Here is a 57,296-nt window from a genome sequence, read left to right on the forward strand (position 1 = left end):
CAGTGCTCACGCTCGCGGTGGCGTTCGTGCCTCACTGGCACACGCTGCTCGTGCTGCGTACGCTCGAAGGCATCGCGCTCGGCGGCGTGCCCGCGGTCGCCATGGCCTGGCTCGCCGAGGAAATGCACCCCGAGGGCCTCGGCCTCTCGATGGGCCTCTACGTGGGCGGCACCGCCATCGGCGGCATGGCGGGACGCGTGATTACAGGCATCTGCACCGATCTGTTCGGCTGGCGCGCGGCTGTTGCCGTGATCGGCGTGCTCGGGCTCGCGTCGATGTTCGCGTTTCGTGCGCTGCTGCCGCCCTCGCGCCATTTCGTGCCGAGGAGCGGACTTGGCTTCGCGCATCACCGCGCGGCGCTCATGCGCCATTTCGCGCGGCCGGGCCTCCCCGTGCTGTTCGCGCTCGGCTTCGTGCTGATGGGCAGCTTCGTCACGCTTTACAACTACATCGGCTACCGGCTGATCGCGCCGCCCTACAACATGAGCCAGGCCGCCATCGGCGCGATCTTTGTCGTCTATCTGACCGGCGTGGTCGCCTCGCCGTGGTCGGGCCGCATGGCCGACAAGTTCGGACGCTCGCCCGTGCTGATCGCCGCAATCGTGCTGATGCTCGTGGGCGTAGTGCTCACGATGTTCGCGTCGCTCGGCATGATCGCGGCGGGCATCTGCTGCCTCACCATCGGCTTCTTCGCGGGACATTCGGTAGCGAGTGGCTGGGTCGGCCGCCTCGCACGCGAAGCGAAAGGCCAGGCCGCAGCGCTCTATCTGCTCGCGTACTACCTCGGCTCGAGCATCATGGGGTCGATCGGCGGGCACTTCTGGGCCAGTTGGGGCTGGGGCGGCGTGGCAGGGCTCGTCGTGGTGCTGCTCGTGATGGGGCTGGCCGGAGCGTGGCGGCTGCGCGAACGGGAGCGCGCCGGAGCGGCCTGAGGCACGCCATGCAGCCTTGGCGGGGGACGTCGTTGTCCGCCGAACGAAAGTCGTCCGTAATCTTTCCAGCCAACGAGTGGATTGCGCGGTGCATCAGCCGCGCTACCCCGAAGCCCCGCCAGACAAGGGCTGCGCTCCGTGGTGCATCGCCATGGCAGCGCACATGCGCTGCCTTGTTCGCTAGCCTCTCCTATACTCGATTGAGGTCCGAAGCGATCACCACAATCAAACAGGAGACGAGCATGGAAGGCTACTTCACGATCGGCGACTTCGTGATGATCATCCCGATGGCCCTCGCCGGCGCGCTCTTTCTCGGCGCTGTGCCCTGCGCCACCGAGTTCAAGCACAACACGCTACGGGTGATTGGCGCGCTGATCGGTGCGCTTTGCGCCGTCGCGCTAGTGGAAACGCTGCCCGTGCTGATGTAGCGCCACGACGCTTCCATCCGTCATTCGTCTTCGTTCACTGCCGGTCGTCCGCCGCGCGCGCCCGTGAGCGCCATGTGCCGACTGGCGCCGCGTCACATCCCGACGCCCGGCTGCAATCCCTTGAACTGCCGCAGCGCCGCATGCCAATAGGGCGTGCGCGAATGTACCGACGACGCCTCCTCGGCGCACGCAAGCACCGGCAACGCCACCCACGGCAGCGTCGGATGAAGATGATGCTGCCGATGCAAATGATGATTCATGAGCAGCACGCCCAGCCCACGCGGCAGGTAAAAATCGCGCGCGCGGCCGGGTTCGTCCAGCGCCACGCCGTAATGCGGCAGGTTATCGGCGAGCGAGAGCCACAGCCCGCGCAGATACATCGCCACGGCCAGCACCGGCCACGCCTTCCCATAGAGCCAGAAAGCGAGTCCATAGAGCGCAAGCGAGCAGAGCCCGTCGCGACGCGCGCGGCGGCGCCTCACGGGATCGGCGGCGTGGTTCGCGAATAGCCGCTGCACGTGCTGGCCATCGCCGTCATGCGTGCCCACGCCGCGCACGACCAGCGCCTGCGCCATGCGCGCCGGCACGAACGCAAGCAGCGGCGCGAGCAGCTCGGCCGCGTAGAGCCCACCCAGCAGCCGCACATACCACGCGATCCGGCGCAGCCAGCGCGGCCCTCGCGCATCGTCGACATCGGGACGATCGAACGCCTCGCGCGTGAAGCGGTGATGCATCAGGTGTCCGAACCGCACCGCGTCGAACGGTATCGCAAGGCCGATCGCGAGCAGGCGCGCGGCGGCTTCGTTGGCGCGCCGCGAAGGCAGTAACTGCCCATGTATGCCTTCATGGATCAAGCCCCAATGGATCGGCGTGACAAGCACGACCGGCACGACCAGCACGAGCGACGCCAGAAGCGCGAACGACACGCCGCCCGCCGCGTGCAGGAGCAGCGGCAAGCCGAATAGCTGATACGCGAGCGCGAGCCCGGCAACGGCAATGAGCGCGACGTTCGCCCCCACGTGCGGAGCGCGCGGCAACGCCTGCGCAGCGGACTGCGGCGCTAACTGCGGGGCTGACTGCGGAGCGGCCCCTGCGGATACGGGACGAACGGCGCTCGTGGACTCCATCGACATTCCTCGCGGCAAAGATTGCCGCGACGTTAGCAGTGCCGCGTGACAGGCCGAAGACTTGCCAACGAAGTGCCCACAACGTCCCGAACGCGCCGACGCAAGACGTGAAGCACTGCCGCAAAACGCCTCCACGCAAGCACAAAACACATCGACAAAAAAAACCGCCTCGCATGATGCGAGGCGGTTTCTGGAGACGCTATCGGTAGCAGCGGTAAAAGCGGTAAAACAGCGCCCTTAGATATGCTGATCCGTCGACGGCTTCTCCCACAGATTCAAGTCGCCCTCGGTCGCGTAGCGGTCGATCTCCGCCAGCTCTTCCTTCGAGAATTCGAGGTTCTTCAGCGCGGCGACATTCTCGCGGACCTGCTCCGCGCGGCTCGCACCGATCAGCGCCGAGGTTACGCGGCCGCCGCGCAGCGTCCACGCGATCGCCATCTGCGCGAGGCTTTGGCCGCGACGCTGGGCCAGTTCGTTGAGCTTGCGCACGTGCTCGATGTTCTGCGCGCTCAGGTGCTCGCTCTTGAGCGAGCCGCCACCCGGACGGTTCACGCGTGCATCCTCGGGCACGCCGTTCAGATACTTGCTCGTGAGCAGCCCCTGCGCGAGCGGCGTAAACGCGATGCTGCCCGTACCGAGATCGTCGAGCGTATCGAGCAGTTCATGCTCGATCCAGCGGTTAAGCATGTTGTACGACGGCTGATGAATCAGCAGCGGCACCTTGTACTCGGCGAGCAGCTTCGCCATCTCGCGCGTCTTCACGGCCGAATACGACGAGATGCCCACATAGAGGGCCTTGCCCTGCTGAACCGCCGTGGCGAGTGCGCCGGCGGTTTCCTCCAGCGGCGTCTCCACGTCGAAGCGGTGCGAATAGAAGATGTCGACGTAATCGAGGCCCATGCGCTTCAGGCTCTGGTCGAGGCTCGCGAGCACGTACTTGCGCGAGCCGCCGCCCTGGCCGTAGGGACCCGGCCACATGTCCCAGCCGGCCTTCGACGAGATCAGCAGCTCGTCGCGGTAAGGACGGAAATCGTCCTTGAAAATGCGGCCGAAATTGGTTTCCGCGCTGCCGTAGGGCGGGCCGTAATTGTTCGCGAGATCGAAATGCGTGATGCCGAGATCGAAGGCCGTGCGCAGGATGTCGCGCTGCGTCGAAATCGGCGTGGTGTCGCCAAAGTTGTGCCACAGCCCGAGCGACAGCGCCGGCAGCTTGAGTCCCGACTTGCCGCAAAAGCGGTATTGCATCTCCGAATAGCGTTCAGCAGCGGCTTCGTAGGCCATCGTTCGAATCCTCGACGAAATGAGGGAATAACAGGGACCAGCACGGGGACCAGCAGAGGGTCCGCGAGGTGCGCGGGCTGTCATGGTAGCCAATCCGCGCATCGTGTGCAGATGCCCACCATGTGGGATGCGCGGATGGACGCCACGGCGACGCTCGCCTACACTGCGGCGTTCGTCATACCCCGGGAGGTCTTCATGGTCAAAGCGATTTCGTTCGCGCTGATCGCCTGCGGCGTCGTGCTGCTCTACTTTGGCGGCCAGTCGTTTCACTCGTTCTCGAACGATGTCTCGCGCGCATTCACCGGCGCGCCCACCGACCGCACGATGATCCTGATCGTGGGCGGCGTGGCCGCGACCATTGCCGGCATCACCGGCCTCGCGATTTCGGGGCGCCGGCGCTAAGGCACGCGGCGCCTCGGTGCGAGCATGCGGGCAGGTGTGCATGTGAGCGCACCCGCCCGCAGCGCACTCACACCAGCTTCACCTCGGGCAGCGAAGCCGAGCGCGTGCCCGGCAGCGGCACGTTGCTCGCGCCGTGGTAGGTGAACACGAGCGAGAACTTCACGTCGCCGCTCAGGTTCTGGCCTGCCGAATGCAGTGTGTTGCAGTGGAAGAACACGACGTCGCCCGCTTTGAGCGCGGGCGAGGTCGCACGATTGATCCACGCCTGGTTCTCGGGCAGGTCGGCGCGGAAGAATTTCGCGGCGTCGAAGCGCTCCGAGGTGAATGGCTCCGTATGCGAGCCCGGCACGAGCCACAGGCCGCCGTTCTCGACGGTCTCCGGTCCGAGTGCGAGCCACACCGACACCAGGTCGTCGCGCTCGAACGACCAGTAGCGCGAGTCGCGATGCCAGCCCGTGAGGCTGCCGTACATCGGGTGCTTGGTCATCATGCAGTTGTGATGGGCACGCGAGAGCACCGGCTCCTCGCCGAAATACAACTCCATCCAGCCGGCGATTTCGGGCGAGGTCGCCCACTCGCGAAAACGCGCATGACGCGAATACGCGTCGAGCAAGCGGCGCACCGTATGGCCGCCGGGCGCGTTTTTCGACTCGGGCGCGCCGGGATAACGCAGATCGGCTTCGAATTCGAGCGGCGCGGCGGCCGCGTGCAATTGCTCCAGCGCCACGCGCTTGATCTCGTCGCACCGCTCTGGCGAGACGAGCCCCGGCACGACCACGAAGCCGCGCTCGCTCAGCGCCTGCACCTGTTCCTTTTTGGATTGGACTGACATGGGACTTCCGTTGTTCGAGGCCTGCGAAGGCCGCAGCCGTGAAAGGCTGCGGCAACGGCGGCGCTTGTACCAATGCTGCTTGTTCGACTTGTGCGCGCCGCCAACCGCTCGATTGTAAAACGTGCGCGCACGCGCGGAGGGGGTCGCCACGCACAACCCTGATGCAAATGCACCTCGACGGTGCCAAAGGGCGAGGGGAAGACCGCCAATGAGCTGCCTCAAACTTGAGCAGACGCGGGTATTAACCGACTTTCGGGTGTCATGGTTCGCGTGTACTCTGCGCGGATGCTATGTTTTCACCCAGAACATCGCCCAGAACATCAATCGCGTGCAGGGGCCGCCACCGGAGCCCCGTCCATCAAGGCCGCGCGATACCCGAAGTGCGCCAGGCATGAACCCGCAGTCCGCACCGACGCGCCGTCTCTTGCTTCGCGCGCGCCGCACAATTCATCCCATGGGTTTCCGTCATCGTGACCGTCCTGTAGACGGGCACGTTTGCTGCTCGAATCGATGTGCCGCGCGAAGCATCGCGCAAGGCCACTCTCCGAACCTGACACCGCACACGCCATGCACACCCTTTTCAGTACCCGCCGCATGACCCATGCTGCCCTGAAGGCGGCGCGTCCCGCCCGCCGTCACGTCGTGCGCGCCCTGCGCCACCATGCCGCACGCACGCGCGCACTCGCCCAGCAAGTGCGCGGCGTCCGCGCCGTGGATGGCATGCGCACGTGGTTCCACTCCTTCTTCTCGGTACTGCGCCTGCGCGCAGGCGCGCGCCACTTCTCGCTGCGCACGCTGCTGTACCGTCCCAACGCGACGCTGCGCACGCTCGCGGCGCCCGCGACCGTGCACACGGCGCGCAACGCCCGCCGCCCGCGCCGCATGGGCGCCAGCAGCACGGGCTGGTTCGGCTTCGCCATGCGCTGACAAAACCCTGCGCCAGGTACGGCGCCAGAAACGAAAAACCCCGCCGGGACATGCGTCCTGGCGGGGTTTTTCTTCATACGAGCCAAGCAAGGCCGGCACCCGCGCCGGCCTTCGTGCGACGTGCTTACGCGAGCGCGGCCACCGGCTCCGTACCGGCCGCTTCAGCCAGCGCAAGGGCGCGGTCCGTGGCTTCCCACGAGAATTCCGGCTCTTCGCGGCCGAAGTGACCGTAAGCTGCGGTCTTCTCGTAGATCGGGCGCAGCAGGTCGAGCATCTGGATGATGCCCTTCGGACGCAAGTCGAAGTGCTCGCGCACGAGCTTCGTGATGGTGGCGTCCGAGACCTTGCCCGTGCCGAACGTGTTGACCATGACCGAAGTGGGCTCGGCCACGCCGATCGCGTAGGAGACCTGGATCAGGCAGCGCGACGCGAGGCCGGCGGCCACGATGTTCTTCGCCACGTAGCGGCCCGCGTAGGCAGCCGAGCGGTCGACCTTCGACGGATCCTTGCCCGAGAACGCGCCGCCGCCGTGCGGGGCTGCGCCGCCGTAGGTATCGACGATGATCTTGCGGCCCGTGAGACCGCAATCGCCCTGCGGGCCACCGATCACGAAGCGACCGGTCGGGTTCACGAGGAACTTGATGTCGCCCTTGATGAGCTCATGCGGCAGGACCGGCTTGATGACCTCTTCGATCACGGCTTCGCGCAGCGTCGCGAGGTCGATGTCCGGCGAGTGCTGCGTGGAGAGCACAACGGTATCGATCGCATGCGGCTTACCGTCCACATAGCGCACGGTGACCTGGGACTTTGCGTCCGGACGCAGCCAGGGCAGACGGCCGTCGCGGCGCAGGTTCGACTGGCGCTCGACCAGACGATGCGAGAGGTGAATCGGCAGCGGCATCAGCTCGGGCGTTTCGTCGCACGCATAGCCGAACATCAGGCCCTGGTCGCCGGCGCCCTGGTCGAGGTTGTTGTCGTGCGCGCGGTCCACGCCCTGGGCGATATCCGGCGACTGCTTGTCGTAGGCGACGAGCACCGCGCAGCCGCGGTAGTCGATGCCGTAATCGGTGTTGTCGTAGCCGATGCGCTTGATGGTGTCGCGCGCGACCTGGATGTAGTCGACGTTCGCGGTCGTGGTGATTTCGCCTGCGAGGACGACGAGACCCGTGTTGCACAGCGTTTCAGCGGCAACGCGCGAGTATTTGTCCTGCGTGAGGATGGCGTCGAGAATCGCGTCCGAGATCTGGTCGGCGACCTTGTCCGGATGGCCTTCCGAGACGGATTCCGAAGTGAAGAAGTAGTCGTTTGCCACGTGTGAGGCTCCTTGTAGCTGGTGACGGTTATATTCACGTAGCCAGCTTCGGGAGCTTTGAAGCGGCGACGCTTTAGCGGATTACCTGCCCGGTTGGCGCCTGGCTCGTGGATGAAACACACGACCCGCTGCCCTGCCGGCTTCGCCCCGCAAGTTGTCTATTAACTCGGCGAAGCCCTTATTATAGCGACTTCCCTAATTTGCCGCAGAGTCATACCGCGTGCCGACCATCGCACCTTTCTTTGTTTCCTCGCATTCCACGGGAGCCGCGCATGCTCGGTAAGCTCGGCTCCCGTTTCGCCATCGGCTTGCTCAAGCTCTTCGCGATCCTGCCCTATGGACTTGTCGCCCGTTTCGGCGACGGCCTCGGGTGGCTGCTCTACCAGATCCCTAGCCGGCGCAAGCGCGTGGTCCACACCAATCTGCGCCTGTGCTTTCCCGAATGGAGCGACGACAAGCGCGAGGAAGTCGCGGGCCTGCACTTTCGCCACGCGATCCGCAGCTACATCGAGCGCAGCGTGCAGTGGTTCGGCTCGGCGAAGAAGCTCGAAAAGCTTATCGAGCTCGACAGCGAAGTGGATCTTTCCGACCCCAATCTGCCGCCCACCCTCTTTCTCGGGCTGCACTTCGTCGGCATCGAAGCCGGCTCGATGTTCCTCAACTACTCGCTGCATCGCCCGTGCGGCTCGCTCTACCAGCCGTTCTCGAACCCCGAGTTCGAAGCCGCCGCGAAGGCGGGCCGCAGCCGCTTCGGTGCCGAGATGGAGAGCCGCGCGGACAGCGCGCGCATCGTGCTGCGCTGGCTGCGCGACAAAAAGCCTGTGATGCTCGGCGCGGACATGGACTACGGCATGCGCAACTCGACGTTCGTGCCGTTCTTCGGCGTGCCCACCTGCACGCTGACCGCCGTGGGGCGTCTCGCAAAGGTGGGCCGCGCGCAGGTCGTGCCGTTCATCGGCGAAGTGCTGCCCAATTACAAGGGTTATCGGCTCAAAGTGTTCAAGCCTTGGGACAACTACCCCACCGGCGACGACGAACAGGACGCACGCCGCATGAACGCCTTCCTCGAAGAGCAGATTCCGCGCATTCCCGAGCAGTACTACTGGGTTCACAAGCGCTTCAAGACGCGCCCGCCCGGCGAGCCGAGCGTTTATTGATAGCGGCGGATAGCGCGGGCGAGCGCCCGCGCGTCGCTCTTGCGTCCGGCTGCGCGCACTGACTCGGCGGCGATTGTTCCTCCTTTAGTTTGTTCCTCCTTTAATCACGAAGTGCGCGGCATCGACGCCCGTTGACTATTCGCCCGCGCGGGGGCCGGTAACACCGCGCACCGTAGCAGCGCAACGCACTGGCACCGCGAAAGACCGGAGCGCGAGCCACCCCACATGGGGCGGCTTCGGGTTTCCGTCAGCGAGCGGGGTTACGGCTGTGAGGGCTTGTCGATCGGCTCTTGCGTGACCGACATGAATTGCTCGATATCGGGCTGGCCGAGCGCAATCAGATTGAGCATCGCAACGCCAAGCCGGCGTGCGAATTCGTCATCCAGCTTGAAATCGTACTCGTCAAGAAGAATCGGCATTTCGATTTTGCCGGCCACAAGTGGAGCCAGCTTCGCCGGATCCACGGTTTGCACCGTGAGCTTTTGGTGGTCCTCCGCGTAGGTGAGAACCACGGAATACGGCGGATGCTTTGCCATTAATACCCTCTGCACTGTTGATAGTTCTGGAATGCCTGTTGTTTGCATAGCGAAATTCCGCGTGCCCCTCCCATCGGGCCGCCGAGTGCGTTGCACAAGTCCATGTCTCGCTCGTATTGCGCGAAGCACTCAGCTTCGTCCGCATCGCTTGCGCCCCGCGCCGCGAGTTCCATTACATCATCGCTCAAGCCGTCTGACGTGTACTCGAACGGCTGCGCATCGCCGAGCGGTGTTGAGGCGTCGCCAGTGCCATCGCTGAACGCGTCACCCTCAAGCGCTTCGCTGTCGTCATCGCCGCCACCGCCAAGCAAAGCGCCGGCCGCCCCTTCGACCGCTCCAAGCCAGTCAAAGCCGCTGCTCGAACGGGCGTTTCCCGTGGCCCGCGCAGCAACCGGCACGTAGGCGTGCGGTCAATAAAGAACCCGTTGTCATCAAGCGGTACAAGCTGATTGTCACGCACCCCGTAGACAATCAGCTTCGGGTCGGGCACTCGCTTCGGCCAGTTTTGCGGCGCGTAGAACCGGGTCACCCGCCGGCTCCCTCGCCACGCCCGGTCAATTGCGGGAATGAGCCAGCCGTCGCGCACCGCGTCGCGAAGGATGCGCGTCACCCCGTTGCCATCGACCGGTGCAGACAGGCCCGATATGCGCAGGTGCTCCCTGATAAACAAGACATAGGCGCTGAAGTCACTACAGGCGCGCGCAGCGCGCCGGCCGGCGGAAACCCGGAACAACCGGTCGAAGTCCTGCCGGTCCTGCTCGATCTGTTCATCGCGGTCCTTGCGCGCTTTCTGAGGCTCCTCATAAGAGAGCCTCCAGCCGTGATCGACATCCTGCAAGTCACGAGCCGGCACAAGCGAACATTGCCAGTCGCTAGTCAATGGCACACACAGCGCGTTGTACGAATAACCCCATTCGGGCACGAGCATGCCTCCTCCGCATCACAGATGCCGGTAAACCTGACACACCAGCCCGCCGGATACCTTGCGCCAGGTTGACCCGCGCACGTGAAGCGAAGCGTATTTGGGGACATGCCCGCAGCCGCGACAGCGCCTGTAACAACTAAACTGCCCATTTCAAAGCGCGCGGAATGTTCAAGCGAGAGCGGGCCGCCAGCCCATCCGCGTGGGCGTGCGCGCCGCCCGCCTTACCGCCTGCGGCGTATCAGCGTGTATCATCCGCTATCAGCCTGGCGCGCCCTCAAATGGGAGCGAAAGGCCACCTTCTGGCCGCGACGATCCAGAAAAGTCTTATGCAGCAAGGAATTGAAGCAAATCGTGAAACTCAAGTTCACCAAGATGCATGGCGCCGGCAACGACTTCGTCGTGCTCGACGGCTACAGCCAGCCCATCGCGCTCACGCCCGAGCGCGTGCGCGCGCTTGCCAATCGCCACTTCGGCGTGGGCGCGGATCAGTTGCTGCTGGTCGAGAAGCCCACGATTGAAGGCGTCGACTTCCGCTATCGCATCTTCAATTGCGATGGCGGCGAGGTCGAGCACTGCGGCAACGGCGCGCGCTGCTTCGTGAAATTCGTGCGCGATCGCAGGCTCACCGACGCGAACCGCGTGCGCGTGCAGGTCCAGAAAGGCGTCATCACGCTCGTCATGCAGGAAAACGGCGAAGTCGTGGTCGACATGGGCAGCCCGGTATTCGAGCCGTCGGACGTGCCGTTCGATGCGGGCGGCCTCGAAGGCCGCCGCGAGGGCAACGACACGCTCTGGCCGCTCGAGGTGAACGGTCAGACGCGCTGGATTTCGGCGGTCTCGATGGGCAATCCGCACGCGGTGCAGGTGGTCGACGATGCCGAAGCGTTCGCCGTGCTCGCCGACGGCCCCGTGATCGAGGCGCACCCGCGCTTTCCGAACAAGGTGAACGCCGGCTTCATGCAGATCGTCTCGCGCCACGAAGTGCGGCTGCGCGTCTACGAGCGCGGCGCGGGCGAGACGCTCGCGTGCGGCACGGGGGCGTGCGCGGCGGTGGCGGCCGGCATTCGCCGCGGCCTGCTCGATTCGCCCGTGAAAGTGCAGACGCACGGCGGCATGCTCACGATCGCCTGGGACGGCGCGCGCGACGAAGCCGCCGCGCTGACGATGGCCGGCCCCGCCGCAACCGTCTTCGAAGGCGAGATCGAACTCGCCGACGATCTGTCGAACTGAAGCTTGCCTTTGGTGTGCCGCGCCGCAATACCGGCAACATCGGCATCACCCGTATCACGCACGGCGCGCCCACACGCGCCGCTTCTTCATCGAACGCGCCACCAACATGAACGATCGCGAAGTCGCCGACTACCTGCTCGCCAATCCCGATTTCTTCGTTGAGCACGCCGAACTGCTGGCAACGATCAAGCTCGGCAATCCGCACGGCAAGGCGGCCGTGTCCTTGCAGGAACGCCAGATGGAGATGCTGCGCGAGAAGAACAAGCATCTGGAGCTGCGCCTTTCCGAGTTGCTGCGCTACGGCCACGAAAACGACAGCATCTCCGCGAAGACGGTGCACTGGGTGGCGCACGTGCTCGCCGAGCGCGACCCGCACGCCCTGCCGCGCTTGATCGCCGAGCAACTGCGCCAGGAATTCGACGTGCCGCAGGCGGCGCTGCGCCTGTGGGACGTGGCCGATGCCTATGTGCAGGCAAGCTTCGCCAGGCATACGGGCGAAGAAGTGCGCCTCTTCGCCAACAGCCTCGAAATGCCGTATTGCGGCGCGAATACCGGCTTCGAAGCGGCGCAATGGCTCGATGGCGGCGACGCAGGCGCAGCGCAGTCGGTGGCGATCATCGCGCTGCGCAAACGCGTGAGCGCCGAGGAACGCGACCCGAGTGGCGAAGCGTTCGGCCTGCTCGTGTTGGGCTCGCCCGATCCGCGCCGCTTTCACGACGGCATGGCCACCGATTTTCTGCGCAAGATCGGCACACTCGCGAGCGCCGGACTCACGCGGCTGCTGCCGCATTGAAGCGACGCACGCCGCACTCACAGCGCGCCCGCACTGAAGCCACGCCCAGGCCTCCACCGTGAATCCGACCGACCCGATCGCCGATTATCTCGATGAGCTCGAGCACGTGCGCCGGCTTTCGGCGCACACGCTGCGCGGCTATGCGCACGAACTCGACGAACTGAAGAAGCTCGCGAATGGCCGGCCGCTCGCGCAAATTGCCCCCGCCGACGTGCGCGGCGCCGTTGCGCGCGCCCACGCGGGCGGCCTCTCGGCGCGCTCGATCGCGCATCGGCTCTCGGCCTGGCGCGCGTTCTACCGCTGGCTCGCGGGCCGCATCGACCTCGATGCGAATCCGGTGGCCGCGGTGCGCGCGCCCAAGCGCGAGAAGACGCTGCCCAAGGCGCTCTCCGTCGACGACACCATGAAGCTCATGGATGCGCCCAGCGCCGCTGCGCAGGCCAGCGAAGCAGGCGAAAGCGCCGCCGGCAGCCTCGAGGCGCTGCGCGATCACGCCATACTGGAGCTGTTCTATTCGTCGGGGCTGCGCCTCGCCGAACTCGTGGGCCTCGACGCGCGCTACGTGAAGCGCGACGGCTACGAATCGGCGGGCTGGCTCAAGCGCGACGCCGCCGAAGTGGAAGTGCACGGCAAGGGCGACCGGCATCGCGTCGTGCCGGTCGGCAAGAAAGCGCTGGAGGCGCTCGACGCCTGGCTCGCCGTGCGCAACGCCTGGATCAAGCATGACGACGCCCCGCTCTTCCTGTCCGTGCGCGGCAACCGCATGGCGCCGGGCGTCGTGCGCGAGCGCGTGAAACGCGCCGCGGTCGCTGCCGGCATCCCGGCCAACGTTCATCCGCACGTGCTGCGGCACTCGTTCGCGACGCACCTGCTGCAGTCGAGCGGCGACCTGCGCGCCGTGCAGGAACTGCTCGGCCACGCAAGCATCTCGGCCACGCAGATCTACACGTCGCTCGATTTCCAGCATCTCGCGAAGGTTTACGACAACGCGCATCCACGCGCGAAGAAGCGCGACTGACTGCAACCGACTTAACGCACCGCCGGCACGATTCACACGATTCGCCCGATTCACCCGTCATTCACGCGAGCGCCACTGTGCACCACCGCGCACCATCGCGCACCACAACGCCTCGCCTCGCATCGCCTCGCCTCGCCTCGAACCCATCATGAATATCGTCACCCTCAAGCCGTCCAAAGAAAAATCCCTGCTGCGCCGCCATCCATGGGTCTACGCCAACGCGATCGATCGCGTCGAGGGCAAGCCCGCGTCCGGCGCCACCGTGATCGTGCGCGCGCACGACGGCCGCTTTCTCGCTCGCGCTGCCTACAGCCCGCACTCGCAGATCCGCGCGCGCGTCTGGAGCTTCGACGAGAACGAACCCATCGACCACGCGTTCTTCAAGCGCCGCGTGCAGCGCGCGCTCGCGCATCGTCAGGCGATGGTGAGCGGCACGGGCGCGGTGCGCCTGATCTTCGGCGAGGCGGACGGCCTGCCGGGCGTGATCGTCGACTACTACAAAGAGGACGTCGCAGGGGAAAACGCGCGCGGCCAGCTCGTCTGCCAGTTCATGGCGGCGGGCGTGGAGGCATGGAAGGAAGCGATCGTCGCGGCGCTCACGGCGGCCACGGGCTGCCCGAACGTGTACGAGCGCTCGGATGTTTCGATCCGCGAAAAGGAAGGGCTCGAGCAGATCACGGGCTTGCTGGCCGGCGACGAACCGCCCGCGACGATCATCACCAGCGAGAACGGCGTGCGCTATCACGTGGACGTGCGCAACGGCCACAAGACCGGCTTCTACGTCGATCAACGCGACAACCGCGCGCTCGTGCAGACCTTCGCGCAAGGCCGTGAGGTGCTCAACTGCTTCTGCTACACGGGCGGCTTCTCGCTCGCGGCGATGAAGGGCGGCGCCATGCGCGTGGTGTCGATCGACTCGTCGGGCGAGGCGCTCGCCACCGCGCAGAAGAACGTGGAGGCGAACGGCTTCGACGCGGCCCGCGCGACCTGGCTCGACGCCGACGCCTTCAAGACGCTGCGCCGCTTGCACGAAGAGGGCCAGCGCTTTGATCTCGTGGTGCTCGATCCGCCCAAGTTCGCGGCCTCGCGTGAGCATGTGGACCGCGCCGCGCGCGCCTACAAGGACATCAACCTGACCGGCCTGAAGCTGCTGCGCCCGGGTGGCCTGCTCTTCACGTACTCGTGCTCGGGCGCGATCGATGCGGAGCTGTTCCAGAAGATCGTTGCAGGCGCGGCCGCCGACGCGAAGGTCGACGCGCGCATCCTCAAGCGCCTTGGCGCGGGCGTCGATCATCCGCTGCTCGCGGCCTTCCCGGAAGGCGAGTATCTGAAGGGGCTGCTGCTGCAGGTGCTGTAAAACCCGCGCGGAAAATAAAACAGGGTCCCGGCCGAAAGGCCGTGGACCCTGTGTTGCGTTTACCGGCCTTGCGGCCGGCTCGCACTAGCGAGGCGTTACCACTGATAGCCCGCGCCGATCACCACACCGGTGTTGCCGGTCGTGCTGGTGTTCGCCGCCAACTTGCCGACCCACTTGTTGTTGTTGGTCACGTACGAAATGCCCAGCGCGCCGCCCGTCTGGCCGCCGTAACGGCCGCCGGCCATGGCAACCATGATCTTGCCCGGCTGCGTCGGCTGCGGCAGACCCGCGACAGCCATCGCCGCCGCCGTGCCGGCGTAGGACTTGCGAAGCACGTCATGCACCGAATCCTGCACCGACGAGAGGCTCTGCGACATGCGCGAATCGGCGTAGCTCTTCGCTTCCTGCTTCGCTGCGTCAAGCTGGTTCAGGTTCACGGCGTCCGTGCCTTCGGTACCGGCGGCCACGTTCGTCACCTGACGCTCGCTGCCCACAGCGCCGACCGAAACCGTATTGGCACGGTCAGCCACCGCACCCGCGCCGAGCGCAACCGAGTTGTCAGCCGTTGCCGACGAATTCACGCCAACCGCCACCGCATTCATGCCGCTGGCGCTCGCCTTCGCGCCCATCGCCGTTGCGTACACACCGCTCGCGCTCGCAGCTTCCGTGTTCTTGTCGCCGTAGGCGGCGAACAGCGGATTGCGCGCAGCCTCGGCGAGGTTCGTGGCGTTGGCCACAGCCGCGTTCAGGTCGTTGACGGCCGAGTCCATATTGCCGACCGCCGCGTTGAGCTGGCCGACATTGACCGCGTCCATATCGGCGACGCCCGCTGCAACGTTGTGGATCGTCGTGCCGCCGGCCACGTTGTTGCCGAGCGTGAGGTTGCTGTAGTCGGACGTGCCGTCCGGGTTCTGGTCATACGTCACCGCGACCTTCGCCGAACCGTCCGCTGCGATCAGGCCAGCCTTCTTCATCTGCGAAACGTTCACCGCGTCGGTGTCGGCGGTGCCGGCCGCGACGTTGGTGATCTGGCGTTCAGCGCCTGCCGCGCCCACCGAGACCGAGTTCTCCCGATCGGCGACCGAGCCTGCGCCCAGCGCCACGGCGTTGTCCGCGCTTGCCGCAGCGTTCGCGCCGAGTGCCATCGAGTTGGCCGTGCTCGCCGCTGCGTTCAGGCCGAATGCCAGCGCATTCTCGCCGCTCGCGACCGAGGTTGCGCCAATCGCGATCGCACCGTTCGCCGTTGCCGAGGCGAGCGTGCCCAACGCGATCGAGTCGTCGCCTGCAGCGTTGGCGGCGATGCCCGATGCGAACGCGCCCTGGCCCACCGCCGTCGAGTTGATGCCGAACGCCACCGCGCCCGCGCCGTCAGCGACCGCGCCCCAGCCTTGGGCCACCGCGCCGAAGCCGTTGGCGTGCGAGCCGCAGCCCATGGCGATCGAGTTCAGGCCGAATGCCTCGGTGGACGCCACGCCGTTGCCGGTTTCCGTCACGTAGCCGGCGGTCATCGTGTCGAAGGCCTTCATGCCGTCGGGCTGTCCCGCGCCGACGTTCGTCGGATCGTTATAGCTGGTGGCCGAATTCTGCACGCCGAAGCCGTAAATGCCGCCCTTGTAGCTGTTGGCCAGACCGTCGCCGTACACCGACTGTGCGTTGGTGTTGGTGAGCAGGTTGCAGTCGGCGTCGCCAACCATGGCGATCGAGTTGGCCGACGCCGTGGAACCGAGGCCACCCGAACTACCATTAATCGAAGCCGTGCCAGCCGTGTTCGTCGACATGCCTTTGTCCGAAACCGCCACTGCAGCGTTTGCCACGTCGGACATCGCGCCCGCCGATGCCAGAAGCACACCCGCCACGAACATGGCGCCCGACTTCGCACGCGCCGGCTTGCCGCGTGCGGCGGTTTGTTCCGATGCGGCAACCCACGTACCCAGCACCTTGTTATAGACGCTACGATAGATCTTGTTCATAAAACCTTCAAAATTATTAAATACGAAACGATTCATCCAGCGTCTCATTAAATTGAGCCTGGATATTCGGCCGATTCAAAATCAGCCTGCCGATTAACAAGAAAACCGCCGGGAAATTCCGGCCTGGCTCGCAGTCAGTAAGGGCCTGAGAAGGAATTCGATGGTGACTCCCGCTGCTACGATTACAACGCGATTGATGCTCACGCCAATTAATTCCGAAGCGCATCCCCCTTTTTGGAAATTGCTGTCGATGGATGAATTAAACGCGTTTTGACGCACCGAATCTTTAGGACGATTTCTAAACTCAACAATTTGTCACAAAGACGTAAATCCGTAAGACAATCGATTAAATTGAGATGATCGGCGATTAATAAGATGGCTCGCTTCGGTCGTCATCGCGCCGCCGCCAGGTTCGGACGGTCGACGCCCGGAGCACAAGGCCGCCCCGAGCGCGCGGCGGCCAGATATGTTTCAATACCTCGTTATGTTGTAACGTTTAACGCTCGGCTCCCGCGCCGCATCCCACCCCGATTCCAGGCACTCAAGGCAAATAGCATGATTCCTGTCACCATCCTGACCGGCTTTCTCGGCAGCGGCAAAACCACGTTGCTCAAGCGCATCCTGAACGAACAGCACGGCATGAAGATCGCCGTGATCGAGAACGAGTTCGGCGAAGAGAACATCGACAATGAAATCCTGGTGCAGGACAGCCAGGAGCAAATCATCCAGATGAGCAACGGCTGCATCTGCTGCACGATCCGCGGCGACCTCGCACGCGTGCTCGGCGACCTCGCCCAGCAAAAGCGCGACGGCAAGCTCGATTTCGACCGCGTGGTGATCGAGACCACCGGCCTCGCGAATCCGGGTCCGGTCGCCCAGACGTTTTTCATGGATAACGAGATCGCTGGCGAATTCCTGCTCGACGCGATCATCACGCTCGTGGATGCCAAGCACGGCAACCAGCAACTCGACGAGCACGAAGTCGTGCAGCGCCAGATCGGTTTCGCCGACCGCCTGTTCGTCACGAAGGCCGATCTCGTCGACGAAGAGGTACTCGCTGATCTGCGCCATCGCCTGCTGCACATGAACCCGCGGGCGCAAGTTCGCCAGGTGAATTTCGGCGAGGCGGACATCAAGGAAGTGTTCGACCTGCGCGGCTTCAATCTGAACGCCAAGCTCGAGATCGACCCCGATTTCCTCGCCGAGGACGATCACAATCACGCGCATCACGATCATGACCATGACCACGCGCACGAGCATGCCGACTGCGACCACGATCACGGCAAGTGCAGCCACGAAGGCCACGATCACGGCCACCATCATCATCACGCGCACCACGACGACAAAATCAAGTCGTTCGTCTACCGCAGCGACCGCCCGTTCGATCCGAACCGCCTGGAGGACTTCCTCGGCGGCATCCTGCAGATCTACGGCGAGCGTCTGCTGCGCTACAAGGGCGTGCTCTACATGAAGGGCGTGGACCGCAAGGTGGTGTTCCAGGGCGTGCATCAATTGATGGGCAGCGACCTCGCGGCGAAGTGGCTGCCGGTCGAGAAAAAGGGCAGCAAGATGGTGTTCATCGGCATCGAGCTGCCGCAGGACCTCATCACCGACGGCCTCGACGCCTGCCTCGCCTGACGCGCGGCGCCGCAGCGCGGCTATTTCGTCAGCTTGCCTCACAACGCCCGGCCCTTAGCCGGGCGTTGTCGTCTGGCTTGCACGGCGGCGCAAAATCGCCTTTCTCCGTCGTGCCACTCAAATAACGTACCCGACCATCGCTTTTTCACGATGGGCGCGTTATATTTTCTGGATATCGACCGTTGACGGAAGCCGCCAACGCAGGGATTTCCCGCTTGCGGCACGAGTTTGCGGTTCGGTTACAATACGGCCCCACTGGAAAGAGAGGCGCCCCGGAATTTCCCGTTGAGCGGATTCCGGCAAGATGTCGCCTTCCCGGTCGCGCATCGCGTCGCAGCGCGCAGCCGGTACGAAATATGCCTCAGGAGCATCTAATAACGGTTTCCAGAGGAGTTCGGCCCCGCAGCGGCGCTTAGGCGTCACGACAGTTCATCGTCCCGTGCCCGCCGACGCACACTCATTGGCGCGATAAAGCGCGCGGTAAAGTGGGAGAAGCCACTGCGGGCAACACAAAAGTGCAGGCAAGATGTGCCAGTTTTGCCTCACTCATTGAAGAAGCAAGCCAGATGACGACGAAACGACTCTTGACCGAAGCCGAAATCCTGAAGATGAGCGACAAGGATTACATGAACGAGGATCAGCTCGCCTTCTTCAAGAACCGGCTCGAACAGCTGCAGGCGGAAATTCTCCGCAATGCGGGCCAGACCACCGAGAATCTGCGCGAAACGGTCATCGTGCCAGATCCGGCCGACCGCGCGACGATCGAGGAAGAGCATGCGCTCGAACTGCGCACGCGCGACCGCGAGCGCAAGCTGCTGAAGAAGGTGCAGCAATCGCTCGCGCGCATCGATGCGGGCGACTATGGCTGGTGTGAGGAAACCGGTGAGCCGATCGGCATTCCGCGTCTGCTCGCACGCCCCACCGCCACGCTCTCGCTCGAGGCGCAGGAGCGCCGCGAGCTGCGCCAGAAGCTGTTCGGCGACTGACTGGCTGCCGGCGCCGCCGCAGGGCGGGTGCCGGATTTTCTGCCTTCCTTGTCGAAGCGCACGGAGTCCCGTGCGCTTTTTTGTTTGTGCTTCCGCGTGCGCTCGCTCCCGGCTTGCCCGCTCGGTCCACGCCTGTCTCACGCGTATTCCACGCTTATCTCGATTTCTGCGCCGCGAGCCCTTGAACTGCCCGCTGCCGCCCTAAACTTGTTTCGACACGCCTGCTCGCGCGCCCCGTCATGGTCGGCGCGCGCGGCGCGTACCGAATCCGACAATGCGGCGCGGCGGCAGTGCCCCGCGCCGTTCCAGCCCTTGCTGGCATCAACGGTAAAAAAGGAACGCACATGGAGCAATTTCACGGCACGACGATCGTTTCCGTGCGGCGCGGCGACAAGGTCGCGCTCGGCGGCGACGGCCAGGTCACTCTCGGCAACATCGTCATGAAGGGTGGCGCGAAGAAGGTCCGGCGCATCTACGGCGGCAAAGTCATGGTGGGCTTCGCAGGTGGCACGGCCGATGCGTTCTCGCTACTCGACCGCTTCGAAGCCAAGCTCGAAAAGCATCAGGGCAATCTCACGCGCGCGGCCGTCGAGCTCGCGAAAGACTGGCGCACCGACCGCATGCTGCGCCGCCTCGAAGCCATGCTGATCGCAGCGGACGCCACCACCACGCTCGTCATCACCGGCAACGGCGATGTGCTCGACCCCGAGGAAGGCATCTGCGCAATCGGCTCGGGTGGCGCGTATGCGCAGGCCGCGGCCCGCGCGCTCGTGGAAAACACCGAGCTCTCGCCGCGCGAGATCGTCGAAAAGTCGCTCGAGATTGCGGGCGACATGTGCATCTACACGAATCACAACCGCGTGATCGAAACCATCGAGTAACCCGCTGCGCGACGGACAAAAACGCGCGCACAGACGAGAAGGAATCAGGATGAGCACCATGACCCCCGCCGAGATCGTCTCGGAACTCGACAAGCACATCATCGGCCAGGCAAAGGCGAAAAAGGCCGTGGCCGTCGCGCTGCGCAACCGCTGGCGCCGCCAGCAGGTGGCCGAGCCGCTGCGTCAGGAAATCACGCCGAAGAACATCCTCATGATCGGGCCGACGGGCGTCGGCAAGACCGAAATCGCACGACGCCTCGCGAAACTCGCGGACGCGCCTTTCATCAAGATCGAAGCGACCAAGTTCACCGAAGTAGGCTACGTAGGCCGCGACGTGGACAGCATCGTGCGCGACCTCATCGAAATCTCGGTGAAACAGACGCGTGAATCGGAAATGCGCAAGGTGCGCAGCAAGGCCACCGATCAGGCCGAAGACCGCATCCTCGACATCCTGCTGCCGAGCGCGCGCCCGGTGGGCTTCGGTTCTTCCTCGGCCGAGGCGAGCCATGGCGAAGGTGACAATGCCACGCGCCAGACCTTCCGCAAGCGCCTGCGCGAAGGCCAGCTCGACGACCGGGAAATCGAGCTCGACGTCGAGCAGCCGCAAGTGGGCATGGACATCATGGGGCCGCCGGGCATGGAAGACATGACCGAGCAGATCCGCTCGATGTTCGCCAATCTCGGCGGCGGCAAGAAAATGCGCCGCAAGCTCAAGGTGAAGGAAGCGCTCAAGGTTCTCACCGACGAAGAAGCAGCCAAGATGCTCAACGACGAAGAGGTCAAGACCAAGGCGGTGCAGAACGTCGAGCAGAACGGCATCGTGTTCCTCGACGAAATCGACAAGATCGCCTCGCGCAACAACGAAGGCAGCGGCGGCGAAGTTTCGCGCCAGGGCGTGCAGCGCGATCTGCTGCCGCTCGTGGAAGGCACGACCATCAATACGAAGTACGGGATGGTGAAGACCGATCACGTTCTGTTCATCGCGAGCGGGGCGTTCCATCTCTCGAAGCCGAGCGACCTGATTCCCGAACTGCAAGGGCGTTTTCCGATCCGCGTGGAACTCGATTCGCTGTCTGTCAAGGACTTCGAAGCAATTCTGGTCGCCACCGACGCCAGCCTTGTCAAGCAGTATCAGGCGCTGCTCGAAACCGAGGACGTGAAACTCGATTTCGCCGATGACGGCATTCGCCGCCTCGCGGAAATCGCCTACTCCGTGAACGAGAAGACCGAGAACATCGGCGCGCGCCGTCTCTACACGGTCATCGAAAAGCTGCTCGAAGACGTGTCGTTCTCGGCCGGCAATCATGCGGGCCAGAGCGTGACCATCGACGCGGCCTATGTCGACAAGGCGCTTGGCGAAGTCGCGCAGGACGAGGATCTCTCGCGGTATGTGCTGTAACGGTAAGGGTTCGCTGCGGTAAGACGCGCGAACTTCACGCCTGCCGCGCGCAGACACGAACGAAAAAAGGGGCTCCGCACCAGGCGGAGCCCCTTTTCTTTTGCGCTGCCCAGGTGAGCCCAGGTGTTGGTTATGCGCTTACTGGCGCACCGGCCGCTTCGCGAGCTTGCGCTGGAGCGTACGCCGATGCATGTTGAGCGCGCGCGCCGTGGCAGAAATATTGCCGCCGTGCTCGGCCAACACGCGCTGGATGTGCTCCCATTCGAGGCGCGCAACCGAAAGCGGCGCGGGATGCTCGATGGCCGCGTCGGCCTGCAGCGCGCTCGCATCGCCTTGCAACGCGGTGAGGATCATTTCCACGTTCGCCGGCTTGGCGAGATAGTTGTCCGCGCCATCCTTCACGGCCTGCACCGCCGTGGCGATGCTCGCGTAGCCCGTGAGCACGAGCATGCGCGCATCGGGTTGCAGGTTGCGCAGTGGCGCGATCAGCGAGAGGCCCGAGTCGTTGCCGAGATGCAGGTCGACGGTGATCTGCGAGAACTTCTGCTGATTCGAGAAACGAATCGCTTCTTCGGCGTTGTGCGCCTGCTGCACCTGGTAGCCGCGTCGCGTGAGGCCGCGGGTGAGGATGTCGGAAAACACTTCGTCGTCGTCGATCACCAGGAAATTCATATCGCTCATACTGCTTCTCCGTGTTGTCAGCCGGCGTCGGGCCGGCCTGGCCCTTCGCCTCGTCCAATTTCCGAACTCTGCGCGGCCGCGCCGACGTGCGCCGTCTTGCTCGACTGTTCCGTCGGGGCCGCGCCGCCGGCCCGTGCCTCTGTCTTCACCGGCACGTGCAGCACCGCGCGCGTGCCGCGCCACTTGCGTGGGCGCGCGCCGCCGGCTGCCATGCCCGACAACTCCCGCGCGCTTGCGGGAGATGTTGCGGCACCTCCCGGCGTGGCCTCGCCCCCGGCGGCGGCGCCAGCCATTGCATCGGCGAGATCGATCGAGCCGCCCAGCCGCGCGGCCGACGAAAACGCGAGATACAGCCCCACGCCGTGGCCGCCCTGCGTGCTTTCCACGGGCGCCGCGCCAAGCGACGCGCGCAGCGCCACCGGAATGCCTGGTCCCGCGTCGCAGACTTCGAAATCGATAAAGCCCGCGCGCGCCGCGGGATACGCACGCAGCGTGACGAAATCGCGGCTCGCACGCGCGGCGTTGTCGAGCAGGATCGTGAGGATCTGGCCAACCGCGACGGTATCCTCGATGTACAGGCCGGAAGGCGCATTGCCAGGCAGTTCGAACTTCACATGCGGATGGCGCAGACGCCATTGTTCGACGAACGGCTCGAGCCATTCGCTCACGGCCTGGCGGCTGCCCGTCGACGACGCGCGGCTGCGCAGCCGCGCGAGCGCCGACGTGCACAGCGTAATCTGCTGGTCGAGCAGTTCGAGGTCGGCGCCATACGGCGCGAGACCTTTGTCGGTCCGCGCGATATCGCGCAGTTCCTCTGTGAGCATGGCGATGCTCGAGAGCGGGGTGCCGATCTCGTGCGCGACGGTGGCCGCCTGCACGCCGAGCGCGACCGCACGCTCGTCGCGCAGGAGGAGCTGCTGCGCGTCGGCGAGCGCGGCTTCGCGCTGGCGCAGCGCGCGCGACATGCGCGCGACGAACCACACGATGAGCGCCACGCTCACCATGAAATTCACCCACATGCCGCCACGGTAGTAATCGAAGAGATTCGCGGGATTATCGAGATTGAGCGGGACGTTATCGAAACCGAGCAGTACGTAGCAAGCCACGGCGAAGGACGCGAGCCACGCGGTGAGATACCACGGCAGCACCGCGGCCGCGATGGCGAGCGACGGCAGATAGAGCGAGACGAATGGATTGGTGGTGCCGCCCGAGAGGAACAGCAGCGCGGAGAGCGCGCCGAGGTCGACCCAGATCTGGCCGAACAATTCGAGATTGGACTCGGGACGGTCCTGCGTGACGCGCAGCCAGGTGACGCCGTTGAACGCCACCTCCATGGCGATCACGAACAGCATGGCAGGCAACGGCAACTTCACGCCGAAAAAGAATTGCACGAAGGCAATCGTGCAGAGCTGGCCGATGATGGCGAGACTGCGCAGCCAGAATAAATGGCTGAGATTGACACTAGCACTGACGGTTACGCGATGCATGGTGTCAGTTTACCTGTTCGGACTCGTCTGATTCATTATCTTGAATAGGTTTGCTTCAATCTAAGTCATCCGTCGGCTACATTCGATACGGCGCTTTCCGACAGGGCAGCCTGGCTAAATGCAAACTCTTCTTCCCGGCACGCTTGCACGCGTGCGCGATCTCTTTCTCGATTTCGTCGATGCTGCAACCGGTGATGCAACGGAAACAACCGAAGCGGCTGCCCGCGAACTGCTCGCGAAAGCACGTGCCTCGCTGCACGGCCTCGACGACGATGCGCTCATGCTCATCGCGGCAGGCGCGCGGGAACCCGCACTGGCCAGCGAGGCAATCCGCCTGAGCGCCGCGATCGCGAGACTCGAGCCGCAGCGCGCCGCCGCGTGGTTTGCCGCCGGACTCGCGCTCCAGTTCGCCAACCGCCACGCCGAAGCCGTGCAACCTTACCGCCATGCGCTCGCAATCAAACGAACGTTTCCAAATCTGCGGAACAATCTTGCTGGCGCATTGACGCAGATCAATATCGATATCAATAGCCGCGAAATCCTGGCACTGCTCGAAGAGTCCGTCGCGGCGGAACCGAACGACGCCAATGCGTGGATCAACCTCGGCCGCGTGCTGCCCACCGACACCGACATCGCGCGCCCGCTCGAAGCGAGTCGTCGCGCGCTCGCACTCGCACCGCATAGCGCGCTGGCCGCGAACAATTACGCGATGGCGTGCCGGGAGGCCCAGCAATGGGACGAAGCCGAGCGGGCCGCACGCAGCGCTTGCCAGTATGCGCCGAACGACGCGTCGATGCGCCTGAACCTGTCGATGATCCAGCTCCTGCGCGGCAACTTCGCCGAGGGCTGGCCTGGGCACGAGGTGCGCTGGCAGGGCGCGAGCGAACTGGCCGCGGGCCGCCCGAGCTTCCCCAAACCCGAGTGGCGCGGCGAGCCGCTAGCCGGCCGCACGCTGCTGGTGTGGGGTGAGCAGGGCATGGGCGACCTGCTGCAGTTCTGCCGCTACGTGCCGATGCTCGCCGAGCGCGTGCATCGCGAAGGCGGCCGGCTGGTCTGGAATTCGTTTCCGCAGATGGGCGCGCTGCTCTCGCGCAGTCTCGGCAGCCATTGCGATCTTTACTGCGCGGGCGGCGGTGTCGAGGCGTTGCCGTCCTACGACTGCGAAGTGTCGCTGTTGAGCCTGCCATTGATTTTCGGCACGCGCGAGGACACGATCCCACGCCCCACGCGGTACCTCGCACCGGAGCCCGCGGCGGCGGCGCGCTGGCGCGACCGGCTCGCGGGGGAGCGACGCCTGAAGGTCGGGCTCGCGTGGACGGGCAGCCTCACGCACAAACGCAATCCGTTCCGGCGCGTCGGGCTCGAACGCTTCGTGAAACACTTCGCGGCGAACTTCACGGGCAGCGCCGATGCGGCGTTCTACTCGCTGCAGCCCGATGCCGGCGCCGAGGTCGAGGCCGCGCGCGCGGCGGGCTTCGAGATCGCGGACTACAGCGCCGAATGGCGCACCTTCGACGACACTGCTGCATTCGTCGACGCACTCGATCTCGTGATCTCGGTCTGTACGTCGAGCGCGCATCTGGCAGGCGCGCTCGGCCAGCGCACGTGGGTGCTGCTGGACGTGAATCCGCATTGGGTCTGGGAACTGGAGCGGCGCGACAGCCCGTGGTATCCGCACACGACGCTGTATCGGCAAAAGCGGTTCCGCGAGTGGGAACCCGTTCTGGACAAAGTGAGCGCCGACCTCGCGAAGCTCGCCAGCGAGCATCGGGCAAAGCAGACGCAGCAAGAAGCTCGGCCGGCACGGTAGACGCCCCCCGGACGGCGCACCACTCGGCGCACCACGCGGCGCATAACCGGGCGCTAACGCGGGCAATCGAACCGTGTGCAAGCGCAGGGCCACCCCGGCTGCCGCGCCATGTACGCCGCAGAGGCTCAGCAGTTCAGCAGTTCAGCAGCTCAACAGTTCAACAGTTCAGCGGCTTTCACCCGCGCCCTGAGCCGCTGCGCCCGCGGCAACGGCGGCGGCAAGGCACTCGGGACACAGACAGCGCCCGCGCGGATCGAGCTGACTCGCCGGCACGGCGGGCAGCGTCTTGCACCAGCAGTCGAATGGCTCGGTGTGCCTGCCGCAGTCGAAGGCACTGCCGCAACGCGGGCAGCGGGCGCTCTTCACGGCGGGGACGGGGCTTGCGGGGGCGGTCATGGCGGCGCGCTCCTGGCGAGGCCGGATTCAATGGGAAAATGATGCCACAGGACGACGCAAACGCCTGAGGTTCGTCCATCGAACGCATTTGGGTTGAGCGAAAATAGCGCGCGATCGCCGGAATTCGCTTCAATTGTGCGTAACGCCGCGCACGGGCGCCACCTTGTTGCGCCGTCGTCCGCCCATCCTGTCGAAAACCCTGTTGCACCGCGCCAGTCCTGTACAATTCGGCCTGTTTCAGCCGCGCTTTCCTGAGTGCGCCTTTTTCAGCCGTTTTTCGCTCCGTTTTCCTGTCCAGTCCCGCCGCCATGTCCGAGCCCATCGACCTCTCGCAGATCGCGCCCACCCTGAAAGCCGAAATCCTGGCCGAAGCGCTGCCTTACATTCGCCAGTACCACGGCAAGACCATCGTCATCAAATACGGCGGCAACGCCATGACCGAAGAGCGGCTCAAGCAGGGCTTCGCTCGCGACGTGATCCTGCTCAAGCTCGTGGGCATCAATCCGGTCATCGTGCACGGCGGCGGCCCGCAGATCGACACGGCGCTCAAGAAGATCGGCAAGCAAGGCACGTTCATCCAGGGCATGCGCGTCACCGATGAAGAAACCATGGAAGTCGTCGAGTGGGTGCTCGGCGGCGAGGTGCAGCAGGACATCGTCACGCTCATCAATCACTTCGGCGGCCATGCGGTCGGCCTGACCGGCAAGGACGGCGGCCTGATCCACGCGCGCAAGCTGATGATGCCGGACCGCGACAACCCGGGTCAGTACATCGACATCGGCCAGGTGGGCGAAGTCGAGGCGATCAACCCGGCCGTCGTGAAGGCGCTCCAGGACGACGCGTTCATTCCGGTGATCTCGCCGATCGGCTTCGGCGAAGACGGCCTCTCGTACAACATCAACGCCGATCTGGTGGCGGGCAAGCTCGCGGTCGTGCTCAACGCCGAGAAGCTCGTGATGATGACCAACATCCCCGGCGTGATGGACAAGGCGGGCAATCTGCTCACCGACCTGTCCGCGCGCGAGATCGACGCCCTCTTCGAAGACGGCACGATCTCGGGCGGCATGCTGCCGAAGATCTCGTCGGCGCTCGACGCGGCCAAGAGCGGCGTGCGCTCCGTGCACATCATCGACGGCCGTATCGAGCACTCGGTGCTGCTCGAAATCCTGACCGAGCAGCCGTTCGGCACGATGATCCGCTCGCACTAAAATCTCATCTGGGCGCCGCCGGTTCCGCCGCGGCGCCCTCTCTCCCCTGCGCGGCGTCCGCGCTTCGCTTGGCTCATCGCATGATGAACGTCTCACGCCCGCTTCGCCGCCGGCCGTCGCATGCTGGCCAGCGCACCACCAGCGCCGGCGATCGCGCCCCCGTCTGGCTCTTCGACCTCGACAACACGTTGCACTGCGCCACACGCGCGATCTTCCCGGCCATCAACCGCGGCATGACGCAGTACATCATCGACGCGCTCGGCGTGAGCCGCGACGTCGCGAACCATCTGCGCACGAGCTACACACACCGTTACGGCGCGACGCTGCTGGGCCTCACGCGCCATCATCCAGTCGATCCGCACGACTTCCTGAGGGTCGTGCACACCTTCGACGACCTGCACGCGATGCTGCATGCCGAGCGCGGCCTCGCGCGCACGCTCGCGGCGCTGCCCGGCCGCAAGATCCTGCTGACCAACGCCCCCACGGACTACGCGCATGCGGTGCTCGCGGCGCTCGGCATCGAGCGGCTGTTCGAGCGCGTCGTGGCGATCGAGCACATGCGCACGCGCGAACGCTGGCGCGCCAAGCCCGATCCCGCCATGCTGCGCAAGACGCTGCGCGATGCGCGCGTCGCGTTCGCTGATGCGATCCTTGTCGAGGACACGCGCGGGCATCTGAAGCGCTACCGGCGCCTCGGCATCCGCACGGTCTGGATCACCGGGCATCTGCCCACGCATATGGCGCGCAGCGGGCGGCCCCACTATGTCGATCATTGCGTTCGTTCGCTAAAATCTCTGGGACGCGGCCTGCAAAGCGGCGCATTGCGCAGCAGGCCACGCGTCTGAGCAACCGAACGCCTAAGCGCAGACGGCGGGCATGCCGTGTGCGAACCGCCGCGCCGCCCGGGCTGCACGACTGCAACGCCCGCCGGACCACGGGCGGATTGCGGCAAGCCGGGCGAACCTAAGCGCAGCAACGAAACACAAACGCAACAACAGAGCAGAGAAAAGCAGCGCCCCTGAGCCACAGCACATCTGGGGGCGACAATAAACGGCAAGACTCAAACGGCCGGGCAGGCATGCAGCCCGCAGGCCGGACTCAGGGGGCGACCTTCATGCAGCCGACCGAAACGCGTGACGCAGCCGTAGCAGCAACCGCAGCAGCCGAATCTCCCGACTCCACACCGCGGCGCGGCAGCCGCCCGAAGCCGGGCGAGCGCCGCGTGCATATCCTCCAGACGCTCGCTTCGATGCTCGAAACGCCGCGCGGAGAAAAGATCACCACCGCCGCACTGGCCGCTCGCCTCAACGTCTCCGAGGCCGCGCTCTATCGCCATTTCGCGAGCAAGGCCCAGATGTTCGAAGGCCTCATCGACTTCATCGAGCAGACGCTCTTCCAGCTCATCAACCAGATCGTCGCGAAGGAGCCGAGCGGCGCGTTGCAGGCGCGCGCGATCGCTCTGATGCTGATTCAATTTGCGGCAAAGAACGCCGGCATGACGCGCGTGCTGACCTGCGAGGCGCTCGTGGGCGAGCACGAACGCCTCGCCGAACGCGTGAACCAGATGCTCGACCGCATCGAGGCCACGCTGCGCCAGTGCCTGCGTGTGAGTATTGCTGAGCAAGCGCAAGCCGAGGGCGGTACACCCGATGGGCGCCCGTCGAAAGCCGGCTACGATCCCGCTGTTCGCGCCAATTTGCTCGTCCGCTATGTCATCGGTAGTTGGCACCGCTACGCACAAAGCGGCTTCAAGCGCCCGCCCGGCGAGCACGCCGACGAGCAGATTCGCGTGATTCTTCAGTAGCCCGGCCGCGCCCACCTGGCGAGGCCCGGGCGTTACCCGACAGCGCTGCATCGGACCAGGGTCCGTGCCAAAGCACGAACTTTGGTCGATAAGGAAAAGACCCGCATGAACCGCCCGACCTCTGCCACCGCCTTGCCCATTCTCGCCGGCCTCTCCGCCCATTGGGGCTGGCTGCTCGCACGCGGCGTCGCCGCCATCGTATTCGGCGTGCTCGCCTTCGCGTGGCCCGGCCTCACCGTGCTCACGCTCGCCGTGGTCTGGGGCGCCTACGCGATCGTCGACGGCGCCTTCGCGCTGCTCTATGGCGCGCGCGGCGCCGGCACGCGGCGCTGGCCGTATGTCATCGTGGGCCTGATCGGCTTGATCGCAGGCCTCGTGGCGTTCTTCTTGCCCGGCGTGACGGCCATCGTCCTCGTCATGATCATCGGCTTCTGGGCGCTCGCCGTGGGCGTCTTCGAGATCATCTACGCAATCCAGTACCGGCACGCGATCGCGCACCCTTGGGCGGTCGGCCTCTCGGGGCTGCTCTCCGCCGCAGTGGGCGTCATCATCGTCATGTTCCCGGGCGCGGGCGCGCTCTCGCTCATCTGGGTGATCGCCGCCTACGCGGTCCTTTACGGCATCTTGATGAGCATCGCGGCGCTCCATTTGCAGCGCTTGCACAACGCGCATCCGCACGGCGCGTGAGCCGCCGCAACGCGCACGGGCCGCTGCCGCTGCTGTGGTAGCGCCAGTTCGTCCGCGTTAATGTACGAAGGGTACGAGGGACGCGCGGCGTTTTCCGTTATACTTTGCGTTCCTTGTGCATCACCCACGCGCCGATTTGCTGACTCGATTGCGGGCGCGTGAACTCCTGGCCTGTTGCTGACTTCGGCCTGGAGTTCGATATAAATGCGGCTAAAGAGGTCGTCAGCTGCGCCGCTTCTTTCGCACTCCGCGCCCGCCGACACCGTTTAGCCGCCCAAAAACCGAAGGCGGAACGAATGGAATCGATCGGCATCGTCGCTCCTCAAACACTGCATTTCGACGAGCCCCTGCAACTGCAGAACGGCACGGCGCTCGCCGGGTACGACCTCGTGGTCGAGACCTACGGCACGCTCAACGCCACGCGTAGCAACGCGGTGCTCGTCTGTCACGCACTCAACGCGTCGCACCATGTCGCGGGCGTCTATGCGGACAACCCGAAAGACGTCGGCTGGTGGGACAACATGGTCGGGCCGGGCAAGCCGCTCGACACCAACCGCTTCTTCGTGATCGGGGTGAACAATCTGGGCTCGTGCTTCGGCTCGACCGGCCCGATGAGCATCGACCCCGCCACGGGCAAGCCGTGGGGCGCGCGCTTCCCGGTGGTGACGGTGGAAGACTGGGTGGACGCCCAGGCGCTCGTGGCCGACCGCTTCGGCATCGAGAAGTTTGCCGCTGTGATGGGCGGCAGCCTCGGCGGCATGCAGGCGCTCGCGTGGAGCCTGCGCTACCCGGAGCGCATCGGCCATTGCATCGTGGTGGCCTCCACGCCCAAGCTCTCCGCGCAGAACATCGCGTTCAACGAAGTGGCGCGCTCGTCGATCCTCTCGGACCCCGACTTCCACGGCGGCGACTATTACGCGCACAACGTGAAGCCCAGGCGCGGCCTGCGCGTGGCACGCATGATCGGCCATATCACCTATCTCTCGGACGACGACATGGCCGCGAAATTCGGCCGTGCGCTGCGCCGCGCCGAGGGCGCCGTGAACGACTACAACTTCAACTTCGACGTGGAGTTCGAAGTGGAGTCGTATCTGCGCTATCAGGGCGACAAGTTCGCCGATTACTTCGACGCCAATACGTATCTGCTGATCACGCGCGCGCTCGACTACTTCGATCCCGCGAAGGACTTCGACGGCGATCTCACGCGCGCGCTCGCGCACACCAAGGCGAAATACCTCGTGGCGAGTTTCAGCACCGACTGGCGTTTCGCGCCCGCGCGCTCGCGCGAACTGGTGAAGGCGCTGCTCGACCACAAGCGCCAGGTGACCTACGCCGAGATCGACGCACCGCACGGCCACGACGCCTTCCTGCTCGACGACGCGCGCTATCACAACGTCGTGCGCGCCTATTACGAACGCATTGCCAACGAGGTGGGCGCATGAACCAGAGCGCTTTGGACAGTCTTTCCGCGCGTGCCGACTTTCGCACGATCGCACGCTGGATCGAGCCGCGTGCGACCGTGCTCGATCTCGGCTGCGGCGACGGCGCGCTGCTTTCGCTGCTCACCGAAGAGCTCGAATGCACGGGCTACGGCATCGAGATCAACGACGCGGGCGTGCTCGCCTCGGTGGCCAACGGCATCAACGTGATCCAGCAGAATCTGGAGGACGGCCTGCGCCTCTTCGAAGACGCGAGCTTCGACTTCGCGATCCTCTCGCAAACCTTGCAGACCATTCACCAGACCGCCGCGATCCTGCGCGAGACGGCGCGCGTGGGCAAGGAATGCATCGTCTCGTTTCCGAACTTCGGCTACTGGCCGCACCGCCTTTCGGTGCTGCGCGGGCGCATGCCGGTTTCGAAGTCGCTGCCTTATCAGTGGCACAACACGCCGAACGTGCGCGTGCTCACAGTGAAGGACTTCGAGGCGCTGGCGCCCGAGGTCGGCATCGAGATTCTCGACCGCGCCGTGCTGCACGGAGGCCAGACGGTTCGATGGGGCGTGAACTGGCGTGGTAGTCTTGCGGTCTATCGCGTGAAGAAAGCGTGAGGAAGCGTTGACACCGGCAGCGGCGTTGCGCGTCCTTCACGGATCACCGACCTGAAACCACGCTGGTCACCCGCTGGTCACCCGCTGGTCACCGCGCCGCCGCCCTCCGACGACACTCCGGACGACATGCAGAATCCGCCCCAAGAGGCCACCACCGACACCCCGCAGACGTCCCAGGCGTCCGAAGCAGACGATACGACCCTGACGTCACACAACCTGGACGCACACGAAGAACACCCCGGCTGGCGCGCGTACCTGAACACGCACATGCTGATCTGCGTGTTTCTCGGCTTCACCTCGGGGCTGCCCCTCTTCACGCTCGTCTATCTCGTGCAGGCATGGCTGCGCTCCGAGGGCGTCAATCTCAAGGAAATCGGCCTCTTCGCGCTGATCCAGTTCCCCTATACGTGGAAGTTCGTCTGGGCGCCGCTCATGGACCGCTACGTGCCGCACCTGCCCGGCTGGCGCCCGGGGCGCAGGCGCGGCTGGATGCTCGTCACGCAGATTCTCGTAGCGGGCGCGATCGGCACGCTCGGCTTCGTCTCGCCGAAGGAGTCGATCTGGACCGTGGCCGCGCTCACCGCGCTCGTGGCGCTCTTCGGCGCGAGCCAGGACATCGCCATCGACGCCTACCGGCGCGAGCTGCTCAAGGACACCGAGCAAGGCCTCGGCAATGCGGTGCACGTGAATGCGTACAAGATCGCGGCGCTCGTGCCGGGTTCGCTCGCGCTGATTCTCTCCGACCATCTGCCGTGGAGCACCGTATTCGTCGTGACGGCGGTGTTCATGATTCCCGGCATGATCATGTCGCTCGTGGTGCGCGAGCCCGAAGTGCACGGCGCGCCGCCGAAGAACCTGCGCGAAGCCATCGTGCAGCCGTTCGCCGAATTCGTGCATCGCGATGGTCTCGGCGCGGCGCTCTTCGTGCTCGCTTTCATCTTTCTGTACAAGCTCGGCGACACGATGGCGACGACGCTTTCGACGTCGTTCTTCCTCGATATCGGCTACTCGCGCACGGAAATCGGCGTGATCGCCAAGATGACTGCGTTCGGCGCGAGTCTTGCGGGCGGCATTATCGGCGGCGTGGCGCTTGTGAAGATCGGCATCGGTCGCGGCCTGTGGATCTTCGGCTTCCTGCAGATGATCTCGACGCTCGGCTTCGCCTGGCTCGCGCAACTCGGCCCGGACTCGCCCACGCTCGCGCTCATCTATGACGCCATCGTGTCGGTGAGCCATGGCGTCGCGCACATCGCCAGCGCCGTCGGCCTGAACGCGCAGCTCGCGCTGGACCCGCGCGCCGCCGCGCTCGCACTCGTCTACGGCCTCGAAACGTTCGCAACGGGCCTCACGCTCGCCGCGTTCACCGCGTATATCGCCAGCACGACCGATCCGCGCTATACCGCCACGCAATTCGCGCTGTTCACGAGCCTCGCCTCGGTGCCGCGCACGCTCGCGTCCGCGGCAAGCGGTTATGTGGTCGCGAAGATCGGCTGGTTCGATTACTTCATCGTCTGCACGGTGCTCGCGGTACCGGGTATGCTCCTGCTCATTCGTATCGCCCCGTGGAGAATCCGGTCGTGAAGTCCCGCCAGCATGCCGTGCCCGCCAGCCGCCCGACGCCTCGCCGTCCGGGATGGAGCGACACGCACCGAACCGTGGATCAGGGACGAATCGATGCGCAGGTGAACCCAAACGACAATGCGCACGGCGCGGGTTCGCCTGCATTACGCAGGCGCACACGCATGCGCGGCGCAAGCAACGCGCTCGCGCTGGCGCTCGCCGCGGCGCTGCCCGTCTACGGCTCCTTCCATGCGGGACCCGCGAGCGCCGCCGAAAATGCAGCCAGCGGCTCGATATCAGGCGCGTCCGCCGGCTCGCCCGGCAGCGCACCGGCCAATTCTGCAACCAGTCCCGCTCCCACGCCGGCACCGCAAGCCGGCACAGAGGAAGCGCCCGGCTCGGCCGCCGCGTCTTCGGGCGGGAACGCGCAAAGTGCGCCCGGCAACAACACCACAACGGCCACGTCCAGCGGTCCTAGCACGGGCCGCGTGGTGCGCTTCGGCAACATCGCCGTGTTTCGCAACCTGATTCCCTCGCCGATGCTCGAAGCGCAGGCCGCGGCCGAGTACAACGAGATCGTGCGCGGCGCGGCGCATTCGAAACTGCTCTACCCCGACTCCGATCCGCATGCGCAGCGCGTGCGCCAGTTCGTCGACCGGCTCGCACCTTACTCGCTCAAGTGGAGCGACCGCGTAAAGACCTGGAAGTGGGAAGTGGCGGTGATCCGCTCGCCGGATATCCGCATGTACTGCCTGCCGGGCGGCAAGATCGTGGTGTACGGCGGCCTGCTCGACCGCGTGAAGCTCAACGACAACGAACTCGGCATGCTGCTCGGCCACGAAATTGCCCATGCGGTGCGCGAGCACGTGCGCGAGCGTCTGGGCGAGCAGCAGGCTGCGCAAATCGAGGCGGGCGTGGTGCCGCAACTCTTCGGGCTCGCGGATCTCGGCGTGTTCCCGCTCGGCATCGGCTCGCGCCTCGTGGAGATGCACTATGGCCGCGACGACGAGACCGAAGCCGACGTGATCGGCAGCGACATCGCCGCGCGTGCAGGCTACGATCCACGCGCGGCACTCACGCTCTGGGACAAGCTCGCCACGGCCACGCGCACCGACCGCGACCAGGGCTTCATCTACGTGCACCCGTACACGACGGCGCGGCGCGCGGACATCGCCAAGCGTCTCGCCGACATGATGCCGCTCTACGCGAAGGCAATCGGCAAACCGCTGGCGAGCTTGCCTGACTATCAGGGCATTCCGGTGCCAAAGCGGCCGAAGATGGCGACGGCTGCGCCTTGAGGGCGCGGCCCGGATGGCGTTTCAGATCGCGCTAAAGGCGCGCGAGCGGTGCCCTGAAGACGACCCGAAGGCGCCCCGCCGCGTGACGCACGCTCAGCGCTTCTTGATCTTGTAGTCGTAGTCGATGATCAGCGGCGCGTGGTCGCTGAACTTGATGTCCTTGAAGACGGACGTGTGCTTCGCCGTGGCCGCGATGCCGGGCGTCGCGATCTCGTAGTCGATACGCCACCCCACGTTCTTCGCGTAGGCCTGGCCGCGGTTGCTCCACCAGGTGTACTGCTCGGGGCGCGGGTCGAGTGTGCGAAACACGTCCACGTAGCCCACCTCGTCGAAAAGCTTCGTGAGCCAGGCGCGCTCTTCAGGCAGGCAGCCGGAATTCTTCTGGTTGCCCTTCCAGTTCTTGATGTCGATTTCCTTGTGGACGATGTTGACGTCGCCGCACAGGATGACTTCGCGCTCGCGCTTGAGCGCCTCCAGATGCGGCAGGAACGCGTCCATGAAGCGGTACTTCGCCTGCTGGCGCTCGTCGCCGCTCGAGCCCGAGGGCACGTACACCGAAATCACCGAAAGCTTGCCGTAGCGCGTCTCGACGTAACGGCCTTCCGGGTCGAACTCCTCGCTGCCGAAGCCGATGATCACGTCGTCGGGTTCATGGCGCGTGTAGACGCCCGCGCCGCTATAGCCCTTCTTCACTGCATGCTGGAAATAGCCCTTGAAATCGTGCGGCGCCATGAATTCGGGCGTCATGTCGTCCTGCGAGCACTTGATTTCCTGCACGCAGAGCACGTCGGCGTTCTGCTCGCCGAACCATTCGAAGAAGCCCTTCTTCGCCGCGGAGCGGATGCCATTGAGGTTCGCAGTGATCACACGCAGCATGTCTTCAGTCCTTTTTGATTTGCGCGGGTTTGAGTTGTGGCCGTGGCCGCATTGGAATCGCATTGAGGCCGCATGAAGCCGCATGAAGCGTCACTCGATCTTCACGCCCTTGAGCTCGGCCTTGGCAGGCGGAAATTCGAGCTTGAGCCCGTCCATCAGACGCAGCAGCAACTCGGCCACCATTACGTTGCGATGTGTTTTTGAGTCGGCGGGAATCACGTACCAGGGCGCACTTTCGGTAGACGTGGCCGCGAGCACGTCGCGATACGCGGCCTGATAGGCGTCCCAATGCTTGCGTGCCTCGAGGTCGGAAAGATCGAATTTCCAGTGCTTGTTGGGGTCGTCGATGCGCGCCTGGAGGCGGCGGCGCTGCTCGTCCTTCGAAATGTGCAGCCAACACTTGATGATGGTCGTGCCGTTCTCCGCGAGCATGGCCTCGAAGTCGCGAATCTGCCGGTAGCGGCGCTCGCACTCTTCCTGATCGATCTGGCCCGTCACGCGCGGCACGAGCACGTCTTCATAGTGGCTGCGGTTGAAGATGGCCAGTTCGCCAGCGCCCGGCGCCTGCATATGCACGCGCCAGAGATAGTCGTGCGCCGCCTCGATGGGCGTGGGCGCGCGAAACGGCACGATGCGCAGGCCGAGCGGATCGACGTCCTGGAACACGCCGCGTATGGTGCCGTCCTTACCGCTCGTGTCCATGCCCTGGAGCACCAGCAGCACGCGATGATGCTGTTGCGCATGCAGGCGCTCCTGCTGCACGTCGAGCCTGGCGCCGATTTCCGCCAGGCGCTCGCGATCGCCATCCTTGCTGCCGTTCGAGAACGGCTTCGCAGCCGGATCGATCGTCTCGGGCGAGAACTTCTCCGCTTTCTTGTCGCCGAAATACGGCACGCGGTAATCGTCGAGACTCGAGAACTTCGCCATATGCTGCTCTCCTGAAACAGCAAGGCGGCATCGCACGCCACGCGCGCGACGCCGCCCCGCAAGGATGCCCGGCTAACGGTAACGGCCAATCCGGCCCAGTCAGCCCAGCTTCTTTTTCAGCAACTCGTTGACCTGCTGAGGGTTAGCCTTGCCCTTGGTCGCCTTCATCGCCTGGCCGATTAGCGCGTTGAACGCCTTTTCCTTGCCGGCGCGGAATTCCTCGACCGACTTCTGGTTCGCCGCGAGCACCTCGTCGATGATCGCTTCGAGCGCGCCGGTATCCGAAATCTGCTTGAGGCCCTTCGCTTCGATGACGCGGTCCGCAGCGGCTTCGTCCGCGGCCTTCTCGTCCCACATCGCCTGGAACACTTCCTTGGCGATCTTGTTCGAGATCGTGCCGTCGGCGATACGCTGGATCAGCAGCGCGAACTGCGCGGCCGAGACCGGCGAGGCGTCGATGTCGAGCCCTTCGCGATTCAGCTGCGAGGACACTTCGCCCATCAGCCAGTTCGCGGCGGTCTTCGCCTGGGCGGCGCCGGTCTTCGCCACGACCGCTTCGAAGTACCCAGCCATCGCCTTGCTCGACGTGAGCACGTTCGCGTCGTACGGCGTCACGCCGTACTGCTCGATGAAACGCGTTTGCATCGTCGCGGGCAGCTCGGGCATCGCGCCCTTCACGCGCTCGATCCACGCCGCGTCGATCACGAGCGGCATGAGGTCGGGGTCGGGAAAATAGCGGTAATCGTGCGCGTCTTCCTTGCTGCGCATCGAGCGCGTCTCGCGCTTGTCCGGGTCGTAGAGGCGCGTTTCCTGCACGACGGTGCCGCCGTCTTCGATCAGCTCGATCTGGCGACGCACTTCGTACTGGATCGCTTCTTCGAGGAAACGGAACGAGTTCAGGTTCTTGATCTCGGCGCGCGTGCCGAATTCCTTCTGGCCGACCGGGCGCACCGAAACGTTCGCGTCGCAGCGGAACGACCCTTCCTGCATGTTGCCGTCGCAGATGCCGAGCCACATGACGAGCGTGTGCAACGCCTTCGCATACGCCACGGCTTCCGCCGCGCTGCGCATTTCAGGTTCCGTGACAATTTCGAGCAGCGGCGTGCCGGCACGATTCAGGTCGATGCCCGTCATGCCCGCGAAGTCTTCGTGCAGCGACTTGCCCGCGTCTTCTTCGAGGTGCGCGCGCGTGAGATTGACGGTCTTCTCGTACGCTTGCTTGCCGGTCTTCTCGTTGGCCGGGATCTGGATCGTGATCTGACCGCCCTGCACGACCGGAATCTCGTACTGGCTGATCTGATAGCCCTTCGGCAGGTCAGGATAGAAGTAATTCTTGCGCGCGAAGATGCTGCGCGGCGCGATCGTCGAGCCGATCGCGAGACCGAAGCGGATCGCGCGCTCGACGGCGCCCCGGTTCATCACCGGCAGCACGCCCGGCAACGCGAGATCGACGGGGCAGGCCTGCGTGTTGGGCGCGGCGCCGAACTGCGTCGATGCGCCCGAGAAGATCTTCGACGCCGTCGACAGTTGTGCGTGCGTCTCGAGACCGATAACGACTTCCCATTGCGTGCTCATTCTTTACACCCCTGCCGGCGCCTTGCGATGCCATTCGGTCGCGCGCTGGAAAGCGTCGGCGACCTGCAGCATGCGGGCCTCGTTGAAATAGTTGCCGACGATCTGCAGACCGACGGGACGCTGCGCGTTCGCCCCCGCGCCGAAGCCGCACGGCACGCTCATGCCGGGCAGGCCCGCGAGGCTCGTGGAGAGCGTGTAGATGTCCGCGAGATACATCTGCAGCGGATCGTCGCCCTTTGCGCCGAGGTCCCATGCCACGCTCGGCGCGACCGGTCCCATGATGACGTCGCACTGCTTGAACGCTTCCTGGAAGTCCTGCGCGATGATGCGGCGGATCTTCTGCGCCTGCAGGTAGTACGCGTCGTAATAACCGTGCGAGAGCACGTAGGTGCCCACCAGAATGCGGCGCTTCACTTCGGGGCCGAAGCCCTCGGCGCGCGACTTCTTGTACATGTCGAGCAGGTCGGTGTACTCGGCCGCGCGGTGGCCGTAGCGCACGCCGTCGAAGCGCGAGAGATTCGACGAGGCCTCAGCCGGCGCGATCACGTAGTACACGGGGATCGAAAGCTCGGTCTTCGGCAGCGTGACTTCCACGAGCGTGGCGCCGAGCGATTCGTACGTCTTGAGCGCGCCGTCGATAGCGGCGCGCACGTCGTCGGCGAGGCCCGCGCCGAAGTATTCCTTCGGCAGGCCGATGCGCAGGCCCGCGAGCGGCTTGTCGGCCGTGGCGTTCGCGCTCCACGTCTGCCCGAGATGGCGCGTGTAGTCTTCGTCGTCACGTTGCAGGCTCGTGGAATCGCGCTCGTCGAAGCCCGCCATCGCGTTGAGCAGGAGCGCGCAGTCGGCGGCGCTTTGCGCCATCGGGCCGCCCTGGTCCAGCGACGAGGCGAACGCGATCATGCCGTAGCGCGAGACGCGGCCATAAGTGGGCTTGATGCCCGTGATGCCCGAGAACGACGCGGGCTGACGGATCGAGCCGCCCGTGTCGGTGCCGGTCGCCGCAACGGCCAGACGCGCGGCCACGGCCGCGGCCGAGCCGCCCGAGGAGCCGCCCGGCACGGCCTGCTTGTCCCACGGGTTCTTCACGGCGCCGAAGTGCGAGTTCTCGTTGGACGAGCCCATCGCGAATTCGTCCATGTTGGTCTTGCCGACGCAGACCATGCCCGCGCGCTCGAGACGCGCCACGACGGTCGCGTCGAACGGGCTCGCATAGTTTGCAAGCATCTTCGAGCCAGCGGTCGAGCGCCAGCCGCGCGTGACGAACACGTCCTTGTGCGCGAGCGGAATGCCGGCCAGCGGGCCGGCGTTGCCGCCGGCGATGAGCGCGTCGGCGGCCTTGGCCTGCGCGAGCGTCAGCTCGGGATTGACGTCGACGAAGGCGTTCAAATCTTGATTCGCGTCAATTCGGCTCAAGAAGTGCTGAGCCAGTTCGACAGCGGAGCACGCCTTCGCGGCCAGCGCGGCGCGCAGTTCGGTCAAGCTTTTGTCATGCATTGCGTGATTCCTGGAAGAACGTAACGGCGCGCCCACAATGTTTCGCGCCGCCGGGAGCGCCCTGGCGCGCGAGTGCGGACCGCGCAGCGCCGGATTCGGGGTTTCCGCATTCGCGGAAGTTAAAGTTATCTAACTCGAACTTCATCGAAAATGACGGGAAATGAGCGCGTGTTTACTCAATCACGCGCGGCACGAGGTAAAGTCCGTCCTGTACCGCGGGCGCGGGATGCTGAAACGCGTCGCGGTCCACGGTTTCGGTTACCGCGTCCTCGCGCAGTCGCAGCGCGACGTCTTCGATCTGCTCGATCGGATGCGCGAGCGGCGCGATGCCCGTAGTGTCCACGGCCTGCATCTGCTCGACGAGCCCGAAGAAGTTATTCAGGCGCTCGAGCGTATTGCCGGCCTCGGCTTCGGCCAGTTCGAGGCGCGCAAGATGCGCGATGCGCTTCACATCGGTCAAGGTCAGGGCCATGCGGTCACCGGAAAAAAAATGAGGCTGCGGCAGCGCGGAAAATCGGTGCTGCAACAGCGGTTTATTGCACCAGATCCGGGGGTGGAGGAAAGCCTCGACGAAGTCAAAAACTGCCTTCCGGATCCTGCAAAACAGGCAAAATTATAAGGTATCATTACGCGTTCGACTCAAACCCGGACCGCCTTGCGCCCGCCTTTCATCCCTGATCGCAGCAATGTGCGCTCAGGCGGCGCTCAGCGTGGCCGACTCCGGTAATCATTCCCGCAGTTTCAGGCTCCTCGCGGCGGCGCTTTCCGCCCGTCCTGAGGCTGTTATTTTTTCCGCTGCCGCCCCGTGACCCGCTCGTCCCAAGGTCGGCCACAAGCGAGACAGGATTTTTGAATGTTCGGTTTTCTTCGTAGCTACTTCTCCAACGATCTCGCGATCGACCTCGGCACCGCCAACACCCTGATCTACATGCGCGGCAAGGGCATCGTCCTTGACGAGCCGTCGGTCGTGTCCATCCGCCAGGAAGGCGGCCCGAACGGCAAGAAGACGATCCAGGCGGTCGGCAAGGAAGCCAAGCAGATGCTCGGCAAGGTGCCGGGCAACATCGAGGCCATCCGCCCGATGAAGGACGGCGTGATCGCCGACTTCACCGTCACCGAGCAGATGATCAAGCAGTTCATCAAGACTGCGCACGAGTCGCGCATGTTCTCGCCGTCGCCGCGCATCATCATCTGCGTGCCGTGCGGCTCCACCCAGGTCGAGCGCCGCGCGATCAAGGAAGCCGCGCACGGCGCCGGCGCCTCGCAGGTCTATCTGATCGAAGAACCCATGGCAGCGGCCATCGGCGCGGGTCTGCCGGTTTCGGAAGCCACCGGCTCGATGGTCGTCGACATCGGCGGCGGCACGACCGAAGTGGGCGTGATCTCGCTTGGCGGCATCGTGTACAAGGGCTCGGTGCGCGTGGGCGGCGACAAGTTCGACGAGGCCATCGTCAACTACATCCGCCGCAACTACGGCATGCTGATCGGCGAGCAAACCGCCGAAGCCATCAAGAAGGAAATCGGCTCGGCGTTCCCGGGTTCCGAAGTGAAGGAAATGGAAGTGAAGGGCCGCAACCTGTCGGAAGGCATTCCGCGCAGCTTCACCATTTCGAGCAACGAAATCCTCGAAGCGCTCACCGACCCGCTGAACCAGATCGTCTCGTCGGTGAAGATCGCCCTCGAGCAAACGCCGCCGGAACTGGGCGCCGACATCGCCGAGCGCGGCATGATGCTCACGGGCGGCGGCGCGCTCCTGCGCGACCTCGACCGTCTGCTCGCCGAAGAAACCGGCCTGCCGGTGCTGGTGGCCGAAGATCCGCTCACCTGCGTGGTGCGCGGCTCGGGCATGGCGCTCGAGCGCATGGACAAGCTCGGCAGCATCTTCTCGTACGAGTAAGCGCGCCGTGCAGCGCCGCAGGTCGATGCGCAGTGCACCGTCGAAGTGCACCGCTCGGGCAAAGGCGGCGCAATTGAAGCACACTTGGCTCCGGCGGCACGCACACCGCCGCACCGTCCGCAACGCGGCGCCCTTTGTCGAACGCAGTTAGCGCTCTTGCTTACTGCGTTCCCATGCAAGGTCAGGCGCCGCTGTTGCATTTCACGTCTCACAATCAAGTTTCACCGAACCGCACACGCGCCCGGCGCCGACCATGGAATACAGTCCGCCGCCTCTATTCAAGCAAGGCCCCTCGGCACTCGCACGGCTAATCTTCTTTGTCGTTCTGTCGATTGCGCTGCTCCTCTCCGACGCCCGCTTCAAGACGCTCGAAGTCGTGCGCGGCGTGCTCGGCGCAGGTCTTTATCCGCTGCAACGCGCCGCCCTCGTGCCGCGCGACCTCTTCATGGGCGCGGCCGACCTCGCTGTGACGAGCGCCACGTTGCGTCAGGACAACGCGAAGCTCCACACGCGCAACCTCCAGCTCTCGCAGCAAGCCAACGACGCGGCCTCGCTCGCCGCCGAAAACGCGCACCTGCGCGCGCTGCTGCAGCTTTCACAACGCATCGGCGCCCAAACCACGCCAGCCGAGATCCAGTACGACACGCGCGACCCCTTCACGCAGAAGGTCGTGATCGGCGGCGGCTCGCAGCAGGGCGTGCAGAACGGCTCGCCCGTGCTGAGCGAAGACGGCGTGATCGGCCAGGTCACGCGCGTGTTCCCGATGCAATCCGAAGTCACGCTCGTGACCGACAAAGACCAGGCGGTGCCGGTCGAGATCGTGCGCACCGGCCTGCGCAGCGTGATCTACGGCACGGCCAAGGGCGATTTGCTCGATCTGCGCTTCGTGCCGATCAGCGCCGACGTGCAAGTGGGCGACGAACTCGTGACGAGCGGCCTCGATGGCATCTATCCGCAAGGGCTGCCGGTCGCGAAGGTGCTACGCATCGACAAGCAGGCCGACACCGCGTTTGCGCGCGTGATCTGCGTGCCGCTCGCGGCGGTGCGCGGCGCGCGCGAGGTGCTGGTGCTGCATTACGTGCCGCAAGTGCCGCCGAATCCGGTCGAGGCCGCTGAAGCTGCTGCCGCCGCTGCCGCCGCCGAGGCCAAGGACGCGAAGAAGAAAAAGCCCGCAAAGAGCGCGGACAAGAAGGCCGACGACAAATCGAAGCCGGCCGCGAATGCGCCGGGCAACACAGTGGCCAATACAGTGGCCAATACAGTGGCCAATACAGTGGCCAACGCAGCGGCCAACGCGCCAGGCAACGCTCAGGCGGGCGCACATGCAGGCGCCGCGGCGAAGACGCCGGCCGCCGCGCCCGCGAAGCCGCAGGGGGGCCATTGATGACGCGTCCGCAATACATCCTGCAGCCGGTCAACCCGTATTTCATCGCATTCAGCCTCGCGACCGCGTTCCTGCTGAACCTGCTGCCCTGGGGCAAGCTGCCGGGCATTCCCGACTTCGTCGCGCTCGTGCTGCTGTTCTGGAACATCCATCAGCCGCGCAAGGTGGGCATGGGCATCGCGTTCTGCCTCGGCCTCCTGATGGACGTGCATAACGCGAACCTGCTCGGCGAGCACGCGCTCGCCTACACGCTGCTCTCGTATGGCGCGATCACGATTCATCGCCGCGTGCTCTGGATGTCGCTCGGCGTGCAGATGTTCGCCGTCATGCCGATGCTCGTCGCCGCGCAGGTCGTGCCGTTCGTGGTTCGTCTCTTGATGGGTGCGCCGTTCCCCGGCTGGGGCTATCTGGTCAGCGGCTTCGTGGAGGCCGTGCTCTGGCCGGTCGCCAGCATCGTGCTGCTGCTGCCGCAGCGCCGCCCCATCGATCCCGACGACACCCGGCCCATCTGAGCGGCCGCGCGCCGCTCACCGTTGAAAGACGCAACCGATGACCCTCCCTTACTACCGGCCCGCCGCAGCGCCTGAGCGAGGCGCGGGCCCCGGTGCACTCCGCGCATGACCGAATTCAAGGACACCCAGCAGCAGCTCACGAAGTTCCGCCTGCGCGTCGCGGCGGCGGGACTGTTCGTGTTCGTCTGCTTCGGGCTGATCGCGTTCCGCTTCCTCTGGCTGCAAGTCTGGAACCACAACAAGTACTCGCTGCAAGCCGACGAGAACCGCATTTCGGTCGCGCCCATCGTGCCGAACCGCGGCATCATCACCGACCGCAACGGCGTCGTGCTCGCGAAGAACTACTCGGCGTACACGCTCGAAATCACGCCCTCGAAGCTCACCGACACGCTCGACAACACGATCGATGAGCTTTCGACGGTGATCCCGATCGATGCGCGCGACCGCCGCCGCTTCAAGAAGCTGCTCGAAGACTCGAAGAACTTCGAGAGCCTGCCGATCCGCACGCGCCTCACCGACGACGAAGTCGCGCGCTTCACCGCGCAGCGCTTCCGCTTTCCCGGCGTGGAGGTGCGCGCGCGCCTGTTCCGTCAATACCCGCTCGGCACCACAGCCGCGCACGTGATCGGCTATATCGGCCGCATCTCGCAGCGCGACCAGGAGCGCATCGACGACATGAGCGACAAGAACGACAGCGATCCCGAGCATTACGATCCGCGTCTCGATGCGAACAACTACAAGGGCACCGACTACATCGGCAAGATCGGCGTCGAGCAGAGCTACGAAACCGAGCTGCACGGCCTGACCGGCTTCGAGGAAGTCGAAGTGACGGCGGGCGGGCGCCCCGTACGCACGCTCAAGCGCACCCAGGCCACGCCCGGCAACAACCTCGTGCTCTCGCTCGATATCGGCTTGCAGCAGGTGGCTGAGCAGGCCTTCGCGGGCAAGCGCGGCGCGCTCGTGGCAATCGAGCCGTCCACGGGCGACATTCTTGCGTTCGTCTCGGCGCCGAGCTTCGACCCGAACTCGTTCGTGGACGGCATCGACCAGCAGACCTGGGACGCGCTGAACAACTCGCCCGATCATCCGCTCCTGAACCGGCCGTTGCACGGCACCTATCCGCCGGGCTCGACCTACAAGCCGTTCATGGCGCTCGCCGCGCTCACGCTGCACAAGCGCACGCCGCAATGGGGCTTCCCGGACCCCGGCTACTACATGTTCGGCGGCCACCGCTTCAACAACGACGTGCGCTCCGGCCAGGGCTGGGTCGACATGAACAAGGCGATCATGGTGTCGAACGACACCTACTTCTTCATGCTCGCGCACGACCTGGGCGTGGACGCCATCGCGAATTTCATGAAGCCGCTCGGCTTCGGCCAGCTCACCGGCATCGACATCGCGGGCGAGGCGCGCGGCATCCTGCCGTCCACCGAGTGGAAACGCAAGGCCTATCGCAAGCCCGAGCAGCAGAAGTGGTACGAGGGCGAGACGATCAGTCTCGGCATCGGCCAGGGCTACAACTCGTTCACGATCCTGCAGCTCGCGCACGCCACGGCCACGCTCGCCGACAACGGCGTGCTGATGAAGCCGCACCTCGTGAAGGAGATCGAAAGTCCGATCACGAAGGCGCAGCACCTCACCGTGCCAAGCGAAAGCGGACGCCTGAACGTGAAGCAGTCCGACATCGACGTCGTGAAGCGCGGCATGGAAGGCGTAACGATGAATCCGTCGGGCACGGCGTACAAGATCTTCGCGAACGCGCCGTATACCTCGGCGGGCAAGACCGGCACCGCGCAGGTGTTCTCCCTGCAAGGCGCGAAATATCAGGCCCATGCGCTCGCCGAGCATCTGCGCGACCACGCGCTCTTCATCGCCTTCGCACCCGCCGACAAGCCGCAGATCGCCGTCGCGCTGGTCGTCGAAAACGGCGGCTGGGGCGCGCAGGCGGCGGGCCCGATCGCGCGCAGCGTGCTCGACTACTGGCTCGTCGACCGCCTGAAGCCGGGCGTCGTGCAGGCTGCCGTGGCCGCGGCGGCCTCGGAGACGCAGGAGGCATCCGCGCCCACGATCGGCGGTGCGCCGCAGGCCGCCTCGGCAGGCGCCGGGACGTCGCCGGTCAAGGTTGCCGCGGGCTTCACGCCACTGCCGATTCCGGGCGCAGCTTCGGCTGCTGCGGCGGCCTCGGAAGCAGCCGCCGCTGCGGCTGCTTCGGGCGCGTCCGCAACGACGGCGCCCGGCACGGCGCCAACACCCGCCGCCGCAGCCAGGCCCGCCAGCGCCGGCGCTAAACCGCGCAAGGCGCCCGCCCACCCGGCCGCGCCCGAGGCACAAAAGGCGCCCGCAGCCCCCCTACCCACAGGCACCGATGCCGTAAACGGCGGCACGTCGACAAGCACGTCCGACACCACGGACGCCGGCGGCGACGCTCCGGCCCAACGGCCTGCCGCGCCCGCGCTACCCCGCCATTTCGGCCCCGGCCCGCATCGTCCGCACCGCCCCGCGAGCGCCCCCGATGCGGCCACGCTCGCGCCGCCGCCCAAGCCCGCCACGGGCGGCATCGACGAGTAAGGAGTTCCCATGCCTTTCTTCCAGTTCGACAAGATCGACAAACGCGCCGTGCTGGGCACGCTGCGCAAGATGTTCCTGGGCTTCGATCGTCCGCTCGCGCTCACGGTGTTCCTGCTGCTGTGCGTGGGCATCGTCACGCTCTACAGCGCGACCCTCGACATGCCGGGCCGCGTCGAAGACCAGTTGCGCAACATCATGCTCACCTTCGTGCTGATGTGGGCGCTCGCCAATGTGCCGCCCACCACGCTCATGCGCTTCGCGGTGCCGGTCTATTCCATCGGCATTGCCTTGCTGATAGCGGTCGCGCTATTCGGACTCACGCGCAAGGGCGCCAAGCGCTGGATCAACGTGGGCGTGGTGATCCAGCCCTCCGAGATCCTCAAGATCGCCACGCCGCTCATGCTCGCGTGGTACTACCAGCGACGCGAAGGCGTCATGCGCTGGTACGACTTCGTGGTCGGCTTCGTGATCCTGCTCGTGCCGGTCGGGCTGATCGCCAAGCAGCCGGACCTCGGCACCGCCGTGCTCGTGTTCGCGGCGGGCTTCTTCGTGATCTATTTCGCGGGGCTCTCGTTCAAGCTGATCGTGCCGGTTCTCGTTGCCGGCGTGATCGCCGTAGCATCGATCGCCGCGTTCCAGGACAAGATCTGCCAGCCGCAGGTGAACTGGCCACTCATGCACGACTACCAGAAGCATCGCATCTGCACGCTGCTCGATCCCACCTCCGACCCGCTCGGCAAGGGCTTCCACACGATTCAGGCCGTGATTGCGATCGGCTCGGGCGGACCGCTCGGCAAGGGCTGGCTGAAGGGCACGCAGTCGCATCTGGAGTTCATCCCCGAAAAGCACACCGACTTCATCTTCGCGGTGTTCTCGGAGGAGTTCGGCATGGTGGGCGGGATCGTGCTGCTCACGCTCTACATGTGTCTGATCGCACGCGGGCTCTATATCGCCGCCAACGGCGCGACGCTGTTCGGGCGCTTATTGGCCGGCTCGCTCACCATGGCGTTCTTCACCTATGCGTTCGTGAACATTGGCATGGTGAGCGGCATCCTGCCCGTGGTGGGCGTGCCGCTGCCGTTCATGAGCTACGGCGGCACCGCGCTCACGACGCTCGGCGTCGCCATCGGGTTGATCATGAGCGTCGGGCGGCAAAAGCGGCTCATGCAAAGTTAGCGCGTGGTCAGTGCGCACCGGCAAGCGCGGGGAATAACGGCCATCGTCACCGTATTACCCTCGCATCGTGTACAGCCGAAGTAATTGACGATGGCTACCACTTCGATGCGAGCTGGAATCGTACCGGATTCAAGCCCTCGATATCTGACAGGCAACAGTTAATTTTGCCTGTCAGACGGCGAATTTGAAGAAATGAATGATAGGATTTCCTATCAGGAGTTGAGCGATATTGAGCCATCGCACTATCAACTTGATTTGCGGACTGTTGTGAGATAAGGGGATTGCTACCATTCCCAGCATTGCAATTGGATCGCAAATCAAATTGAGGATAACATGGCGTATGGCGCGACAATGGGCGATGCAGCGATCCGGCTTGTAGATTTTGCTAGTGATAAACCGCTTGAGTTCATTCTAACCATGTCGGCAACTATCACAACCGCAGTTCTCATGCTGGCAATAATTTCAAAATGTATCATTGCACCGCTTGACCGTCTTAAGGATGCTTTTACGTTGGAGAGACGGGAGTCACGAGAAAAGCCGATGGCGGAGAACGCACAACCAAGTGTGGAGGATGCAAAATGAGCGAAGCACTCAGGATTTTGCTCTGGACTGGTCTGGTGCTGGTGCTGGTTGCGACATATCTTTTTTTCGTGTTGCGCCTGGCAATAGCGGTGCAGCCTTACAGATTGAAGCTTGCCAGAGAGGGGGAGAGATTATCCAGATCCCCTGGATTGACGGCGTTTGACCGCGAATATATTCGCTTCTGCCTGGATAATGCATATAGCGGCGCGATAGTATTTTCCGCAATTTTTGCGTTGCCGCTATCAGGCTTTCGTTTGATGCTATCAAGAAATAATAAATCATCTGACATCGACAATGAAAGCAAGCTCATTAAATCACATCACCTTGATCAAGTATCAAGATTATTCTACTGTTCCGTCATTGCTGCCAATCCGATTTGCGCCTTAATCGTTGCCATTGAATTAATCGCAATAGTATTTTTTGGCGTGTTGTGGGCCGGAAACCTCGAATTTCTTCGGCGGATTGCAGCAAGAATTATTGCTTCAGAGTATGCCTCTGAAAAATTGATGCACACGTGACGATGAGATACGGCACGCGCTGCCCTGCAACGATCCCACGAGAAACGCGCCGCCTTGCACGGCGCGTTTTCTTTTTCACGAAGCGGCGCTGGAGATAAGAGAGCGCGCGCCCAGCGCCTATTGCGGCGCCGACTTCATCAGTTGCGTGCTCAACTGCTGATACTTGAGCCGCGCCACGGGGTCTCCCTGCGCCGCCGCCGCCGCGTAGTAGGCGCGCGCGACGTTCAGGTTCTTCGGCACGCCGTCGCCGCCACGCTCGTAGAACGAGCCGGTCACGTATTGCGCCGTCATGTCGCCGCCTTCCGCGGCCTTCTTGTACCAGTAGAACGCCTGCTTGTTGTCGCGCGACGTGCCGCGCCCGTCGAGATACTGGTTCGCGAGTGCGAGCTCGGCCTGCACGTGCCCCTGCTTCGCGGCCTTCAGGAACCACTGGTGCGCCTGAACCGGATCGCGATCGACGAAGTCGCCGTCGTCGTACATCTTGCCGTAGACGTATTGTGCATGGGACATGTTCGCGTCGGCGGCCTTGCGCAGCCACTTGCGGCCCTCGCCCACGTCGGCGGCGCCGCCCTCGCCATTGAGCAGCATCATCGCGTAGTTGAATTCGGCGAGCCGGTTGCCGCGCTCGGCCGCCGCCTGGAATTCGGTACGCGCGCCCGTGAGATTGCCGGCGTTGTAGTCGGCCACGGCATTGGCCGTCTGCGGATCGGACTGCGCGCCCGCGACGGGCTTCGTGGCAGGCGCGCTTGCACCCGCATTCGCACCCGCATTCGCACCCGCATTCGCACCCGCATTCGCACCCACGCTTGCACCCACGCTTGCACCCACGCTTGCACCCACAGCCGCGCTCGCCGCCCCGGCGGCGCCGGCCGCAGCCGCCTGGCCGCTCGCGCCAAGCGCCGCGCCGGCGACGCAAGCCGTCGCCGCCACGCGGACAAGTTGTGTCAGCAACGTTTTCGGACGTTTCATGATCTCGCCTCCTGCAGCGCCTGGCGCGTCGCGCGCATGAGCCAGATGACATCGGCGGCCAGCGCGACGAAGCTAAAGCCCATCTCGCGATACTGCTTCGCTTGCGCGGCATCCATCGCAAAGATGCCCGCCGCCACGCCCGCCGCACGCGCGGCAGCGACGATGCGCGTCATCGCGGCGACGACGTCGGGGTGCTTCGAGTCGCCCAGATGGCCGAGGCTCGCGGCAAGATCGGCAGGCCCGACGAAGAGGCAGTCGATACCTGGCACCGCCGCAATTTTCTCGACCTCGCCAAGCGCCGCCGCCGATTCGATCTGAATGATCGACGCGATTTGCGCGTTAGCGCCAAGCAGGTAATCGCGCCGCATGCCATAGGCCGCCGCGCGCACCACGCCCGCGACGCCGCGTTGGCCGTTCGGCGTATTCACATCGGGATATTGGGCGTAGCTCACCGCGCGGGCGGCTTCCTCGGCGGACGCCACGTTGGGAAACATCACCGTGCGCACGCCCGCGTCGAGCACGCGCTTGACGAGCCATGGTTCGTTGGCCGGCAGGCGCACGACCGGCTCGGTCGGCAGATGCGCGGCCGCAATGGCGCGCAGTTGCGCGATGACGTCGGCGCTGTCGTTGGGCGTGTGCTCCATGTCGATCAGCAGCCAGTCGAAACCGGCATGCGCGAGCGCCTCGGCGGCGGTCTCGCTGCCCATCGAAAGCCACAGGCCGTAGAGCGGCTCAGCTTCCTTGAGCCGTTCCTTGAGGGGATTGGTGAAGGTACTCATCGCCGTGCTCCCGGCGAGCTGCGGGACGCGCGCGTCCCGCGCGGGCCTGGCGGCCCGGCAGCGCCGCGGCCGGCATGTCTCGCTCCGTTATGTTGTCGGGCCGCGCGGACGCGGGCCTTGCCGGAGCGATCATACCGCGACAAAAGTCTGCGGGCCGGGCGGAAAACCCGGGCTTGCGGGGCTCAATCGGACTTCAATCGAGCTTCAATCGAGCTTCAATCGAGCTTCAATCGAGCTTCAGTCGGGCTTCAGTCGCGCGTGACTTCGGCCCAGCAATTCGGCGTTTCATACAGGCGCAGCTTCTGCAGTTGCAAATTCACGCCGTAATGCGCGTCGTAGACGTTCGCGAGGATCTCGAACGCGATGGCGGCAAGATTCTCCACGGTCGGGATGCGGTCGATCACGACCGTCTTGTGGCCCGGCAGCGTGTCGAGAAAGCCGCGCACTTGCGTGTCGTCTTCGAAGACGATGAACGCGTGGTCCCACAGATCGACGAGATGCTGGTTCGCGAGCGCCTTCACGTCGGCGAAATCCATCACCATGCCGCGGTCCGGCGCGCCTTCCGTTTCGACGGTGTCGCCTTGCAGCGTGACTTCCAGCACGTAGCGATGGCCGTGCAGGTTGCGGCACTGGCTGCGGTGGTCGGGGATGCGGTGACCCGCGTCGAATTCGAGTTTTCGGGTGATCGTCAGCACGGCGCTATTCGCAAAAATTCGGGGCAAAAATCAGGGAATGTTCAGGTACTTGTGAGTCTGCATCGACAGGCGCCATTGCGGATGGCGCTTGCACCAGTCGATCGCGAGCTTCGTGTTCAGATCGCGCGACGGGCCGTCCATCGGCTGGACGAGGAAGTACTCGAAGTCGAGCTTCGCATAGTCGGCGAGACGCTGGTTGTCTTGCGGGACCACGACCTTCAGCTCGTTGCCCTTCGTGACGACGAGCGGCGCGTCGGCCTTCGGGCTCACACAGATCCAGTCGATGGTCTCCAGCACCGGCAGCGAGCCGTTCGTCTCGATGGCAATCTCGAAGCCGGCGGCATGCAGCGCATCGACGAACGGCTGATCGATCTGCAGCATCGGCTCGCCGCCCGTGCACACGACGAAGCGGTTGCCTTCGCCTTCGGGCCAGAGCGACGCGATCATCGCAACGAGTTCCTCGGGCGTGCGGTACTTGCCGCCGTTCTCGCCGTCGGTGCCCACGAAATCGGTGTCGCAAAAGCGGCAGACCGCAGTTTCACGGTCTTCCTCGCGGCCCGACCACAAATTGCAGCCGGCGAACCGGCAGAACACGGCCGGACGTCCGGCATTCGCGCCCTCGCCCTGCAACGTATAGAAGATTTCCTTTACCGCGTAAGTCATGCTTACTGCCTGATCGTTTTCCCCCGCGTGTCGACGCATAGGGAGCTGGTTATTCCGGGCGCTGATCGTCTGTTCGCGGGGCGCGCCGCCCGTGCGCCGCCCCGCTCATACCGCACGCCGCTGCGCTTGCCAACGCGTGCGGCCCGCGCCCGTCATCCATTCAGACCGGCGCTTGCGTCACCTTCTCGCCCGCAAGGTACGCTTCGTAGCCACGCTTGCGCAACTTGCACGCCGGGCACTCGCCGCAGCCGAAGCCCCATTTGTGGAGTTCGGCGCGCTCGCCCACGTAGCACGTGTGCGTTTCCACGCGCACCAGTTCGACGAGCGCTTCGCCGCCCAGTTGCTGCGCGAGACGCCACGTGTCGGCCTTGTCGAGCCACATGAGCGGCGTTTCGATCGCGAAGCGCGTATCCATGCCCAGATTGAGCGTGACTTGCAGCGCCTTCATGGTGTCGTCGCGGCAGTCGGGATAGCCCGAGAAGTCGGTCTCGCACATGCCGCCCACGAGGAACTTGAGCCCGCGCCGGTAAGCGATCGCCGCGGCGATCTGCATGAACATCAGGTTGCGGCCCGGCACGAAGGTGTTCGGCAAGCCGTTTGCCGACGCTTCGATCTCGATTTCGCGCGTCATGGCCGTGTCGCTAATCGAGCCGAGCACGGAGAGATCGATCATGTGATCGTCGCCGAGACGCTCGCCCCACTCGGGGAACGTATGCGCGACGGCCGCGCAAAAGCCTTCACGGCATTCCAGTTCGACGCGATGACGCTGGCCGTAATCGAAGCCGAGCGTCTCGACGGTATCGTAGCGGTCGAGCGCCCAGGCAAGGCACGTAGCCGAGTCCTGGCCGCCGGAAAACAGCACGAGCGCGCCGTTCCTGGGTTCTGTTCGAGTCACCGTGAAACTCCGTGTTGAGAGATTCCGCGCGGTCGCAAGCCTTGAAAACCCGCCGGGCGGACCGGCCTGGTCTGACACCAGCGCCGGCCAGTGCAGTATAGGCCGCGGTATTTTTGCGAATATCGGCGCTACTTTATACCGCTGATATTCCATCCGCTGTGGTCGACCCTGTCGGCCCTGTCGTCGGCCTCGTGGCTGGTCTCGTACTTGACCTCACAGGAGGCCGGTCGGCCACGCGCTCGACGGCGTCGCGATGAACGGCCGGCGCACTCATGACCAGAACACCCAAGCTACGCGAAACAACGAAAAAGCCCCAGGAATCGTACGATCTCCTGGGGCTGCATTCTGGTGGCCTGGGGCGGAATCGAACCACCGACACGCGGATTTTCAATCCGCTGCTCTACCAACTGAGCTACCGGGCCAACGAAGAAAGAAGAGTATAGCGACCCTGACAGCGTTGCGCAAGGGGCTTTCGCAAAAAAGTCCGCTGACTCCTGCTTACTCGTGCTTACGAATCACTCGCCCTTGCTCTTGCCGAGATCGACGCCGAGCTGCTTGAGCTTGCGGTACAGGTGCGTGCGCTCGAGGCCGGTCTTCTCGGCCACGCGCGTCATGCTGCCGTTCTCTCGCGCGAGGTGGTACTCGAAGTAGGCGCGCTCGAACGCGTCGCGCGCGTCGCGCAACGGGATGTCGAACGAGATCGACGCCACGCCGGTCGCGGCCGCGCCTCCCGATACGCCGTCGGCGCCCAGCACCGGCAGCGCCGCCGCCGACGCCACCACGGCCGGGCCGCCCGCCGCCGGCTTGGCCGCGCCGGGCGTCGCCGCGGGAACCGGCGCGGCGGTGCCGCGCGCGAGCCCCTGCTCGACCGCCTTTAGCAGCTTTTGCAGCGCGATCGGTTTTTCGAGGAAGTTGAGTGCGCCGATCTTGGTCGCCTCGACAGCCGTGTCGATGGTCGCATGCCCCGACATCATGATGACGGGCATCGTGAGCTCGCCCTGCGCGGCCCATTCCTTGAGCAGCGTGACGCCATCGGTGTCCGGCATCCAGATATCGAGCAGCACCAGGTCCGGCACCTGACGCTGACGGAGTTCGCGCGCCTGCTGCGCGTCCTCCGCAAGCTCCACGACGTGCCCTTCGTCGCTGAGGATCTCCGAGAGCAATTCCCGGATGCCCATTTCATCGTCTACCACCAGGATGGTTGCCATTTACGCTGCCCTTGTCTGCACTGTTGCTTTTGATCCCTGCTCCGCCGCCGCGCGCACCGCCTTCCCTGCCGTGCCGCGCGTGGCGGCATCCGGCGTAGCGCCCGGGTGGGTGTCCGGGTTGGCGTCATCCGCCAGTTGGAGAAAGAGAATCGAGATCTGCGCGCCTTCTATCGCATCACCCGCTTTCATGCGATTGCGGATGTCGATGCGCGCGCCGTGCTCGTCGACGATCTTCTTGACCATCGCGAGCCCGAGTCCTGTTCCTTTGGCCTTGGTCGTCACATAGGGTTCGAATGCGCGCGTGAGGATGCGCGCCGGGAAGCCGGGCCCGTTGTCCGACACCGTGAGACGCACCGCGATGCGCGTATGGCCGTCCGCGTCCGGATCGCCGTATTCTACGGCCCGCGTCTCCAGTGTCACGCGCGGAGTCTCGACGTCGGCCACCGCGTCCTGCGCATTTTGCAGGAGGTTGTGAATGACCTGGCGCAATTGCGTTGCGTCGCCCCGGATGACCGGCAATGCGGAGAGATCGACCCTGATCGTGCTCTTGCCCTCTTCCGCGCCGTAGAGCGTGAGCACCTCGCTCACGAGGTCGTTCAGTTGCAGGCTCGCGAGTACGGCCGGCGGCGTGCGCGCGTAGTCGCGGAAGTTATCGACCATCTGCTTCATCGCCGCGACCTGATTGACGATGGTGGTCGCGCCGCGCTTGAGCACTTCGGCGTCCGAGGGCGCGAGCTTGTCCGAGAGCTTCATCTGCAGGCGCTCCGCGGAAAGCTGGATCGGCGTGAGCGGATTCTTGATCTCGTGCGCGAGACGCCGCGCGACTTCGCCCCATGCGACCGAGCGCTGTGCCGAGATCACGTCGGAGATGTCGTCGAACACGACCACGTAGCCTGAGGTCTGCATGTCGCCGGCGTCGCGGCCCGTGTCGGAGACGAGGCGCGCGCCGCGCACGAGCAGCGTAAGCGGGTCGGTCTCGCCGGCCACCGGCTCCGAGAACTGCTGCTGCCAATGGCCGTGGTCCACCTCGCCGCCTTCGCGGTCCGTGCGCGAGGCTTCCTGGTCGGCGAAGGCCTTGCGCACCATCGCCGCGAAGTCGCCGAGCGCCGCCACATGATCGATGGGCAAACCGAGCTGCGTCTGGAACGGGTGGCGGAAGATGCGCTCGGCGCCGGGGTTGGCCGTCGTCAGCCGGAACTGGCGGTCGAACACAAACACGCCCGCCGTGAGATTCGCGAGGATGCTCTCGAGATACGCCTTCGAATGCTCGAGCGCAACGCGGTTCTTCTCCACGGCCTGGCGCGCTTCGGAGAGCTGGCGCGTCATCGCGTTGAACGACTGCGTGAGGAAGCCCAGTTCGTCGCGCGACTTGATCTCGCGCTTGGGCGTGTAGTCGCCCTCGGTCACTTCCTTCGTGCCCTGCGCGAGCAGGAAGAGCGGACGCGCGAGCTGGTTGCCGAGCGCAAGCGCCAGCATCATCGCGACGAAGGTGGCGAGAAAGAGCGCGAGCGTGAGCGTGCCGATATACATCTTGCGCAAGCCCGTGCGGCCCAGCGCTTTTTCCTGGTACTCGCGATAGGCGCGCTGCACGGCGTCGGCGTTGCGTGCGAGCGCGGCGGGCACCGGCTGCTCCAGTTGCAGGAAGCGCTCGACGGGTTGCAGGTCGGTGGTGTTCGCATCGGGAATGCGCGTGACGACGCGCAGGCGCAGCGCGCCCTTCGGGCCGTGCAGATGCGGATCGCCGTCGACTTCGCCTTCGATTGCCGCGTAGCCGCGTCCGCGCGCCTGATCGATCATGAGCGGCGTGGGCAGATCGGACGGCATCAGCGAGGAGAAGTTGCTCGACGCCTGCGCAACCACGTGCATCTCCGGCGCCGCGCCCGACATGCTGCGCACCGGCGCGACGATGGTGGCGTCCTGCACGCCGAACTGGTCGCGCGTGCGCAAGAGCGTGAGCGTGGTGCCCGCGGATTCGCCGTTCGCGATCTGCTCGGCCATCAGACGCGCCTTGGTTTGCAGGTCGGAGAGCGAGGCGTCGAGCATGCCGCGCCCGAGATTCAGGCCCGCCGTAAGTGCGGTTTCCACGTTCACGTCGAACCACGACTCGATCGAGCGCGAAACGAACTGATACGAAACGACGTAGATGATGCCGCCCGGCACCACGCCCACGAGCGCGAAGAAGAACGCGAGCTTGGCCAGCAATCGCGTGCCGAACTTGCCGCGCCGCAAGCGCACGACGATCACGATCACGAGCGCCGTCACCACCGAGAGGAAGATCAGCGCGACGCCGATGTTGGCCGCATAGAGCCAGCCGTAATAGCGGTCGAAGAACTCGGTGTTCGCGCTCGCAACGGCGAGCAGCACGAGCAGCAGCGTCGCGGTGAACGCGACGGTGGAAACGAGCAGCTTGACGACCACGCTGCTGACACTGGTGGCGCGGCGCACTTTATTTAGCACGTTCGGCCACCGTGAAGTTAAAGCGCTTCCAGTCCGAAGCGAGGTTCCAGTCGCGGTTGTTGACCGCGTCGATCTGGAATGGCTTCGGCATGAGCGCGACGTCGAGCTGCATGCGCACGGACGCCGTGTAGGTCTCGCCCGGGCCCACTTGCTTGCTGTCGATCACATGCCACGACGTGACGTGCTTGATGACAGCGAGCGCGTCGGCGAGCGTCGTGAAGCCGAGCTGCAGGCCGCCGCTCGATACGCGGTACTCGCGCGTGAGCGGCTGAAACGAGAGGCGGATGCTTTGCGAGACGCTCACCGGCTGCTCGTCGAACCAGTACCAGCGCGGGCGCGTGAGCTCGAAGTCGGTGGTGAAGTAAAGCGGAATGCCCTTGTTGACCGCATCTTCCAGGCTGCTGTTGAGCTCGAAGTCGAAGCGGGCGTCGAGGCTCCAGCCGGAGCCGTCGGCTTGCAGCGATGCCCGCTGCACCGAAATCGAATCGGCGCGCGCCGGCGTGACGGCCGCAAAGCCGAAAGCCAGCGCGACCCAGATCAGGATCGCGAAGCGTGGCGGGAAGAAGCGTTTGATGGTCACCGTTTCTGAAAGCGCGCGTAGAAGAAGCCGTCGTGATCTGCGGTGCGATCGGGAACGGGGCGGGCGTCGCGCCGCGTCACGCTGGCTGCGCCACTCTCTGGCGCGCCGTCGGCCGCGGGCAGCAGTTGCCCCGGCGCGTCCAATCGTACCGCATCCGCATGGGTGCTTTCAAACCAGCTTGCCTGCGCTTCGCCTTCCTCGGGGAAGATCGAGCACGTCACGTAAAGCAGCTCGCCGCCCGGCTTGAGCAACGCCCACAGCGCATCGACGATGCGGCGCTGCTCCTGCGCCAGCGCAGCGATGTCGCTTTGACGGCGCAGCCAGCGAATGTCGGGGTGACGGCGCACGATGCCCGAGGCCGAGCACGGCACGTCCGCGAGAATGCGGTCGAACGGCTCGCCGTCGAACCAGCTTGCGGGCGCGCCTGCGTCGCCGATCACGACGCGCGCGCGATGCGCACGATCCGCGGGTTGCTGTTCGCGTTGTTGCCCGGGTTGCCGTGCGTCGTCATTCGCTTGATCGTGCAACAAGCCAAGACGCTCGAAATTCTCGCCGATGCGCGCCGCACGCGCGGCATCGCTTTCCAGCGCGATCAGGTCGATATCGGCGAGTTCGAGCAGATGGCCGCTCTTGCCGCCGGGCGCCGCGCACGCGTCGAGCACGCGCATGCCGTCACGCACGTCCATGATCTGCGCGGCGACTTGCGCGCCCGCATCCTGCACCGAGACGTCACCGGCCATGAAGCCCGGAATGCGGTCGACAGGCAGCGGCGCGGCAAGCCGCACGGCGTGCTCGCCGATCTGCGTCGCGACGATGTTTTCTTCGGCCAGACGTTGTACATAAGCAGCGGCGCTCGCACGACGCGCGTTCACGCGCAGCGTGAGCGGCCCCTGCACGTTGCCCGCCTGGAGGATCGCCTGCCAGCGATCGGGCCACGCGCGGCGGATCGCGTCGATCCACCACTGAGGATAGTTCCAGCGTGCGACTTCGTCGGCCTGGGCAGCGGCGAGTGCGCTCTCGCGCTCGCGCAAGAAGCCGCGCAGCACTGCGTTCACGAGCCCCTTCGCGAAGGCCACTTCGCGGCGCGCGCCGATCGCACGCACCGCCTGGTCGACGACGGTAAACGGCGTGTAGGCGGCGTGCGCCTCGTCGTCGACGAGCAGCGCCAGCGCGCACGCGAGCAGGTTCATCACGAGCGGCGGCGGCGCCTTGCTCACACGCTGCTTGATCAGCCAGTCCACGGTGCCGAGGCGCCGCATCGTGCGATACGCGATGTCCTGCACGGCGCCGCGCGCCATGCCCGCGAGATCGTGCGGGAGCACCGCGAAAACGCTCGTGAGCGCCGCCGGCAACGCCGCGCCCGCGCGCACCGCACCCACGGCATGCGCCGCCTGGTCGAGCGCGAAGCCGAGCGAGTCGGGGGCCAGATGGA

The 57,296-nt window shown here is 65.1% G+C and carries 52 protein-coding genes, 1 tRNA gene and 1 pseudogene (2 of these 54 running past the window's edge); 29 read left to right on the forward strand and 25 right to left on the reverse strand.

All coding sequences use genetic code 11. The annotated features are described in order from the left end of the window. Both L5014_RS21310 and L5014_RS21315 read left to right on the forward strand, forming a co-directional pair. On the forward strand, positions 1 to 932 hold the 3' portion of the coding sequence (locus L5014_RS21310) for an MFS transporter (protein WP_238465725.1). Its footprint begins 325 nt before the window's first position; only the last 932 of its 1,257 coding nucleotides appear in the window; the start codon falls outside the window, past its left edge; the stop codon is at positions 930 to 932. 242 nt (positions 933 to 1,174) lie between these two features. Further along, on the forward strand, positions 1,175 to 1,360 hold the full coding sequence (locus L5014_RS21315) for a hypothetical protein (RefSeq protein ID WP_035523451.1): 186 nt from the start codon (positions 1,175 to 1,177) through the stop codon (positions 1,358 to 1,360). A gap of 92 nt (positions 1,361 to 1,452) precedes the next feature. Here L5014_RS21315 and L5014_RS21320 read toward each other — a convergent pair whose 3' ends face one another. After that, the gene (locus L5014_RS21320) at positions 1,453 to 2,487 is read right to left on the reverse strand and encodes a fatty acid desaturase (protein ID WP_238465726.1); all 1,035 of its coding nucleotides are present in this window, start codon (positions 2,485 to 2,487) and stop codon (positions 1,453 to 1,455) included. A gap of 237 nt (positions 2,488 to 2,724) precedes the next feature. Then, a complete protein-coding gene (gene mgrA, locus L5014_RS21325; protein ID WP_238465727.1) occupies positions 2,725 to 3,768 on the reverse strand; it encodes an L-glyceraldehyde 3-phosphate reductase in 1,044 nt (347 codons plus the stop codon). A 195-nt stretch (positions 3,769 to 3,963) separates the two neighbouring features. Here mgrA and L5014_RS21330 point away from each other — a divergent pair, with 195 nt between their 5' ends. Beyond that, entirely contained in the window at positions 3,964 to 4,170 is a 207-nt protein-coding gene (locus tag L5014_RS21330; protein WP_238465790.1) for a DUF3185 family protein, read from the forward strand. Positions 4,171 to 4,237: 67 nt separating this feature from the next. Here the strand turns inward: L5014_RS21330 and L5014_RS21335 are convergent, their stop codons facing one another. Beyond that, complete coding sequence (locus L5014_RS21335) at positions 4,238 to 5,002, reverse strand: phytanoyl-CoA dioxygenase family protein (RefSeq protein WP_238465728.1); 765 nt, start codon at positions 5,000 to 5,002, stop codon at positions 4,238 to 4,240. Positions 5,003 to 5,569: 567 nt separating this feature from the next. Here L5014_RS21335 and L5014_RS21340 point away from each other — a divergent pair. After that, complete coding sequence (locus L5014_RS21340; protein WP_238465729.1) at positions 5,570 to 5,929, forward strand: hypothetical protein; 360 nt, start codon at positions 5,570 to 5,572, stop codon at positions 5,927 to 5,929. 124 nt (positions 5,930 to 6,053) lie between these two features. Here the strand turns inward: L5014_RS21340 and metK are convergent, their stop codons facing one another. Beyond that, the gene (metK, locus tag L5014_RS21345; protein ID WP_238465730.1) at positions 6,054 to 7,241 is read right to left on the reverse strand and encodes a methionine adenosyltransferase; all 1,188 of its coding nucleotides are present in this window, start codon (positions 7,239 to 7,241) and stop codon (positions 6,054 to 6,056) included. A gap of 272 nt (positions 7,242 to 7,513) precedes the next feature. On the opposite strand from metK, the gene L5014_RS21350 reads away from it, so the two are divergent. Then, positions 7,514 to 8,398, forward strand: a complete 885-nt coding sequence (locus tag L5014_RS21350; RefSeq protein ID WP_238465731.1) for a lipid A biosynthesis lauroyl acyltransferase — start codon at positions 7,514 to 7,516, stop codon at positions 8,396 to 8,398. 260 nt (positions 8,399 to 8,658) lie between these two features. Here L5014_RS21350 and L5014_RS21355 read toward each other — a convergent pair whose 3' ends face one another. Next, on the reverse strand, positions 8,659 to 8,934 hold the full coding sequence (locus tag L5014_RS21355) for a hypothetical protein (RefSeq protein WP_238465791.1): 276 nt from the start codon (positions 8,932 to 8,934) through the stop codon (positions 8,659 to 8,661). Positions 8,935 to 9,118: 184 nt separating this feature from the next. Next, a complete protein-coding gene (locus L5014_RS21360) occupies positions 9,119 to 9,862 on the reverse strand; it encodes a hypothetical protein (RefSeq protein WP_238465732.1) in 744 nt (247 codons plus the stop codon). Between the two features lie 348 nt (positions 9,863 to 10,210). Between L5014_RS21360 and dapF the strand changes: the two genes are divergently transcribed. The 4 genes from dapF to L5014_RS21380 all read left to right on the forward strand — a co-directional run bounded on the left by dapF (position 10,211) and on the right by L5014_RS21380 (position 14,257). After that, positions 10,211 to 11,089, forward strand: coding sequence for a diaminopimelate epimerase (gene dapF / locus L5014_RS21365; RefSeq protein ID WP_238465733.1), 879 nt, complete (start codon positions 10,211 to 10,213; stop codon positions 11,087 to 11,089). A 106-nt stretch (positions 11,090 to 11,195) separates the two neighbouring features. Next, positions 11,196 to 11,882 (forward strand): DUF484 family protein, encoded by a 687-nt coding sequence (locus tag L5014_RS21370; RefSeq protein ID WP_238465734.1) that lies wholly within the window; start codon positions 11,196 to 11,198, stop codon positions 11,880 to 11,882. Positions 11,883 to 11,940: 58 nt separating this feature from the next. Continuing rightward, on the forward strand, positions 11,941 to 12,900 hold the full coding sequence (xerC, locus tag L5014_RS21375) for a tyrosine recombinase XerC (RefSeq protein ID WP_238465735.1): 960 nt from the start codon (positions 11,941 to 11,943) through the stop codon (positions 12,898 to 12,900). Positions 12,901 to 13,048: 148 nt separating this feature from the next. Then, positions 13,049 to 14,257, forward strand: a complete 1,209-nt coding sequence (locus L5014_RS21380; protein WP_238465736.1) for a class I SAM-dependent rRNA methyltransferase — start codon at positions 13,049 to 13,051, stop codon at positions 14,255 to 14,257. Between the two features lie 95 nt (positions 14,258 to 14,352). On the opposite strand, the gene L5014_RS21385 is transcribed toward L5014_RS21380, so the two are convergent. Further along, positions 14,353 to 16,227: a YadA-like family protein gene (locus L5014_RS21385; RefSeq protein WP_238465737.1), complete on the reverse strand. Its 1,875-nt coding sequence runs from the start codon at positions 16,225 to 16,227 to the stop codon at positions 14,353 to 14,355. 555 nt (positions 16,228 to 16,782) lie between these two features. On the opposite strand from L5014_RS21385, the gene L5014_RS21390 reads away from it, so the two are divergent. From L5014_RS21390 to hslU, 4 genes are all read left to right on the forward strand, one after another. Next, complete coding sequence (locus L5014_RS21390) at positions 16,783 to 17,865, forward strand: CobW family GTP-binding protein (RefSeq protein WP_238465738.1); 1,083 nt, start codon at positions 16,783 to 16,785, stop codon at positions 17,863 to 17,865. Positions 17,866 to 18,431: 566 nt separating this feature from the next. Beyond that, the gene (dksA, locus tag L5014_RS21395; RefSeq protein WP_090541141.1) at positions 18,432 to 18,851 is read left to right on the forward strand and encodes an RNA polymerase-binding protein DksA; all 420 of its coding nucleotides are present in this window, start codon (positions 18,432 to 18,434) and stop codon (positions 18,849 to 18,851) included. A gap of 344 nt (positions 18,852 to 19,195) precedes the next feature. Then, positions 19,196 to 19,732 carry an ATP-dependent protease subunit HslV gene (hslV, locus tag L5014_RS21400; RefSeq protein WP_238465739.1) on the forward strand — a complete coding sequence of 179 codons (537 nt, stop codon included), beginning with the start codon at positions 19,196 to 19,198 and terminating at the stop codon, positions 19,730 to 19,732. Positions 19,733 to 19,781: 49 nt separating this feature from the next. Continuing rightward, positions 19,782 to 21,131: an ATP-dependent protease ATPase subunit HslU gene (gene hslU, locus L5014_RS21405; protein WP_238465740.1), complete on the forward strand. Its 1,350-nt coding sequence runs from the start codon at positions 19,782 to 19,784 to the stop codon at positions 21,129 to 21,131. A 138-nt stretch (positions 21,132 to 21,269) separates the two neighbouring features. On the opposite strand, the gene L5014_RS21410 is transcribed toward hslU, so the two are convergent. Together L5014_RS21410 and L5014_RS21415 are read right to left on the reverse strand one after the other, a co-directional pair. Then, entirely contained in the window at positions 21,270 to 21,812 is a 543-nt protein-coding gene (locus L5014_RS21410) for a response regulator transcription factor (RefSeq protein ID WP_238465741.1), read from the reverse strand. 110 nt (positions 21,813 to 21,922) lie between these two features. Continuing rightward, positions 21,923 to 23,299 (reverse strand): annotated as a pseudogene (locus tag L5014_RS21415) (ATP-binding protein); the annotation flags it as partial. 118 nt (positions 23,300 to 23,417) lie between these two features. Here L5014_RS21415 and L5014_RS21420 point away from each other — a divergent pair. Next, entirely contained in the window at positions 23,418 to 25,109 is a 1,692-nt protein-coding gene (locus tag L5014_RS21420; protein ID WP_238465743.1) for a tetratricopeptide repeat protein, read from the forward strand. Between the two features lie 165 nt (positions 25,110 to 25,274). Here L5014_RS21420 and L5014_RS21425 read toward each other — a convergent pair whose 3' ends face one another. After that, positions 25,275 to 25,505: a cysteine-rich CWC family protein gene (locus tag L5014_RS21425; protein WP_238465744.1), complete on the reverse strand. Its 231-nt coding sequence runs from the start codon at positions 25,503 to 25,505 to the stop codon at positions 25,275 to 25,277. A 308-nt stretch (positions 25,506 to 25,813) separates the two neighbouring features. Here L5014_RS21425 and argB point away from each other — a divergent pair, with 308 nt between their 5' ends. The 8 genes from argB to L5014_RS21465 all read left to right on the forward strand — a co-directional run bounded on the left by argB (position 25,814) and on the right by L5014_RS21465 (position 34,109). Then, complete coding sequence (argB, locus tag L5014_RS21430) at positions 25,814 to 26,713, forward strand: acetylglutamate kinase (protein ID WP_028217250.1); 900 nt, start codon at positions 25,814 to 25,816, stop codon at positions 26,711 to 26,713. A gap of 83 nt (positions 26,714 to 26,796) precedes the next feature. Next, entirely contained in the window at positions 26,797 to 27,558 is a 762-nt protein-coding gene (locus L5014_RS21435; RefSeq protein WP_238465792.1) for a pyrimidine 5'-nucleotidase, read from the forward strand. Between the two features lie 269 nt (positions 27,559 to 27,827). After that, positions 27,828 to 28,517 carry a nucleoid occlusion factor SlmA gene (slmA, locus tag L5014_RS21440; protein ID WP_238465745.1) on the forward strand — a complete coding sequence of 230 codons (690 nt, stop codon included), beginning with the start codon at positions 27,828 to 27,830 and terminating at the stop codon, positions 28,515 to 28,517. A 105-nt stretch (positions 28,518 to 28,622) separates the two neighbouring features. Continuing rightward, positions 28,623 to 29,204 (forward strand): HdeD family acid-resistance protein, encoded by a 582-nt coding sequence (locus L5014_RS21445; RefSeq protein WP_238465746.1) that lies wholly within the window; start codon positions 28,623 to 28,625, stop codon positions 29,202 to 29,204. Positions 29,205 to 29,500: 296 nt separating this feature from the next. After that, positions 29,501 to 30,646 carry a homoserine O-succinyltransferase MetX gene (metX, locus tag L5014_RS21450; protein ID WP_238465747.1) on the forward strand — a complete coding sequence of 382 codons (1,146 nt, stop codon included), beginning with the start codon at positions 29,501 to 29,503 and terminating at the stop codon, positions 30,644 to 30,646. Further along, entirely contained in the window at positions 30,643 to 31,251 is a 609-nt protein-coding gene (gene metW, locus L5014_RS21455; protein WP_238465748.1) for a methionine biosynthesis protein MetW, read from the forward strand. Before metX ends, metW begins: the two co-directional genes overlap by 4 nt. Positions 31,252 to 31,377: 126 nt before the next feature. Further along, entirely contained in the window at positions 31,378 to 32,832 is a 1,455-nt protein-coding gene (locus L5014_RS21460) for an AmpG family muropeptide MFS transporter (RefSeq protein WP_238465749.1), read from the forward strand. A gap of 161 nt (positions 32,833 to 32,993) precedes the next feature. Continuing rightward, positions 32,994 to 34,109, forward strand: coding sequence for a M48 family metalloprotease (locus L5014_RS21465; RefSeq protein WP_238465750.1), 1,116 nt, complete (start codon positions 32,994 to 32,996; stop codon positions 34,107 to 34,109). Between the two features lie 93 nt (positions 34,110 to 34,202). On the opposite strand, the gene L5014_RS21470 is transcribed toward L5014_RS21465, so the two are convergent. From L5014_RS21470 to gatC, 5 genes are all read right to left on the reverse strand, one after another. Then, the gene (locus L5014_RS21470; RefSeq protein ID WP_238465751.1) at positions 34,203 to 34,985 is read right to left on the reverse strand and encodes an exodeoxyribonuclease III; all 783 of its coding nucleotides are present in this window, start codon (positions 34,983 to 34,985) and stop codon (positions 34,203 to 34,205) included. A gap of 90 nt (positions 34,986 to 35,075) precedes the next feature. Then, positions 35,076 to 35,912 carry a PPK2 family polyphosphate kinase gene (locus L5014_RS21475; RefSeq protein ID WP_238465752.1) on the reverse strand — a complete coding sequence of 279 codons (837 nt, stop codon included), beginning with the start codon at positions 35,910 to 35,912 and terminating at the stop codon, positions 35,076 to 35,078. Between the two features lie 99 nt (positions 35,913 to 36,011). After that, positions 36,012 to 37,487 carry an Asp-tRNA(Asn)/Glu-tRNA(Gln) amidotransferase subunit GatB gene (gatB, locus tag L5014_RS21480; protein ID WP_238465753.1) on the reverse strand — a complete coding sequence of 492 codons (1,476 nt, stop codon included), beginning with the start codon at positions 37,485 to 37,487 and terminating at the stop codon, positions 36,012 to 36,014. Positions 37,488 to 37,490: 3 nt separating this feature from the next. Then, positions 37,491 to 38,981 (reverse strand): Asp-tRNA(Asn)/Glu-tRNA(Gln) amidotransferase subunit GatA, encoded by a 1,491-nt coding sequence (gatA, locus tag L5014_RS21485; protein ID WP_238465754.1) that lies wholly within the window; start codon positions 38,979 to 38,981, stop codon positions 37,491 to 37,493. 172 nt (positions 38,982 to 39,153) lie between these two features. Beyond that, positions 39,154 to 39,453: an Asp-tRNA(Asn)/Glu-tRNA(Gln) amidotransferase subunit GatC gene (gene gatC, locus L5014_RS21490; RefSeq protein ID WP_238465755.1), complete on the reverse strand. Its 300-nt coding sequence runs from the start codon at positions 39,451 to 39,453 to the stop codon at positions 39,154 to 39,156. A 381-nt stretch (positions 39,454 to 39,834) separates the two neighbouring features. On the opposite strand from gatC, the gene L5014_RS21495 reads away from it, so the two are divergent. The 7 genes from L5014_RS21495 to L5014_RS21525 all read left to right on the forward strand — a co-directional run bounded on the left by L5014_RS21495 (position 39,835) and on the right by L5014_RS21525 (position 47,618). Continuing rightward, positions 39,835 to 40,878: a rod shape-determining protein gene (locus L5014_RS21495; protein WP_004189550.1), complete on the forward strand. Its 1,044-nt coding sequence runs from the start codon at positions 39,835 to 39,837 to the stop codon at positions 40,876 to 40,878. A 253-nt stretch (positions 40,879 to 41,131) separates the two neighbouring features. Continuing rightward, positions 41,132 to 42,262: a rod shape-determining protein MreC gene (gene mreC / locus L5014_RS21500; RefSeq protein ID WP_238465756.1), complete on the forward strand. Its 1,131-nt coding sequence runs from the start codon at positions 41,132 to 41,134 to the stop codon at positions 42,260 to 42,262. Next, entirely contained in the window at positions 42,262 to 42,774 is a 513-nt protein-coding gene (gene mreD / locus L5014_RS21505; protein ID WP_238465757.1) for a rod shape-determining protein MreD, read from the forward strand. Before mreC ends, mreD begins: the two co-directional genes overlap by 1 nt. Before the next feature lie 105 nt (positions 42,775 to 42,879). Continuing rightward, positions 42,880 to 45,342 carry a penicillin-binding protein 2 gene (mrdA, locus tag L5014_RS21510; RefSeq protein ID WP_238465758.1) on the forward strand — a complete coding sequence of 821 codons (2,463 nt, stop codon included), beginning with the start codon at positions 42,880 to 42,882 and terminating at the stop codon, positions 45,340 to 45,342. 9 nt (positions 45,343 to 45,351) lie between these two features. Further along, positions 45,352 to 46,518: a rod shape-determining protein RodA gene (rodA, locus tag L5014_RS21515; protein WP_238465759.1), complete on the forward strand. Its 1,167-nt coding sequence runs from the start codon at positions 45,352 to 45,354 to the stop codon at positions 46,516 to 46,518. Between the two features lie 351 nt (positions 46,519 to 46,869). Then, positions 46,870 to 47,100, forward strand: coding sequence for a hypothetical protein (locus tag L5014_RS21520; protein ID WP_238465760.1), 231 nt, complete (start codon positions 46,870 to 46,872; stop codon positions 47,098 to 47,100). Beyond that, a complete protein-coding gene (locus tag L5014_RS21525; protein WP_238465761.1) occupies positions 47,097 to 47,618 on the forward strand; it encodes a hypothetical protein in 522 nt (173 codons plus the stop codon). Before L5014_RS21520 ends, L5014_RS21525 begins: the two co-directional genes overlap by 4 nt. Before the next feature lie 117 nt (positions 47,619 to 47,735). Here the strand turns inward: L5014_RS21525 and L5014_RS21530 are convergent, their stop codons facing one another. The 10 genes from L5014_RS21530 to rsmB all read right to left on the reverse strand — a co-directional run. Next, positions 47,736 to 48,458, reverse strand: coding sequence for a tetratricopeptide repeat protein (locus L5014_RS21530; RefSeq protein WP_420800112.1), 723 nt, complete (start codon positions 48,456 to 48,458; stop codon positions 47,736 to 47,738). A 125-nt stretch (positions 48,459 to 48,583) separates the two neighbouring features. Continuing rightward, entirely contained in the window at positions 48,584 to 49,366 is a 783-nt protein-coding gene (locus L5014_RS21535; RefSeq protein ID WP_238465763.1) for an HpcH/HpaI aldolase family protein, read from the reverse strand. Between the two features lie 248 nt (positions 49,367 to 49,614). Beyond that, entirely contained in the window at positions 49,615 to 50,058 is a 444-nt protein-coding gene (gene queD, locus L5014_RS21540) for a 6-carboxytetrahydropterin synthase QueD (RefSeq protein ID WP_238465793.1), read from the reverse strand. Positions 50,059 to 50,091: 33 nt separating this feature from the next. Further along, positions 50,092 to 50,724, reverse strand: coding sequence for a 7-carboxy-7-deazaguanine synthase (gene queE / locus L5014_RS21545; protein ID WP_129560880.1), 633 nt, complete (start codon positions 50,722 to 50,724; stop codon positions 50,092 to 50,094). Positions 50,725 to 50,884: 160 nt separating this feature from the next. Further along, positions 50,885 to 51,619, reverse strand: coding sequence for a 7-cyano-7-deazaguanine synthase QueC (gene queC / locus L5014_RS21550; protein ID WP_238465764.1), 735 nt, complete (start codon positions 51,617 to 51,619; stop codon positions 50,885 to 50,887). Between the two features lie 346 nt (positions 51,620 to 51,965). Next, a tRNA-Phe gene (locus tag L5014_RS21555) sits at positions 51,966 to 52,041 on the reverse strand. A 93-nt stretch (positions 52,042 to 52,134) separates the two neighbouring features. Beyond that, the gene (gene esaR, locus L5014_RS21560) at positions 52,135 to 52,827 is read right to left on the reverse strand and encodes a response regulator transcription factor EsaR (RefSeq protein WP_238465765.1); all 693 of its coding nucleotides are present in this window, start codon (positions 52,825 to 52,827) and stop codon (positions 52,135 to 52,137) included. After that, positions 52,828 to 55,284, reverse strand: a complete 2,457-nt coding sequence (locus L5014_RS21565) for a sensor histidine kinase (RefSeq protein WP_238465766.1) — start codon at positions 55,282 to 55,284, stop codon at positions 52,828 to 52,830. It lies immediately after the preceding gene. Continuing rightward, positions 55,274 to 55,864, reverse strand: a complete 591-nt coding sequence (locus L5014_RS21570) for a DUF4390 domain-containing protein (protein ID WP_238465767.1) — start codon at positions 55,862 to 55,864, stop codon at positions 55,274 to 55,276. The genes L5014_RS21565 and L5014_RS21570 overlap by 11 nt, the downstream gene beginning before the upstream one ends. Next, on the reverse strand, positions 55,861 to 57,296 hold the 3' portion of the coding sequence (rsmB, locus tag L5014_RS21575; RefSeq protein ID WP_238465768.1) for a 16S rRNA (cytosine(967)-C(5))-methyltransferase RsmB. The gene runs 100 nt beyond the window's last position; only the last 1,436 of its 1,536 coding nucleotides appear in the window; its start codon lies beyond the right edge, outside the window — the gene reads right to left on this strand; its stop codon occupies positions 55,861 to 55,863. The genes L5014_RS21570 and rsmB overlap by 4 nt, the downstream gene beginning before the upstream one ends.

It is taken from the genome of Paraburkholderia tagetis (assembly GCF_022213065.1).
Taxonomy (GTDB): Bacteria; Pseudomonadota; Gammaproteobacteria; order Burkholderiales; family Burkholderiaceae; genus Paraburkholderia; species Paraburkholderia tagetis.

Coding starts and splice junctions, on each gene's coding strand:
- rodA (WP_238465759.1), top strand. CDS start 45,352: ATGCCTTTCTTCCAGTTCGACAAGATCGACAAACGCGCCGTGCTGGGC.
- hslU (WP_238465740.1), top strand. CDS start 19,782: ATGAGCACCATGACCCCCGCCGAGATCGTCTCGGAACTCGACAAGCAC.
- L5014_RS21535 (WP_238465763.1), bottom strand. CDS start 49,366: ATGAGTACCTTCACCAATCCCCTCAAGGAACGGCTCAAGGAAGCTGAG.
- L5014_RS21350 (WP_238465731.1), top strand. CDS start 7,514: ATGCTCGGTAAGCTCGGCTCCCGTTTCGCCATCGGCTTGCTCAAGCTC.
- L5014_RS21425 (WP_238465744.1), bottom strand. CDS start 25,505: ATGACCGCCCCCGCAAGCCCCGTCCCCGCCGTGAAGAGCGCCCGCTGC.
- L5014_RS21445 (WP_238465746.1), top strand. CDS start 28,623: ATGAACCGCCCGACCTCTGCCACCGCCTTGCCCATTCTCGCCGGCCTC.
- L5014_RS21335 (WP_238465728.1), bottom strand. CDS start 5,002: ATGTCAGTCCAATCCAAAAAGGAACAGGTGCAGGCGCTGAGCGAGCGC.
- L5014_RS21525 (WP_238465761.1), top strand. CDS start 47,097: ATGAGCGAAGCACTCAGGATTTTGCTCTGGACTGGTCTGGTGCTGGTG.
- mreD (WP_238465757.1), top strand. CDS start 42,262: ATGACGCGTCCGCAATACATCCTGCAGCCGGTCAACCCGTATTTCATC.
- L5014_RS21340 (WP_238465729.1), top strand. CDS start 5,570: ATGCACACCCTTTTCAGTACCCGCCGCATGACCCATGCTGCCCTGAAG.
- L5014_RS21420 (WP_238465743.1), top strand. CDS start 23,418: ATGCAAACTCTTCTTCCCGGCACGCTTGCACGCGTGCGCGATCTCTTT.
- mrdA (WP_238465758.1), top strand. CDS start 42,880: ATGACCGAATTCAAGGACACCCAGCAGCAGCTCACGAAGTTCCGCCTG.
- L5014_RS21360 (WP_238465732.1), bottom strand. CDS start 9,862: ATGCTCGTGCCCGAATGGGGTTATTCGTACAACGCGCTGTGTGTGCCA.
- L5014_RS21475 (WP_238465752.1), bottom strand. CDS start 35,912: ATGGCGAAGTTCTCGAGTCTCGACGATTACCGCGTGCCGTATTTCGGC.
- slmA (WP_238465745.1), top strand. CDS start 27,828: ATGCAGCCGACCGAAACGCGTGACGCAGCCGTAGCAGCAACCGCAGCA.
- L5014_RS21410 (WP_238465741.1), bottom strand. CDS start 21,812: ATGAGCGATATGAATTTCCTGGTGATCGACGACGACGAAGTGTTTTCC.
- L5014_RS21435 (WP_238465792.1), top strand. CDS start 26,797: ATGAACGTCTCACGCCCGCTTCGCCGCCGGCCGTCGCATGCTGGCCAG.
- metX (WP_238465747.1), top strand. CDS start 29,501: ATGGAATCGATCGGCATCGTCGCTCCTCAAACACTGCATTTCGACGAG.
- L5014_RS21385 (WP_238465737.1), bottom strand. CDS start 16,227: ATGAACAAGATCTATCGTAGCGTCTATAACAAGGTGCTGGGTACGTGG.
- hslV (WP_238465739.1), top strand. CDS start 19,196: ATGGAGCAATTTCACGGCACGACGATCGTTTCCGTGCGGCGCGGCGAC.
- L5014_RS21320 (WP_238465726.1), bottom strand. CDS start 2,487: ATGGAGTCCACGAGCGCCGTTCGTCCCGTATCCGCAGGGGCCGCTCCG.
- dksA (WP_090541141.1), top strand. CDS start 18,432: ATGACGACGAAACGACTCTTGACCGAAGCCGAAATCCTGAAGATGAGC.
- mgrA (WP_238465727.1), bottom strand. CDS start 3,768: ATGGCCTACGAAGCCGCTGCTGAACGCTATTCGGAGATGCAATACCGC.
- mreC (WP_238465756.1), top strand. CDS start 41,132: ATGGAATACAGTCCGCCGCCTCTATTCAAGCAAGGCCCCTCGGCACTC.
- L5014_RS21460 (WP_238465749.1), top strand. CDS start 31,378: ATGCAGAATCCGCCCCAAGAGGCCACCACCGACACCCCGCAGACGTCC.
- gatB (WP_238465753.1), bottom strand. CDS start 37,487: ATGAGCACGCAATGGGAAGTCGTTATCGGTCTCGAGACGCACGCACAA.
- L5014_RS21520 (WP_238465760.1), top strand. CDS start 46,870: ATGGGCGATGCAGCGATCCGGCTTGTAGATTTTGCTAGTGATAAACCG.
- L5014_RS21495 (WP_004189550.1), top strand. CDS start 39,835: ATGTTCGGTTTTCTTCGTAGCTACTTCTCCAACGATCTCGCGATCGAC.
- L5014_RS21470 (WP_238465751.1), bottom strand. CDS start 34,985: ATGCTGCGTGTGATCACTGCGAACCTCAATGGCATCCGCTCCGCGGCG.
- argB (WP_028217250.1), top strand. CDS start 25,814: ATGTCCGAGCCCATCGACCTCTCGCAGATCGCGCCCACCCTGAAAGCC.
- esaR (WP_238465765.1), bottom strand. CDS start 52,827: ATGGCAACCATCCTGGTGGTAGACGATGAAATGGGCATCCGGGAATTG.
- L5014_RS21315 (WP_035523451.1), top strand. CDS start 1,175: ATGGAAGGCTACTTCACGATCGGCGACTTCGTGATGATCATCCCGATG.
- L5014_RS21370 (WP_238465734.1), top strand. CDS start 11,196: ATGAACGATCGCGAAGTCGCCGACTACCTGCTCGCCAATCCCGATTTC.
- metW (WP_238465748.1), top strand. CDS start 30,643: ATGAACCAGAGCGCTTTGGACAGTCTTTCCGCGCGTGCCGACTTTCGC.
- L5014_RS21390 (WP_238465738.1), top strand. CDS start 16,783: ATGATTCCTGTCACCATCCTGACCGGCTTTCTCGGCAGCGGCAAAACC.
- L5014_RS21330 (WP_238465790.1), top strand. CDS start 3,964: ATGGTCAAAGCGATTTCGTTCGCGCTGATCGCCTGCGGCGTCGTGCTG.
- L5014_RS21380 (WP_238465736.1), top strand. CDS start 13,049: ATGAATATCGTCACCCTCAAGCCGTCCAAAGAAAAATCCCTGCTGCGC.
- L5014_RS21465 (WP_238465750.1), top strand. CDS start 32,994: ATGCGCGGCGCAAGCAACGCGCTCGCGCTGGCGCTCGCCGCGGCGCTG.
- L5014_RS21355 (WP_238465791.1), bottom strand. CDS start 8,934: ATGGCAAAGCATCCGCCGTATTCCGTGGTTCTCACCTACGCGGAGGAC.
- gatC (WP_238465755.1), bottom strand. CDS start 39,453: ATGGCCCTGACCTTGACCGATGTGAAGCGCATCGCGCATCTTGCGCGC.
- queE (WP_129560880.1), bottom strand. CDS start 50,724: ATGACTTACGCGGTAAAGGAAATCTTCTATACGTTGCAGGGCGAGGGC.
- gatA (WP_238465754.1), bottom strand. CDS start 38,981: ATGCATGACAAAAGCTTGACCGAACTGCGCGCCGCGCTGGCCGCGAAG.